We start from the raw sequence: 57,671 nt of genomic DNA, 5'->3' as shown, positions 1-57,671 counted from the left end.
ACCTTTTTCATTGCGCTTCACTCCTCTTTTTAGGAACTGCTTTCTATGTCTGTTCCACTCTTAGAGCAAAATGAAACGCAAAAGAGGCGGTATCGAGAAAATAACGAGTTTTACACCTTTCTTTTAAAACATTAAAGCGCCCCAACGACTGGATGAGGTATATATAATTCTTCCAGATAATCTATCTCCTCAGACGTCAACTGAATATCTAATGCAGCTACTGCGCTTTCAATATGATTTTCTTTTTGGGCACCGATGATTGGAGCTGCAACCTGATTCTGGTGAAGAAGCCAAGCCAGGGCAACTTTATCTCTTGTTGTCTGATGGTTGTTTGCTATTTCACCCACACGTTCTACGATACCATTATCCGATTCCATCATAGCATCATATTTGGACTGTTGAACGGTATCTGTTTCCGAGCGATACGTCGTTTTAGACAAGTCACGTGTCAATCTTCCTGAAGCAAGCGGACTATATGGTGTGAGTGCTATTTTTTCATCCTCGCAGAAAGGTACCATTTCACGCTCTTCTTCCCGATAGATTAAATTATAGTGATTTTGCATAGAGACGAATTTCGTCCAGCCGTTGCGTTCCGCTACCCGTTGAGCTTTTTGGAACTGCCACGCATACATGGCGCTGGCTCCGATATAACGTGCTTTTCCAGACTTCACTACATCGTGCAGTGCCTCCATCGTTTCTTCAATCGGCGTATCGTAATCCCAGCGATGAATAATATATAAATCAACATAATCTGTCCCAAGACGTTCTAAACTATGATCTATTTCACTCAAAATGGCTTTACGGGATAAACCGCCTCCATTTGGACGATTTGGGCGCATCGTCTGGTGCACTTTAGTAGCCAGAACGATATCGTCACGATTGGCATAATCGTTTAACGCTTTCCCAAGAATCCGTTCACTTTCTCCCATGGAATAAACATTCGCCGTATCAAAGAAATTAATTCCTGCATCGATCGCTTTTTTTATCACAGGCCGGCTTTTTTCTTCATTTAAAACCCATTTATGAATCCATTTTTCGGGATCTCCAAATCCCATCGCTCCCAAGCAGATACGAGAAACATCCAGACCAGTATTGCCAAACTTTACATATTCCATCTAAAACACCCTTCTTTGATTAAGAATATTCGCTTTTTTCTAACGGTTGCCAACAAATCTACTTTATATTCCCCTCATTATCTATCATTATAAAACGCGGTATCTTTGACAACAAATGCCTAGATTGCATGCAATTCATACTCCAAAAGCATACTTATATTACTTACGACAAATAGGATTTATCGCAAATGTGATAAATCCTATTTGTTTATTATCGAAACGTATTTTCCCGTAAATCGGTATGGTTTAAACCATGTTCTTTTACTGCAAATCGCTCTGACCAGCCAGTGGCATACTTCTTATTTCCGTTCTTCTGCCAGCTAAAAATAACGAGGATTACTTTATTTTATCCTCTAGATTCGATATAAATTTAGCAGGGTTCCCGCCAACGATTGTATCCGGCGGGACATCCTTAGTAACGACGGATCCGGCTGCAACAACCGAATTTTTACCGATTGTTACCCCAGGCAGAATGGTTGCATTCGAACCAACCCATGTTCTCTCTTTCAATTCAATGGGTTTAAGGTACATCGTTCCGCGGTTTAACGGATCATAGTCATGATTGATAGTTGCGAACACAACATTATGCCCGATTAAGCTTCCATCACCGATAATGATTTGCCCCTGATCTTGAAAACGGCATCCAGAATTTATAAATACATTTTTCCCGATGCTTATGTTCTTTCCAAAATCGGAGGTAAACGGTAGAAACAAGGAAAAACTTTCATCTAATTCTTGGCCGGTAATCTGGGACATCTGCTGTCTGATTTCTTCATTGGTATACACGCCATTATTTAATATGGCACATAATCGCCTCGTTTCATCTGATACGGCCACCATTGCCTTATTGACTTCTGAACCGCCATGAATCACGCCTTCTTCTGCCATTTTTGATAACAATTCCTCTAATTCCATGTGGATCGTTCCCTTCCAGCTGTATTTCTATTTCATTCACTATTTTAAAAAGACACTGTCATAACCTTCATGCTCATCCAATCTTACTTCCATTTAAACATAGCGATTAATGCTTTTCCATGATTTTATAGTGACTTCGTTCTACCTTTCTCAGGATGGATAAGTAAAATGGAACGATTATTAAAATAATAAACAAATTAAAAAACCATGAAAAGCTGTCACACTCTTCATGGTTTTTAATTTATCCGTAATAAATCGGTCCGTTTGGTCCAAGAGGAATACCCAGCCACATCCAAACAACCAGCATGATTGTCCAGCCTATCAAGAAGAAGATAGAGTATGGAAGCATGGTTGATACGAGGGTTCCAATTCCCATTTTCTTATCATATTTCTGGGCAAAGGCAATAATTACTGCAAAGTATGTCATCAATGGCGAGATAATATTTGTTGCTGAATCAGCAATACGGTATGCCATCTGTGTAAATTCCGGTGCATAGCCAAGCTGCATCATAATCGGAACAAATACGGGAGCCATCATGGCCCATTTTGCAGATGCACTTCCAATAAAGATATTGATAAATGCAGCAATCAGAATAAACAACAGAATTAAGCCAATTCCGCTGAAGTTTACACTGTCTAAGAATTCTGCTCCATAAACACCAATTACCAGTCCCATATTGGTTTCATTAAAGTAAGCGACAAATTGACCTGCTGTAAAGGCAAGGACGATAAACATCCCCATTGATGCCATCGTATCGCTCATTTGTGCTGCAACATCTTTATCACTTTTAATTTCTTTGGTTATCAAACCGTAAACAAGTCCTGGGATTAAGAATAAAATAGCGATAATCGGTACAAGGGAATCCATAAATGGTGACATGATAATCCCGTCTAATCCAGGGTCTTCTCCACGCAGCGGCGCATTAGAAGGGATAACCAGCAATGCCGCGAGTACAAAAGAAACAACAAACGAAACTGCTGTCCAAATAAGTCCTTTTTTCTCTATTGCTGTAATTCCTTTTATGTCTTCCGTTGCTTCTCCTTTATACGTACCCAGCCGAGGCTCCACAATTTTTTCTGTTACCCAGCTGCCGATAAGGGTGAGTATTACCACTGATGCGGCAATAAAACCGTAGTTCATGGCAATATTCATTTGCTCTGCATAGGCAGGGTCAATAATAGCAGCTCCGGCAATGGTCATTTCTCCAAGCATCACATCTGTTCCGGATAAGAATAAGTTCGCACTGAAACCGCCAGATACGCCGGCAAATGCTGCCGCAAGACCTGCTAATGGATGGCGTCCAAGCGCCGCAAAAATTAATGCACCCAATGGAGGTAAAACAACATAGCCTGCATCAGAAGCCACACTCGACATTACCCCCGCAAAAACGATACCTAATGTAATAAAGCGGTTCGGGATTGCCAATACAAACCCGCGCAGCAACGCACTAATAAGGCCTGTCCGCTCTGCTACCCCGATTCCAAGCATCGTAACAAGTACTACACCAAGCGGCGCAAATCCGATAAAGTTATCGGTCATACTGCCAAAAATATATTCAATCCCCTCTGCATTCAGAAGATTCTTAATTTCCACCGCTTCTCCTGGATCGCCAGGGTTTTCAACACTTATATTAAATGGCTGTAATGCCGCAGAAAGGACTAAAACCAGTAAGGCCAAAATGGCAAATAATGTAGCCGGGTGCGGCAATTTATTTCCGACCACTTCCACAAAATCTAAAAATCGTTGAAATGGATTCTTTTTCTCTTTAGACATATTGTCGCTCCTCTCTTTTTGTAAATCGATAATATTCTGACTAATAAAAGGCCTAGAGAACGGTTCTCATTATACATAGATTAATCGATAATGAAAACCCTTTCCGCAAAAGTAATAAAAGTAACATTAGGTATAATTTTATGAATACTGTATTTATTATCAAGGAGGCCTTCTGTAGAACGGTCTTAACATTTCGTTTAATATGCTATCCTGCAGCATGAAAAACCGAATGTAAGGTACCCATTCGGTTTTCATATTTACTCTTATTGTTATGATTAAGAAAGCAGCTTATCTGATTTCGCTGCTTGCAGCGCCTGCTCAAAATCATGGATTATATCATCGGTAGCTTCAATACCGCAGGAAACACGGATAAGCCCTTCCGGTATACCAAGGGCTGCACGCTCCTCTGGTGTGCATTCCACATGGCTGGTTGTTCTTGCCGGTCCTACTGTTGTTTCCACTGCCCCTAAGTTCGCAGCACGATGGGCAAACTGCAGCTTTGGAAGTACTTTTCGAACTGTATCGATGCCTCCCTTTACAGAAAAGCTCAGCATGCCGCCAAAATCATCCATCTGCTTTTTAGCAATATCATGATTGGGATGGTCTGGCAAGCCGGGATAAAATACATCCTCTACGATATCCTGTTTTTGAAGGTATAATGCCAGCGCCATCGCATTTTTACATTGCTCACGAACACGAAGATGTAATGTTTTCATACCACGGAGGACTAAATAAGCAGCCATGGGGTCCATTGTAGCACCATTGATTTCCCGATAATGGAAAATAGGCTCAATCAGCGCTTTCCTGCCACAGACGACACCCCCTAAAGCATCGGCATGCCCTCCCAGAAACTTGGTCGCACTGTGGATAACAAGATCTGCTCCAAGAGCCAGCGGACGTTGATTCATCGGTGTTGCAAACGTATTATCCACAATCACTAATGCGCCCGCTTCCTTCCCTGCCTTAGCCATCCGTTCAATATCGGTTATTTTTACAGTTGGATTCGTAGGCGTTTCTAAATATAAAATTTCACAGCCTTTGTTTATCTCTTTCTCCATTTCTGCCATATTTCCTGTATCGCATAAATGAACTTCAATTTGCTGACGCGGAAGAAATTCGGAAAATATTTTATTCGTTCCGCCATAAGTGTCTTTAATAGAAACAATTCGATCTCCCGGAACTAAAAACGTAGCTAATGTGTTGCTGATTGCTGCCATTCCCGTTGAAAAACTGGTTACCGCTTCTGCCCCCTCCATTTCTTTGATTTTATCTTCAAAGGATTGGACGGTTGGATTCGTATTCCGGCCATAAATATGCCCTGCTTTTTTTCCTGTAGCTACGTCAAACCATTCATCTATATCATCATAATTATAGGCTACGCTCAACACAACAGGCACCTGCGTCGCCCCATGAACCAAATAATCCGCTTCTCCCGCCCAGACCGTTTTGGTCGCCAAGTCAATTTCTTTCTTGTGTGTCATTTTCTCAGCCTCCTATTTTGCCGCCTTCCCTTACCCGGCAGAATTTTCATTTTTGTCTTCCTCTATCTCTTTCATTGGCATGGATTCCTTGACATAAAGATTTCTTGGTACGTTTCCAAATGTCTTGCAGCCTGTTTCTGTCACATAGAAAGACTCACTGACTTCAAAGCTTTCCCCCTCCGACCAGATAGCAGGAATGAGATGGAATGTCATATTGGGACGGATAATCGTTTTATCCCCTTTTCGAATACTTGCTGTATGCTCCCCCCAGTCTGGAGGATAATTTAATCCCATCGAATAGCCGAGACGTGACTCTTTGAAGACGCCGTGTCTCTCTACCGTTTTCCGCCAAACTGCTTCTATTTCCTCACAGGTGACTCCCGGCTTAATAAAATCAAGACATACATGTAACCCTTCTAAAACAATAGATGACAGGTTTTTCATCGATACAGACGGCTTTCCAATTTGAACGGTCCGTGCAATCGGGGCATGATAGCGCTGATAGCAGCCTGACAGCTCTAAAATAACGGTCTCATTTATCTGATAGGGCTGATCCGTCCATGTTAAATGAGGCGTGGAAGTCCGTTCCCCGGCTGGGAGCAACGGTATAATCGCTGGATAATCGCCGCCAAATTGCGGCGTTCCCCGGAATTGTGCATAGCTGATTTGGGCAGCGACATCACAGCCTCTGACCCCTTCATTCACCAGGTCGATTCCTGCCTGCATCGCCTGTTCAGAAATCACTGCAGCCCGCTCCATCATCGCTAATTCCACTGGAGACTTTTCGATACGCAGCCAATTCACGAGTAACGTCGCATCTTTAAATAATGCATCCGGAAGCCCTTGAGTTAACGCAGCATAACATTTTGCCGTAAAATAATAACTATCCATTTCCACACCAATATGACGGCTGCTCAGACCAATTTCTGTTAAAATCGAAGCAATAAAATCCATTGGATGGGTTATCCGCGAATGTACATACGTGTCTGGATAAGCAATTATATTTTCTTCCCGCAGCCATGTGGTCACTTTTGCAGCATTGGCATCTGCTGTTCTCCCTATCCAGATTGGCTGCTCCTCCTCATCAATTACAATCAGCATTTGATGCACATAGAAGGACCAGCCGTCAAAACCGGTTAAATAATACATATTTGCCGGATTGGTGATAAGCAATACTTCTATTTCCTGCTTTGCCATACTCTCCTTTGTCTTCGCTAAACGTTCCCGGTACTCCTCTCGAGCCACTTTCACAGCAAATAAGCCCCCTCCCCATCTTCCTATTTTCCCAAAATGCTCTTCTGCGATGAAATGATATTTATTTCTGTTTGAATTTATTATATATTTAAACTATTCTTTAAATCATCCGACATTTTGTATGAAAAGAAAATTATTTTATTATACAGTTAGGAGGTGTCGTCCTAAATAAAAAAGCATGATCTCCATACAGACCATACTTTTCGTTCTTCCACTCATGTGTTGTTTATTTCCCATGCTCTCATACTCAGCTCCAACAGGAATAAATGATGAGAATCATGGAGCGACAGTCCCGTCAGCGCTTCTATTTTTCGCAAGCGGTATAACAATGACTGTCGGTGAAGATGGAGTGATTGAGCTGTTTTACTGACATTTCCCCGATGCTGCTGAAAAATGAGAAATGTTTCTATCAGATTAATCTTCCTTTCTTCTTGATACGTTAACAGCGGCTCTAATACGTCCTCCCTGATGGTATCCATTTCTGAAATAGGTTGAAGCTGCAACAAGATCCGCTCAAGCACTGTATCTTCATACCATGTACGCGGATTTCCTTTCTTTTCTCCAATTTGCATTGCCTGTTTTGCTTCTATAAATGATCTTTGAAAATCGGTAAATGATTCTACTTTTCCACTAACTGCCCAACGTAAAGTTACCTCAGGAAAAAAATGTTTTAGACGTCTGTCAACCAAATCCAAAAAATCCGTCGCAAGCTGATAATCCGTCTGATGCTCGATATGCAAATATACCAAAAATGCTTCCTCTGTTTGCGTCATCATCACTTCTTGTTTTAACGTCTGCGCAGCATATACCAGTTCTTCCTCTAAGTAGCCGTGCATCGTTTTCTCCCATAGAGAATAAGTGCCTGATGCATGTTTCCTTTGTTTATAAATCTCCCGCAGTTTTTCCGGCTGAGCAAGAATGCATACATACGTATGATAAATAGAGTACCCTAACGGATTTGCACGTAAATCCGCCTCTTCCACATTACGAAATTTTCCTTTTGCCAGTTCTTCGACAAAATCACTGCGCAGTTTATTCTCTGTTGCTTCCACGGCATTTCTTTTAGAGAGCCATAAGGCGATCGTTGTAGCCGCATGCTCCAGTATTTGACCGTATTTATTTAAAAAAGGCTCGTAAGCTGCCTGATTGGGAAGTTCTACAAATAAATAGCCTTTCGCTTCGCCGGTTACTTGCAAAATAGGAATTTGAATCAGCTCTTTATCCAGAAAAGCAACTAAATCAAATTTTTGCCTATATGGGTCACGCATGAATCTATCTTGTCGAAGAATGATTTTCTCTTCCATTTGAAAAACAAGCTGCCATTTTTCCTGTGCTCCTTTGGAATACTCCTCCAAATCATACAAACGAAAGTGATGATCCGTTAGGTATACATTTGCAGCGACCTGCATTTGGATAAATTCCAGCAGCTCGTGCAGACGTTTTTCTTCCAGAAGAAATTGCAGCAGCTCCTGCTGTACCTTCACATTCTGAAGGATTTCCGAACTTTTCCTCTGTGCCAGCTCCTCCATGACGAATTCCACAATCGTTGCAAAACGGATTTCCCAGGGAATGCGAATCATTGTTAAACAATGCGATTCTGCCAACGCTTTGATTTCAGACGGTATCTCATTAATATGTCTCCCTGTTGCAATGACTAATGCACTCGCTTCTGCACGGATAATATCTTCTACAAATTGCATGAAAGCATCCAAATCATCTTTACAGCCAAGCGCTGTAGTTAAAACAAGCTCATTTTTCCGGACAAAATTCTCCACAGGCATTTCAATGACAGATACCCATTGGATTTTCTTCTCAGAAAAGTTCGATTTCCCTGTCTCGACAACAGCCTGTGCAAATAACTCTTCCTGCAACATATCTTGAACTGTAATTTCCATTTGGTCCCTCCTCGGCACTTCTTTTATTCTATTTAAACTACTTTTTCATTATTCTAACAGATATTAAAAGGAGTAAGGTTTATTATGAAAAATAAGGGTTGCCCTGCATGCCCTTCCATAAATCACTGTTCTCTGTTTCATAGGCAAGCTGCAAAAGACGATGCTCTCCGCCTTTTCCTGCCATAACCTGCACACCAATTGGCAATCCATTATCTGTGACATAAAGCGGCAAAGAAATAGCCGGCTGCCCTGTTAAGTTCGCAAGCTGCGTAAATGGGGTGTACGTTAAACTGGGCAAAAACATATCGTAAATGATGCTCTGCTTTTCCTTTTCAACAGCCATTCTTTCCTTAAATTCCTGTTCCTTTTGCGCTGTCATCGTCAGCTCTCCGACCTTTGGAGCATGAAAAGCGGCAGCCGGAGAAATATAGAAATCATAGGACTGGTGGAAAATAGACATAATTTCTGCTGCACGGTCCCAGGACGCCAAACTGTCCGAATAATCTGCTGCTGATACAGATTTTCCAGCTTGATGAAGCAGCCATGACTCGATTTCCATATCCTCTGCTGTCAATGACATTCCCATTGTCTTTTCAAGTCCGCGGATAACGCTATTCATTTCCCCGCTGTTCATCACATAGTAGTCCCGCATCAGCTGAACCCCGTCAACGGGAGAAGTTTTTTCTTCCACAATATGTCCATTCTGTTCCAAATGGCGGACAAACTGCAGCACTGCTTTTTTTGCATCATCGGATACAGGGGTATTTGCCGGTGAGTCTGTAGTGAAAGCAATCCGCAGTTGGGGAAGCTTGGCAGACAGCGTATGCTGATATCCCGCTTCATATAACGGCGTCTGAAAGGCAGCATGAGGCTCTACCACCTGTAATTGGTCCAGCATAGCAGCAGCGTCCCGTACAGTTTTGGTTAATACAAAATTAATCGATGCTCCCTGCCACTGTCTGCCGACTCCCGGTCCTACAGGAGTTCGTCCGCGTGTCGGTTTTAATCCGACCAGCCCGCTAAAGGATGCAGGTATGCGGATTGAACCGCCGCCGTCGCTTGCTCCTGCCATTGGGACAACACCAGAGGCAATAGCTGCTGCAGCCCCTCCGCTTGACCCGCCAGGAGAGTAAGCCGGATTCCAAGGATTTCTTGTCGGCCCATACAGCGTTGGCTCGGTTATGTTTTTCAAGCCAAATTCAGGGCTGTTGGTATGCCCCATAAATAAAAAGCCCGCTTCCCGAAATTTTTTAACAAAATAATTATCATGCTTCTCTACATGATTCTGAAGCAGCCGCGAGCCTGAGGTTAATTTTTCTCCTTCAATGGCTTGTGAGATATTTTTCATCAATATGGGAACACCTGAAAAAGCAGCTTCTTGAACAAGAAATTGATTTGCTTCTTTTTTCACTGCTTCCTCCCGTTGATGGGTAGTGATATTTAACTCGGGATTCACTTGATGCATCTGACTAAAGGCGGTTTCTACTAATTCAGAGGGCTGTACTTCTTTTCGCCGGATAAGCTCTGCCAGACCCGTTGCATCATAGTTTTTATATTCATGAAACGTCATCGAATCACTTCCTTATATTTCTTTTTTAATAGGGAAACAGCAGGTCCATCTCTGATTCGGATTGCTGCAATATATTTGGTACAGCGCCTGCCTGAATCTTCTTTAGCGGGAATGTCATCGTGTTTTCTTCAAATTGTTGTATCTCCTTCCCAATTTCCTTTTATTCTACCTTATTTTTACCATAAACGATACGGTTTCAAACTGCCCGGAACAAAGCCTCCTCCATCTAAATGCCCTTGATAAAATCTGCAGAGAATATTATAATAATATCGTTTTACAAATGGCGACTTTTCTCTACAATATTCTGCCCCAGCATTCGCATCGTCCGCTATCAGGAATAATTCCGCTTCCTAATAGCTAACGAAAAAAATAATACCGTCCTTTTCCGTTCCGAATGTTAAATAATTTCTGCTTTTTACTATACCGTTTGCAAGAGCGTTTCAGCCAGGAAACATGAGTCCCTTGTACTTTTGTTTGTAAACGGATATATAGGGAAGCATACAAAACAAGGTAGGCCCTTTTTAAACCATTGATTCAGACAGTTATCCATGACATCCTAAAAACATTCAACACAGATGAGGAGATGAATAAATGAATAAACGTTTAATAGACTGGCCTACTTTCATATTAGCGCTTGTTATTTTGTTTAGTGTCGTTATTCCATTGATTTTATTCCCGGAAGCCGGCGCATCCGTGATTAATCAGGCAAATGAATTTGTCACAGGAAATTTTGGTATTCTATACTTATTATTGGGACTCGGCGTCCTAATCTTTCTGCTTTATGTGTCATTCAGCAGAAACGGTAACATAAAACTCGGCGACAGAAATACAAAAAAAGAATTTGGAACATTTTCATGGGCTGCCATGCTCTTTTCCGCAGGTATCGGCTCAAGTATATTATATTGGGGAATGATTGAATGGGCTTACTATTATGAAGGGCCGCCGTTCGGTATTACACCGGAATCGGAGGAGGCTATCAACTGGGCAGCAAGCTATGGCATGTTCCACTGGGGACCTGTTGCATGGGCACTATATACATTGCCCGCCCTGCCAATCGCTTACTTTTACTATGTCCGCAAAAAACCTGTACTTAAAATCAGTGAAGCTTCCCGGCCGGTTATTGGCAAACACGCAGATGGACCGCTGGGGACAATAATTGATGTCTTGTTTATTTTCGGTCTGCTTGGTGGAGCCGGAACAACTCTGGCACTCGGAACGCCAATGATTGCAGAAGGCGTGAATCACGTTACTGGTATTCCTGTATCGCTGGGAATGCAGGCAGTCATTATGCTCATATGTACTGCTATATTTGCATTCAGCTCGTATTCCGGTATTAATAAAGGAATTAAATTGCTGAGTGACTTAAATATCTGGCTCGTGTTATTTATTCTAGCCTTCGTCTTTATTTTCGGTCCAACCTTATTTATCAGCGAAATGACGTTTACAAGTATCGGACGGATTGTCAATAATATCTTTTCCATGGCAACCTGGCTTGAGCCATTAGCTTCTGTTCCAGGATATGAAGCAACGAATTTCCCGGAAACCTGGACCGTTTTCTACTGGGCATGGTGGGTGGTTTATGCACCGTTTGTCGGGCTCTTTGTAGCTAGAATTTCACGAGGAAGAACAATCAAAGAGATGGTTCTTGGAACATTAATTTACGGAACACTGGGCTGTGTCCTGTTCTTTGGGATTTTAGGAAATTATGGCCTTTATCTGCAGCTGTCCCAATCCTTCGATGTGATTGGATTTATGAATGAATATGGAGCCCCGGCTGCCATTATTGCTATTTTGGATCAGCTGCCGATTTCCTGGTTTATTATTCCTGTCTTCACGATACTCGCTATTATTTTCTTAGCGACCACCTTTGATTCAGCTTCTTATATTTTGGCAGCTGTAGCCCAAAGAAAACTGATCGGCGGCGAGCCAATGCGCTGGCACCGGATTTTCTGGGCATTTATGCTAATGATTTTGCCGATGGCGTTAATGTTTATCGGCGGGTTGGAGACCTTGCAAACAGCCAGTATTGTTGCCGGATTCCCGGTTATTTTCATCATGATTCTGCTGGCATGGTCGTTTATGCGGGCTTCTACAGACGATTTAAAACTGCAGAGAGATGCTAGAAAGCCAAAATCGATTACGATTGAAAATATAAGCAGAAAGGATTAGCTTTTGTTTCCTGAAGGTTGCTCCCTTTCTGTAAAAAAATGATTGCTAATATACAAAACGCACTTGTGCTTCAGAGCCTTCCGCTCGCACAAGTGCGTTTCTTCTATCCAGTTATTCTTCAGCAATTATTTTATTTTTTCTAATGCGTGTTCTGCCTGCGTTTTTGGTTCTTTCCAAACCATTGCCACAGCAATACCTGCTAACAATACCATTGCTGCAAAATAATAAGGATAATTTAAATTTATATCAAATAATATCCCGCCAATAATTGGTCCAAATACATTTCCAATACTTGTAAACATCGAGTTCATTCCACCAACAAAGCCTTGTTCATTATTTCCAGCCGCTTTTGACAGATAAGAGGTCACAGCCGGTCTTAGTAAATCAAAGCCTATAAAGATAACAATCGTTACGAATAAAATCATCGCATAGCTTTCCACAACGGTCATTGCCGTAACAAGAATGGCAGAGAAAATGAGACAATAACGAATCAAACGAATTTCTCCCCATTTATTTGCCAATTTACCGAACAAGGCAACCTGTGCAATCGTGCCGACAATCGCTCCTCCGGTAATAATGATCGCAATATCCTTCGGTGTGAATGCAAATTTATGATCCACGAATAGAGAAAATAGCGATTCAAAGGAAGATAAACCAAATGCGGTAATAAATATAATAATAAACGCGATAAAGTACATTGGAACAAAGATTCTTCCTAAGCCGGGTTTTGGAGCTGCTGTTTCTCCTTGTTCCATTTGTTTTCTTTCTGGTTCACGTAATGTTATTGTGGATAAAACCGCTGTGAATAAGGCTAAACCTGCCGCTGCGAAAAACGGGACTCTCGGTCCTACTTCCGCCAGCAATCCACCGACACCAGGACCAATAATAAATCCGGTGTTGATTGCTGCAGACATATAGCCTAACGCTTTCGGTCTGGATTCAAGCGTTGTAATATCGGCAATAAATGCGGTAACTGCAGGCATTATAAAAGCAGCACTCACTCCACCTAAAATTCTTGAGATAAATAAAATTTCTACGGTCTTCCCGATACCGAATAAAAACTCACTAAAACTAAAAATCAATAATCCGATAACGATCATGCGTTTACGTCCAAACACATCGACCCATCTTCCAGAAAGTGGTGAAACAATAAGCTGCGCAACTGCAAAAGCTGCTACCAAGTACCCTACAACAGATCCAGACAAATTCAATTCATTCATAATAGTAGGTAAAACTGGAATAACTAACCCAATACCTAAAAATGCAATAAACAAATTCATCAGCAAGATAGACAGTGTCATATTTTGTTTTTCCATACTTCATTTCTCCTTAACTAAAATTTCATTTAAAACCTCCCTTGGGAATCTGATACATCATATCATAACTTTTTTATTTCAGATATACTTTTGCTCAAAATTTTTTTGCCTTTTTTTTGACTGCCATCGACTTCTTTTAACAACATGCATGTTTATAATCGAACAGCTATAAATCCCTTTTGCTGCAGCAATATTCCAGTCATTTCATCATGCATAAAAAAAGATCGCACCGGTTAATCATGCAATCTTTTTCACAAAATTATTTTTTAAAATGTTACCCTTACCCAGCCTCGTACACTATTAATCAGCCAGACCTCTTCAAAAGAAGAGATGTCTTTCTTCCACAGAATTTTTTCTTTTATTACTCCCCGCTCCAGCAGTTCTTCCCGGTAAGTACCAGCAAGGAGTCCCGAAGAAATAGGCGGCGTATAATAGGCCCCCTGTTGTTTTATTACCAGATTCCCAATCGTAAACTCCGTCAGTTGTTCTTCTTCATTCCATAGAAGGACATCAAAGGAAGCAGGGGCTTGCTCTCGAAAAGACGTGTACATTTGCCGATTCGTCGTTTTATAATAGTAAAAAATATCATTTTTATTGATTGGCGAGGAAGCTATCCCTGCTTTTTTTATTGCTTCCGACTCTTTCATAAGCGGCGTACAGGTTATGTTTATTTCCCCATCCTGGCCCAATAAAAGGCGTACTCTTTGTTCTCCATCATAATTCTTTACCTTTTCCTTCAGCTGTTGCCGGATATTATCCATGTAATAAGGATACTGGAATTGAAGCGCCGTTCGTTTTAGCCGGGCGAGATGCCTGTTCAGCCGAAGTATCTGTGTCCCATCATATTTCATTGTTTCTACAATTTGAAAGGACGGAGAAGCCGCTTTTAAAATGGCTGTTTTTGCTAAAGCTTCTTCATATTCCCCTTCCGTATCCGACTCCCAGGTAATTCCTCCTCCTGCTCCATAAACAGGCGGTTTCCCATTCTTCATCCAAGCAGTCCGTATCGCAACATTAAATAGTGCATCTTGATTTGGTGTGATAAAACCGATACTTCCACAATAAATATCCCTCGGTGAATCCTCCAGCTCGTGAATGATTTCCATTGTACTTTGCTTTGGTGCACCGGTGATGGAACCGCAAGGAAATAACGCTTTAAATAGATCAAAATTGCTGAGGGTTTTTTTTAATTCTGCCCTAATGGTTGAGGTCATTTGATAAACTGTAGGATACTTTTCTATTTCAAAAAGCTTCGGTACGTGAACAGAACCCCGTACAGCAATTTTCGATAGATCATTTCGAAGTAAATCCACAATCATTACATTCTCTGCCCGGTCCTTTTCGGAATGAGTGAGCTTCCTTTTATTAGAGGAATCTTCCTCTGGAGTCCGCCCTCGTTTGATGGTTCCTTTCATTGGTTTCGTATGGATGAACTGCTGCCTTCGTTCAAAAAACAGCTCCGGAGAGGCAGATACAATTTGGTAATCCCCTATTTGCAGATGGGCACCATACCTTGCCTGCTGCGCGCCAGATAATTGTTCATACAGTAAATCTGCATCCACTGCTCTATCTGCTTCCATCCGAACAGTATAATTTACTTGATATGTATCTCCTCTCGCAATCGCAGCTTTTATCGATTCGATATTTTGCTGATACTGCTGCTTGTGGGTTGTCATCTCCCAATTCACCGGAGGATAGGCACGGTCAGCAGCCGGCCTTGTGTGCTCCAGCTGTACACTTTTAAAAACCCCCATCACCATAAGCGGCAGGTCGCTTTTTTTATGGGTCACCAGATTTTTATCAAATGCCGAGGCAGCTTCATAGGAAATATACCCAGCCAGATAATAGCCCTGCTGCTGGTATCCTTCCATTTGTGCAAAAACATTTTCTACTTCATCATCTGAATGAGCAATTAGAATGTCCATCGGCTTGTCAAAAATACGGCGCACACCTTCTTCTTCTTCTTCAAAGGAAAAATCAAATAACATTTTCGTATTCTCTATCATTTTTGAAGTTCACCTGCCTTTTTATATTGCATTAGAAAATTCTTCAGCAATGTATAGCCATGCTCCGTGCTGATGGATTCCGGATGGAATTGCATCCCTTCGATGGGGTAGGCTTTATGACGTATCCCCATGATTGTTCCATCCTCTGTAGTCGCGCTGACTTCAAGGCATTCCGGAATGCTGTCCGAATCGATACTTAAAGAATGGTATCTTGTCACCGTAAAGCTTTTAGGAAGCTGTGAAAAAACGCCCTGCTGGTCAGTAAAAATAAGCGACTGCTTTCCATGAACAGGATTATTTTTTATCACGGCAGCTCCAAAGGCTTGGCCGATAGCCTGATGCCCGAGACAAATACCAAGAATAGGAATACTTCCTTTAAAATGCTCAATGACCTTTAATGTCATTCCTGCTTCTTCAGGCGTATGGGGTCCTGGCGATAAGACAATATACTCCGGCTGCTGCTGCTCGATTGCTTCGATAGTCAGCTGGTCATTATATTTAACGACAACCTTTTCACCTAAATTCTCCAGATAGTGGACGATATTATAAGCAAATGAATCATAGTTATCTATCATTAAAATCATTTCTTCACCTCCAAATCGTCAAAATAGTAAATCTCTATAACTCCCCCTCCTTTAACAGCTCCCATTGATTATCCATTCCTTGAATAGCCTGGAATAATGCATTTTTTCCTTTAATATCATAATGTTCTTCATGCCCGTTCATATCTATGTTTCCTTCTTCATTCACGGTCAACGCATATTTTTCTTTAGAGCCTTGAAACAGAAGCAGATAACCAGAGCTTACAAAGTCATTTGTTTCATTGAGTTCCATCGCTTCACCAGCTTTTAAAATCTTGGCAATATCTTCTTTTTCCGTTAGCGAAATGGCTTTAGGCTTTCCTGTCGGCTTCACTTCGTATATGGTAATTTCTTTAATCTCATGTGCTTCATTCATATTAGAGGGTAATGTTTGTGCAAATAGTTTACTATCTCCTCCCCATTTTCCAACGAGGAAAAATACTCCTGCTACAATGACACATGTAATAATAAGTATCTTTTTCATCATGCTGTCCACCTTTTTTGCTTTAAATGAATTGTCTGTTCTTATTATTGATATTGTGAACTGTTTTGTCCATCTGGAAAGTGTATGATTTTTTGTTTTTATTATATAAGGTAAAAAAGCAGGAGCAAATAGCTGCCCCTGCTCTCCTTACTTTTCAGTGATATTTTTATTTTTTATTTCATATACATGATCTGCTGTATTTTCGATAAAGGCTGCATCATGGGAAACAAAAATAATGGTGCCCGGATAGCCTTTAAAGAATGCTTCTAAAGCTTTCGTTGTCTGGATATCCAAAAAATTCGTCGGCTCATCCAGTAATAAAATATGGTAAGAGCCAAGAAATAATTTGCACAGCTGCAGCCGGATCGCTTCACCGCCGCTTAAGTGACACAGTTTTTTATAAATCGAATTTCCTTTAAAATACATGGCATGCAGAATGCTGCGTAAAAAGCCTTCCTCATAATCGGTTGTTTTCTTTAAACTGTCTAAAATCGTTTCGTCTGACTTCTCCTGATAAGCAAGCTGGTCAAAGAAACCAAATGCTACTTTCGGTGAAATCTCCAGTCCTTCCTGCCGCTCGTAAACCGCCTTCAGCAGCGTACTTTTTCCAGAACCATTCGCTCCGGTAATCGCAATTTTTTTACCCAAAGGAAATTGAAAACGGACTTCTTCTAAAAGCAGTTTTTCCCCAGCCTTTAGCGTCAGCTGATTTCCCATTACCGGAAAGGAATGATGCAGTTCTAACGCTTTGGAACGATGAAACTGAATGGGCCGTTCATGCTGAATAGCATCGACCTTTTCCAATTGGTCCATCCGTTTTTCCATGGCTTTGGCACTTTTTTGCATCGCCTTTTGCGAAACATCTTTAGGTTTTGACGCAAGCCGCCGGTCCGTTCCTTCTTTCTTTCGAGCATTTGCTTTTGCGCCCTTCGTCATTTTCGCAGCCTTTTGCATTTTATCCTGTGCTGCTGCTTCTAAACGGGCTTTTTCCTTCAAATATTGCTCATGCGCTTCCTGCTGCTGATATTCCTCCAAAGCCTTCTGTTCTTCATACTCCGTATAATTACCGGAGTAAACATGGATTTCTCCGTCACGAATTTCCCAAATCGTTGTAACGAGCTGGTCTAAAAGCTTCCGGTCGTGGCTGATTAACATTAGCGTCCCATAATAATTCTCCAGTTCTCTCCGTAAATAACGGATTCCCTGCTGATCAAGATGCGTAGTTGGTTCATCAATCAACAGTGCTTCGTTATACGCTGCCAAAAGCTGTGCTATTTTTATTTTCGTCTGCTCACCGCCGCTGATGCCTTCCTCTATATTGGGAACCTGAAGCTTGCCTAATACCTTTGGATCTGCTTGTTCCTCACCCGGGAATTCCATTTGTTTTAAATAAGCAAAGCTTGCATGGCGGTGAATTTTCCCTTTTGTCGGCTCTATCTCTCCTGCCAGCAAACGGAGCAGACTTGTTTTTCCCGCCCCATTCGGACCGACAATACCAATCCGATCCATAAAATGAACCGCTAACCGTTCGATGGAAAAAATATCTTTATCTAAATACGTTAATTCGACGTCTTTTATTTCAAATTGATTGTTTTGCATATTTGCTACCTCCGAGATTTTTTAATTTCTCGTATCGATAGCCTGTAACTGGATCGATACGAGCTTGTATTTTCTGATAACAAGCCCGTATCCATTAAAAGAACAATAGCATCTGCATCGTCATCTCTCCCTATTTTTTATTAGAACGAACACCCTGCTTACCCGCGCAAAAAGAAATAGAAATCCTTTTGTTGTACCTGTATTTCATCCTTAAAAAAGAACAGCAAATCGTCTGCTGTCCTTTTTACATACTTCCTTCAGGAAAAAGATATACCTCATGTATACCTTCCTTATAATAGCTAAAAAAGACAGACGACTCCTATTTCTCTGCGAGCGTCAAAGCACAGGCAGAGCTTGAACATGTTATCAAATTAATTGTTCAAGTCTAGGAATCGAAATCTCATCTTAGCACATTTTCCCTTCCGTTCTGAATTTAATTTTATTATAAGATGTTTGCATGTTTGCGTCAACCTGGCTTTTTGTTCTAAAGCTCAATCATCGGCTCCTCCTTCTTCTCAGAGCTCCCCTCATCCGAACAAACACTATAAGGAACATCAAAATCCCGGGCAACACCCTCATCATAGGCCACAAGATCATCCTTCGATAACTCCGATAATGCTTTTTTTCCCATCATCCGAATCCCTTCTTCCATTTCTTTTACCGAAGCATTGAAATAATTGACTAATGCCTTCGCCCCTTCCTGTCTGTTGAAATCATCCTTGTATTTGCCATCGTACCAGACAACCTGTGTCGGCGGTTCAAAGGGCACAGCATTTAACACCTGCTTGTGAGAGACAGTAAATAAAACAGCTGACCCTAAATAAACAGCATCCGCCCCTAATGCTATTGCTTTTAAAAATTGTCCCGGTGTAAACATTCCGCCCGAAATAATCAGACTGACCTTATCTCTTGCCTTCTTTTTTTGCAAATGCTGATGTGCCCGGTGGAGACCATGAATGGTAGGAATCCCAAAATCCTCTGATAAGATTGGCGGCGCTCCGTGGGTTGCTGCCTGCCCGCCATCCACAGCTATATAGTCCACGTCAATTTCTAATAAAGCATCAATGTCCGCTTCTATTTTTCCACCGGCAGCAATTTTTGCTCCAATCGGCACGCCGTTAGTCAGTTCTTTTAACTCCTGAACAAGGTTTTTAAAATCTTCTAAGGTTTGATCCTTAAAAAAATGATTATGGATAACGGCTTCTTCTCCATCGTCCAGGTTTAATACCTTTCGAATATCTCCTTGAAGATCCTCTGCCGGAATCACAACACCCGAGCTCATCAAAGCACCTTGGCCAAATTTTATTTCAATCATCGATGCTTTCTTGATAAGCTGTTCTTCCTTGGACCAGCTTGTCTTGGAAAACTGTAGGATATACTTATCTGTTCCATCGATTTCTTCCTCCATCACGCCGCCTTCACCGGAATTAAGTGCAGTACCCAGCTGATTTACCGCATCAGACAGCGCCAGTCTCACTTCTTTGCTTAATGCAATTCCATACGCCATCCCGCTGACCATTAAGGGAATATCTAATTCCATTGGCTGCTTGGCCTGCGGACCTATCTTCACCTTTAAATCTACCTGCTCCGTATATTCTGTTGGGAACGCGGCTACTTGGGCCGGTATAAATGTCAGCATTTCAAAATCCGGCCACGTTTTGGAAGAACCAAGCGGACGGTGCAAGACATCGCCAGATTCCGCCCGTAAATTATTCTCAAAGGTTCGCTGGATCCCCATATGTTTAAAACCGGTTACCATTTCAAATAAATTCTCTTGATAACGATCTTCCATTAAGGTTTTCCCATAATGATCAACCATCCTTTTTATCAAATGGCGTCTCATGATAAACAACAAAAAACACATGATAATAAACAGACTAAGCAGAATAAGAATAATGATATCGAGCACCATCTGTACACACTCCTTTTTCTCCAATTTACATCACAGGTTGCTTTGTCTTGCAGTTCTCGGTGTTGAGTATTTGGACGTTTCCGAAATAACAATTGATTAACTGCCCCTGCTTCGCTACCGTTATCTTTCGCAAAAACGGAACATAATCGGTTTATCTGCCAGCATCTGCAGGGGTTATGTTTTTTTGTTTTTATTTTCTTCATATCTGCTATGCTTCCATGGCGGGTCACCGTATTCGTGCAGCTTTTGATTCACTTTATAAATAACATACGGAACCAGGAAGGATAATAAAGTACACAGCAGAATTAAATAATTGGGTAATATGCCCGTCAGCTCATCCCACATAAATACGTCACTCCCTTCTTAATCCCTTGTCTGATCCACGGTGCCTGTTGCACGGACAGTGGCATCTACCGTTACATTTATGGATGCATTCTGAAAGATATTTTCGCCTTCGTCCCAGTTATCCTTTACTTTCAACCATTCTTTATAATGCCTTTCCTCCATCATTTTTCTGAATCCAAAAAAGTCCATCCCTATGTCTTCTTGTGCCTTTTTTATGATATTGGATGTTATTTTCTCCATCCTTTCGCTTATCAGTTTATCTAATTCATTGAAATATTCTTTACTTAACAAGGAATTATCACTAAACACCTCAGCGATATAACCCTCTGTATCAATTTCTATATCAATATTTAGTTTGCCCGTCTCATCAATGTTCATTTCTATGTTACTTTTTGCGCGTTTAATTTCATAAACCATCTCTCCATCGTTACTCTCAAATTCAATATAGCCCCCTTTTAAATCTCCTGTTATTAAATTAACGGCAACAATTTCTAATCCACTAATAACATCAACTAATTGATTCGTCTTTCCATCAAAGACACCAGCTCCGTTAAACATCATTTTTCCATCTGATGGAACAACTCTTGGAATAAGGTAATTATTTTTTTCTAACATGTATTCATTTAGGTCCCCTATTCGTAGCGGTTCAATCAATGCTCCTGATTTATCCATATTTTCATTTACCCTGTCAATATGCATCGCAGGAAGCGGCTCTATTTGGGATTCGATTTCCAGCAACTCTTTCGCCTTCTGGTCGGAAATGATCACTTTGGTTTCTCTTCGCATCTCGGGGTCACGAATAAGTAAATCCATGCTATTTGCAAATATTTCTGGTTCCCTTGCTAATTCTTCTGAAACCACGATTAATTTTAAATGCTCATAAAAGGGAGGATTGCCCTGAATGAGTGCCATTTCCCGAGTTATTTTAAACAAACTTTGACCGCTAATAGATAGGTTGTTATAAGGAGTATCAGCATTGTTTCCGCCTTCGCTGGGAGTACCTAATCCTGAAGGAACAACAAACTGATCTGTCATTGTTATGATTGGTTTATCTCCAGATTGTTCTTCTGCTAAATCGAGTGCAACACCAATCACAAACCCCCGTTCTTCAATGTTCACTTCATCCCAGCATCCGGCAAGCAGCAAACAAAAACAGCCTAAAAGGAATAGATATGCTTTATTCATTCCGCTTCACCCCTCTGATTTTAGCAACCACCGTTAATAAGATAAGAACCGTGATGTTTAAAATAAGCATCAACCAACTCATTATTGATCCTATTAAATCCACTTCCATCACATCTCGCGGAAACATCCCGACAAAATATATGATCGGAGTTAAAATAAAAATTATTTTTAGCTTCTCTGCATTTTTGAAGATGGCATTCAATGCAAAAATCCCGATGTCCATAGCCATCGTTGCCGTAATAAAAATAGCCATAATCCATATCACAAAGAAAACAGATTCAAACCGTTCAAAAAAACCGCCGGGTATCTCTACCAACTTTGCCAGCTCTATTGTCGGATAGAGTAAATTAGATGTAACAGCATTCCCAAAGACGCCAACACACATGATAAAAATCATTATATATAATCCAACAGGAATACACATACCAAGTGCAGCTGCCTTTGGTGCTTTTTTTGGTTTATCAACCAACGAAAGGTAAAACCATAAAATTCCAAATCCAAGATAAGAGATGGCACCTGTATTCGCAATCACCTGCGTATAACCAGTTATGGGGGTCTGTAATACAGGCATTAAGTTTCCAGCGTTCAACCAACCAACATTAAATACCACGATGATAAGAGCTATCGAAAGAATAATCGGCATAAACATCATGTTGATTCGGAACAGCCCAGCGCGTGATCCCGAAACAGCATAAACAACTACCAGCAAAAAGGGCAGTGCAATCACTTCAATTGGGGTACGGTCGAATAAATATTGCTGCGATATATTACTGATTTTACGAATTTGATAGGCAGTGACAAAGATGGAGAGAATTGCAAACATCAGACTTAAAACTATCGCTACTGGTTTTGTTACGATTTTGGAAGCGTAGGTAAGGAAGGTTTGCCCTTGAAATCCTGACGCAAATTTAGCTATTGCCCAGGATATAAAAACAGCAAATAATCCGCCAAGGAGCAAGGGGATCCATCCATCAGCACCTTTCGTTACAGAGGCTAATTGTTTTGGCATCGAAAGAATCCCTACCCCAATTACAATGGATGGGATAGCAATCATGATATCTCTTTCACTAATTCTTTCATCTGCATATTTAAACCTTTTCACTGTTTACGCTCCCCTTTGTTCATGAGCTTTTTATCATTGGTCTGCATATAGACAGGCCGCCTTTTCATCATTGCAATCGGTGCACGTAACACAAGGTCCTTCCAATCATTCATAAAGCTTGGTGCAAATGGAGTGGAATATGGCACACCGAAGCTCATCAAATTCACAATATGGATATTAATCATGATGTAGCAAAGGATGATTCCATAAAGTCCGAATACAGCCGCTGCAGCCATCAACCCAAACTGCAGGATGCGAAATGTGATGGCAATACTATAGGAAGGCAAAGCAAACGATGCAATGGCGTTGAGTGCAACGACAATAACCATAATAGGACTGACTATCCCAGCGGAAACTGCTGCCTCTCCAATAACGAGCCCGCCAACAATGCCGATGGTCTGCCCTATCGCAGTCGGCAGCCGTAATCCAGCTTCGCGCAGCAACTCCATCGTTGCCGTCATAATCAAAGCCTCCACAGCAGGCGGGAAAGGAACTTCATCTCTGCTCGCAGCAATGGAAAATGCCAAATCGGATGGAACCAGCCCAGGATGATAGGAAACCAATGCGATATATAAAGCTGGCAAAAATACCGAAATAAATGCACCAAGATAACGCAGCAGTCTAACCAGTGTCCCGAGTGACCAGCGCCAATAATAGTCCTCAGGAGACTGGAGCAAGCTTCCAAAAGTCGCCGGTGCAATCAATACAAACGGCGTACGATCAAGGAGAATGACCACCTTCCCTTTAAGAAGCGCCTCAGAAGCCTTATCTGGTCTTTCCGTATTTAAAACCTGTGGAAAAGGGGACAAAAAACTATCCTCGATCCATTGCTCAATATAGCCGCTTTCCGGTGCATCATCAATATCAATCGTTTCCAGTCTTCGTTTTACTTCGTTCACCATATCTGGATTTACAATACCGTCCATATAGGCTACAACAAGGTCTTTCTTGGATCGTCTGCCAACTTTATAGGTACTAAAACGCAGATTAGGATCCGCAATATATCGACGAATCATCATGGTATTGGTTCGTATATTTTCGATAAACCCCTCTTTGGAGCCGCGAATCAGCGCTTCCGACCGGGGCTCCTCGATAGCACGACTTTCCCCGCCTACCGTATCCATGATAAGTACTTGATCCACTCCATCTAAATAGAACACCGTATTTCCGCTTAAAATAGCATTCGATACATCGTCTAATGAATGTCCCCGTTCGATACCTGTTACTGTAATAACTTCCTTATCAACCGCATCAAAAAGCTCCTGTTTATCAACAGGCAAGTCCGAAGCATTTTTTAAATCCTCCATAATATGGTCATGGATGTAGATATTATTCACAATGCCATCGATATAAACAATTGCGATTCGATGATTTGCCTTGCCAATAGTGAATTCACGTATTACTAAATCACTTGGATCCTCTAGCATTTTTCTTATATTACTTAGATTTTCAGTCAGATTTGTTCCAATTTCCAAAGAGAAATTTTCTTCTGTGTTTTTCTTTTTATTTTGCCAATAGAAAGATCGGCCCAACATTATCCCCTCAAGTCATCTGAATAGTTTCTCCTCTTCTTTTTCCCAATAGGAACCCCATTTATGTATAAAATATATCCATTTGCAAAATCTAAATCTATATATCGCCTGTGAAAGGGGTACTAAACCAAATGGATGAAAAAAATATACACTTAACAGCTGCCGAAATTGCTTCTGTATGGACAGGATATATGAATGATACGCTGGCAAAAAGCATTTTGAGTTTTATGTTAAAGCATGTGGATGACCCTGAAATAAAGCCTGTTGTCCAGCATGCCTATGACAATTTCACAAATCAAATAGACCAGCTGCATCAGATTTTTGAAGAAGAAAATTTTGCAGTCCCAAATGGATTTACGGAGAAAGACGTCAATATGAAAGCTCCCTGGCTTTTCACCGATGTTTTTTGTTTAACCTATGTGACGCATATGGCAAGGATCGGGATGATTACTTACAGCGGGTTTGTCACGATGAGTATAAAAAAAGAAATACGGGATTACTCCATACAAGGGCTTCAGGACATGGCGGCGCTTTATGATCATGCTGTGGAAATTGCTCTGAAAAAAGGAATCAATGCGAGACACCCCTATATTGAGTCTCCAAAGCAAATCGATTATGTGGACAGCAAAAAATATTTTAGCGGACTCAATCCATTTAGTGATAAACGGCCATTAAATGCCATTGAGATATCTCATCTCTATATGAACATCCAGACAAATGAAATGGGGGTAAGATTGTGCCTTGCGTTTGCTCAGACCTCTCCTTCCAAAGTTGTACAGGATTTTATGATCAGATGTAAAAACATTTCACAAAAACATATAAAAATATTCGTGGATAGTTTGATGGCCAATGATATCGGCGCGCCCCAAGTACCTGATACAGCAGTTAGTGATTCTACAACACAAACTTTTTCAGATAAATTAATGATGTATCATATGTCCTTGCTCATATCTGCCGGGATTGGAAACTATGCCACTGCCGCTGCAGCTAGTCAGCGAATGGATCTGGCTGCGAATTATGAACGGCTGTCTATGGAAGTTGCTAAGCTTGCAAAAAGCGGCGCAGATATCATGATTGATAACAATTGGCTGGAGCAGCCGCCGGGGACGAGAAATCGAGAAAAACTGGCGAAGAATAAGGAGAAGAGCTGATACCTTTTCTCATCTTAATTCATATGGAAAAAACATCGGCTTTTGCTGACACGCAAGGCCGAATTTTTTCTTAAAAAATCAATGATGTATCTAATGGCAAGCATTATTAAACAAGGCAGCCTTTATCATTAAGGTAATTTGGTCAATAAAAAATACATCATCACAAATTATCTCCATTTAGTTGTTGAATCTTACCTTACTCTGAATATGGCTTTTATACCAAAATAAAATCAGCGAAACAGCCCTCCCTGAATGGATGAAGAGAAAATTAACAAAGTGGGTGAACCAATGGAGACGAAGTTATCAAGGAAAAGCAAAAAACTTGAAGCAGTACTTTGGAGCATTGCTCTACCTGGATTTGCTCAGTTACTAAGACGTCATTATATAAAGGGGATTATGTTTATTGGATTGGAATTCTTAGTTAACGTGATGGGAAATTTGAATACAATTATTGTATTGAGCTTCAACCTTAAAATCGAGGAAGCCATCGCAGAGACCAACTATTTATGGTTAATGTTTTATCCGTGTTTATATTTCTATGTGATATGGGATGCTTATAGAGATGCGGGCGGCGGGGAAAAAGCCTTCTCATATCTGCCGGTTGTTTTTTCTGCCTATTTTGTTACTGTTGGCGTCGTTTTTTCGCCCAGCTTCACCATTGCAGGTCATTTGATTGGTCCACTATGGCTGCCGATTCTGTCTACACCAGTCGGTTTGGCAGTCGGCGGACTGATCAGATGGATTTTATTAAAAATATATATGGACAGAGAAACTGAAGAGGTTCTCTAACCATGCTTTCAGGCGATTGCTTCGCCTGATAAAAAGTTTATTTATTACGGATTGCAGTCCGCATTCGCACCTAACCATATCCTGTTTCTTCATGCTTTACTTTCACTTGGATGTTATCAATATTTATTCCAATAAATATAAAAAATTTATGTTGGAAACACATTGCATTACTTCTTTCGTTCTAACCCTATTCCGCCGCTTCCTTCGAATACCGGATAATAATATTCGTTTTTTTAGCTTTTCTACTTCTTTTCATTTGCTCTTATTTATAGCTTCAAAAAACCTATTTTTTACACAGCAAGCATTTGCTCTGCGCTTCCATTAATCTGAAAATTATTTCTTTATTTTTTTCAAACAGATACCTAGACAATAGGTCTCTGTTCCACTATGATAGTGCTATTGTTTTTTTAGACGGACAGAAAGGAAGTGTTAAAATGACGATGAAATTCTCCCATAATACGATTCTATTTGTATTTATGATTGGTACATTTGCGATTGGAATGACAGAGTATGCCGTTACTGGTTTATTAACACAGTTTGCGGCAGATTTAGATGTGCCTGTTTCAACCACTGGGTTACTGCTCAGCGTTTACGCGATCAGTGTTGCTGTCTGCGGCCCGCTGCTTCGGATATTAACGGTTAAATTTTCACCGAAGCCGCTGCTTATCGCACTTATCTCCATCTTTATTATAAGTAATATTATTGCGGCTACCGCTCCAACCTTTGAGGTACTGCTTCTTTCCAGACTTTTCTCTGCAATCATGCATGCCCCATTCTTTGGACTATGTATGAGCATGGCAGTTGAAATTTCCCAGCCTCATAAACGTACCAGCTCCATTGCTGCTGTGCAGGGCGGACTGACGATTGCCATTATGCTTGGCGTTCCTTTTGGTTCCTATATCGGCGGCGTACTTGATTGGAGACTCGTTTTCTGGTTTATTGCAGCAATGGGCGTTATTAATTTAATTGGCCTTATGATTGTTACACCAAATATAAAACAAAATGAAACTCCTAAGTTGAAAAATGAGATGGCAGTATTGAAGAATAAAAATGTCTGGATGCTGATTGCCGTTATTGTCTTTGGCTTTTCCGGGGTATTTACCGCTTATACGTTTACAGAGCCTATGCTTCGAGATATTGCAGGCTTTGATGTAACCAGTATTACAATTGCTTTATTCTTATTTGGATTAGGCGCAGTTATTGGTAATTTTGTTTCTGGAAGTATTCAGCCTGAAGTACTGACGGAACGGTTAATTGTAGCGATGACTATTTTAGGCACTGTGCTGATTGCCATTACATTCTTATTTATGAACCCAATCTTGACGTATGTTGCCTGCTTCTTATTCGGTGCCGGAACCTTTGGAACCACACCGATATTAAATGCAAAGATCATCTTGGCAGCAACAGAAGCTCCAGCCTTATCGGGAACGATAGCTGCATCTGTATTTAATTTAGCAAATTCGATTGGGGCAACATTAGGCAGTCTCTTATTAACGAATCAATTTTCCTATAGAGAAATCACCTTTGTCGCCGGTGGAATGATTTTCTTTGGCGTTGTTCTGATGTTTGTTACGCATAAAATTGAGGATAAGTCTTTGTTTAGAGTTTCTGAAGAGGCTTATGAATAGCATATGGGAATATAGGAAGAGGAGGGCCAAATATATTTAGCCCTCCTCTTCTCACTCTTGTTAAAATTGTATTTCACCCCTCATTTTCATAAGCCTTATACCAATGATACGGCTGTAGCTCTTTTAACGCTTTAAATTCAATTTCATTATTCGAATTTGTTATTGCTGCTTTTACGCCTTCTCCCCAGTAAAAAAGACGCTCTTGACAAACACCGCATGGCGTTAAGATAACGAATGATGCATTTTCATCCTCTCTGGCAATACAAATTGAGTGCGTTATTTTGGTATTTAGTTTATGTGCTTCTAAAATCGCTCCTGTTTCCATACATAATTCTGTAGAAGCATTAATCACCTCCGGGGCAACGCTTGTCAATATATGGCCAGATTCGGTATACATCGCCGCTGCACCGCCCCAGCCAGAAGGATATCTCTTTTTTACTAAGTCTGCTGCTACTTTATAAAGTTCTTGTTCTATATTCATATTCATTTCTCCAATTTTTTGTTTTGTTATTGTTAGTATAACAGCAATTAACTTCTGTTTGTTTCTATACATTTAAAACAAATACGTATTTACAAATCCTTACTATACCCAGCATAGCTCTTCCAAACAGTGTATCCCAATTTATTATAAAAAGCTGTCAGCCCTGTCCAATCAATGACAATGCGGGAGACGCCCCGTTCTCTTAAAAAACCGATTCCTGCTTCCACAACAGCTAATCCATATCCTTTCCCGCGTTCGATCGCATCCACTCCTAAAGGTCCAACCCCGCCTAATTCCTCCTGAAACAAAGGAGCCCAGTATACATTTTGAGCGACAAACGGTGCGTTTTCATCATTCATTCGACAAAACCCAATGATTTGCTGTCCTTTTTTTAAAATCGCAAATTCTCTTCCTGTACCGCCCTTTTGAAAATAATGAATCGCTTCATATTCCCATCTTCCCGGGAAACACCGATGTAAAAAATCAAGAAATGAATCCTTATCTTCCAGTTCTAACACCTGGCATTCTATCCCTGTTATTTGGGGGACTGCCGCTACATCGTCGTTATGATATTTTCGAATCATGTCATGCTCTATCCCACTGTTTTGATATCCTTTCTGTTCAAACCAGGATTTTGCTTCTGCCAATTCCATGGGGATACCGGGAAAATAATGCCATGGATCACGTCCCAGCAGAATTTGTTTTACACCGGCAGCCTTTAAATGCGTTTCAGCATTTGCTAACAATAAAGAGCCAATTCCTTGATCTCTCCGGTTCTCCGCCACAAGAAGCACTTGAATCCATCCGATTTCCTTACTCATACCCGCTTCCTGTTTTTCCTGATATCTCTTTGCAACAACAAATCCGACCACATGATTTTCCTCATCGATAGCAATTGCGGAGGCTTTTTCACATATATTCTCATCCTCAAAGCTATTTTGTTTAAACAACTCCTTCCGCATTGGAAAATGGCTTCCTATTTCCTGATTCCATAATTGAACAAGTGCATCTATTCTTCTGTCATTCCAGGATTCCAGCTTCATGCTTCACATCTCCTTTCTTTTTGAGAATGTGTATAGTAAGCTTTTTGTTCTGATGCCGCAATAAGAAGCCTTGCAACACTTTTTATCTTCTTTATTTTTTTATCTTTTCATTCCCTTTTTTAAAGAAATCCACCGCGTCTCTTGTCTCATCCAGATGCTTTACGGTAACAGGATATTGTAAGGCAGCTACACTCATAAACAAAATATCCATGACCTGCAGCTGTACGATTCGGGATGATGTGGCGCCGCTCCGAAAAATAGGTTCTCTTGTCGTAGATGTATACAGTTTTATATCTGCATGCTCGGTAACCGGCCATTTTCCGTATTTAGTCAGACTGATTGTTTTCACACCTCTTTTTTTGGCAAGATGAAGCATATTTGCAATTTCAACGGTTTCTCCTGAAAAAGAAATGCCAAAAACAACATCGTTTTCGCTCATATTGGCAATGACTGTTGCCGCAATATGCATGTCTTCAAAGGCATAGGCGTTTTTATTAATCCGGATAAATTTTTGAACTGCATCCTGTGCAATCATTCCCGATGCACCGACTCCGATAAATAGGATTTTTGAGGCGTCATTCATCCATTGGACTCCTGTCTGCAGTTGATCAATATCAATTAATTGTGCTGTTTCTCTTATCGTTTGAATACTGTTATTTGTCATTTTATCAATAATCGATAAGGACGTTTCATCCGGATCAATATCGCGGAATCCGTACTCTTCTTTTCTTTGCAAATCACCCGCAATACGGATTTTCAAATCGTGAAAACCCTTCAAATTCAAAGACTTGCATAATCGGATAACTGCTGCGCCGCTTGTTTCACTGCGTTTCCCGAGCTCCTTGGCAGTTAATGAAATGACTTTTTCCGGGTTTTTTAAAATATAATCAGCAATCTTCTTTTCAGATGGCGGGAGACTCAAAAGCATTTCATTGATTCTCGTTATTCCACCGTTTATAAAAGGCAATAGGATCAACTCATTTCTTTTTCTCTCTTCACAGAAGAACCTGTTTTTGATTAAATCCAATAACTCTTCGGTTCAGTAATTGTAGAGGGATGCATAACTGCCGTAATGATTCTAACGATATAAAAGATATTTTTTTCGCGTTTTTTTAAATTTCCCCAGCTCCTGTTGGCCTTCCTCTATATACTTTTCTGCTTCTCCAGCTAAGATGTATTTCCTTAAACGCTTGGTTCCTGCCAGTAAATCAAAAAAACACTTCCCATTTTCATTTTCGATAAATTGAAATTGATTCGGATAGAGTGCTGCGATGGTTTCCACTAAAGTGACCCCTGCTCGTAAGGCATGAAGTGTATGGCGGTTTTCGATATGAAGCTGTACACCGCCACAGATTTCACCTTCATGTTTTTGATAAGTCGGAACAAAAGATACAGGGCGGGCGAGCACGCCAGGAATTTTTTTATCATTATATACTTTCGCCAGCTTCTGCCCTTCTATAAAAGGAGCGCCAATCCACTCAAACGGTTTCGCTGTCCCTCTTCCCTCGGATACATTGGTTCCTTCCAAAAGACAGGTGCCAGGATATAAAATAGCCGTATCAACCACAGGCACATTCGGCGATGGCGGAATCCAGAATAAATTCGTATCATCAAAATACATACGGCGTTTCCAGCCCTCCATCGGCACAATAGAAAGGTCGCATGCGTAAGCAAATTCCTTTTTAAATAACCATGCCAATTCCCCTATAGTCATGCCGTGCCGATTCGGGATTGGCAGCAAACCGACAAAGGAACGCACATCCGGTTCGACCAGATTCCCCTCCATGTTCAGACCGGACACCGGGTTGGGCCGGTCAAGGACAATCAGCTTCTTTCCATATTCCATACACGCCTCCATCACATAAGCCATGGTATAAATGTACGTATAGTATCTTGAACCGATATCCTGTAAATCAAAGACCAGCACATCCACATCTGCAAGCATCTCTTGACTTGGCTTTCTTGTCTCTCCGTACAAACTGTATACCGGCAGCCCTGTTTTAGCATCTATGGAAGAGGATACCTCCTGCCCTTCTTTCGCATCTCCGCGGATGCCGTGTTCCGGAGCATATAAGGTCGTCAGATGAATTGCCGGATGCTCCGTAAACAAATCGATGGATGGCTGCAGTTTTTCGTTTACTCCTGTCATATTCGTAACCAGGCCAATCCGCTGCCCTTCCACTCGTTTATATCCTTTCTCTAAAAATATATCCAAACCTAACCGTACCAATCGTTCCACCTCCGTACATCATTTATGCAAGGCTTTCCTCCATTTTGGCAAAGGTTAAATGCGTTCCCCACATCAAAATATATGCGATCACACTTCCGCCAAAGAAAAAGAGGACAGCGGGAATGGTAATAAACAAAAGGTAGATAAGCGCCATGACGATGCCCAGAAGAAAGATGGTTAATAAAGGATGACCGATTCCAATAAGCAGTGCCCATTTGATATAGTTCACTGCCCGTAATTGAAAATGGGCATAAATAGGGAAAAGATAGAGCACAATCACAGTGAATAACAAAAACAATCCGACAACAGCAAAGCTTGCCATCGTATAGGCGATATGCTCCTGTGTCCGTAAAATTCGAAATTCCATTATCATGAGATATCCTGTTCCAGCCAGTAGATATCCTAAAACATTGATTTTCAGAAATTCTTTTTTATAGTTTTTCCAAAAAACCTGGAAGACAGGAATATCCTTCTCTCCATGGACCCACTTCCGCACCACTGCAAACATCGCTGCCGTAGCCGGGAAAAATCCAACTACACCAAGTCCGACCAGCGAGAAAGCAATCCATAGTAAATTGAGATAAGCAAATCTCGTAATCCATACAGCAAAACGATAATATCCATCTATAAATCCGTTCATCGCCATCCCTCCCGTCTATTTCATTCTTTAATCGATCCGATTAATACACCCTGTACAAAAAATCGCTGGACAAATGGATAAACTAATAATAATGGCAGTGACGATACAATAATCACTGCATATTTGATCAGACCGGCTGTTTTTACCTGATCCACCAGCGATTCGGCTGACCCGCCTGGATCATTCAATTGCATCTGGTTCACCACGAGAATCTCTCTTAAAATCAATTGCAATGGGTACTTATCACGATCGGATAAATAAATCAAAGCGTTAAAATACTGGTTCCATAAATTCACTGCATGAAACAGTGCCATCACCGCAATAATCGGCAACGACAGCGGCAATACAACCCGTATAAATATATAGAAATCAGAAGCTCCGTCAATTTTAGATGCTTCTACTAATTGATCCGGAATACTTTGCTGGAAAAAGGCTCTTGCAACCAGAATGGACCAGGCTCCTACCACGTTCGGAATAATAATTGCCCACATTGTATCGAGCATTCCCAGGGATTGAACAACAAGGTACGTAGGTATTAAACCTCCGTTAAACAGCATGGTAAATAAAATAAACCAGAGGATAAATTTTTTAGCCATTAATTCTTTACGTGACAAGGCGTATGCACAAGGCAATAAAACAAATAAGTGAATGGCCGTTCCTACAAATGTGTAAATAATGGTGTTTTTATAGCCGAGCCAAATAGCATCATTGGCAAATACACGCTCATATCCTTTAAACGTAATATCGACCGGCCAGAGCCACATCCTGCCTGAGCTGACTGCTTGCGGATCACTGATAGAGGCACTTAGAACAAAGATCAATGGATAGACAATCAATACTAAAATAATGAGAAGAAATATGGTGTTGATCCAGTCAAATCCTCTATCTGAGAGCGTAAACCTCTTCATCTTCTAAACCTCCTTACCATAGACTGTTGCCGCTTACCTTTCTGGCTGTATAATTAAACACGACCAACAATGCAATATTGATTGCTGAATCGAACAGCCCGATTGCCGCCGCAAAGCTGTATTGCCCTTCCAGCAGACCTGTTTGATACACAAATGTCTGGATTACATCCGATGTTTTGGCATTTAAATTATTTTGCATCAGCAGCACTTTTTCAAAGCCGACGGTCATAAAGCTGCCGATATTTAAAATAAATAACACAACGATTGTCGGCAAAATACTTGGGATATTAATATGGAAAATACGCTGCAGCCGGGATGCACCATCCACCTTTGCCGCTTCATGTAATTCCGGATTAACACCGGATAATGCCGCCAGATAAATAATCGATCCCCATCCGAGCGTTTGCCAGACACCAGACCATGTAAAAATGTGCCGGAACCAGCCTGGGCTTGTCAGAAAATCAATCGGACTTCCGCCAAAAACAACAATCAGACGATTGACTAAGCCTGTTGTCGGGTCTAAGAAGATAACAATCATCCCTACCACAACAACGACAGAAATAAAATGCGGCGCATAGGTTAATGTCTGAGCCCACTTTTTAAACATTCTATTTCTCACTTCATGCAGAGAGAGTGCGAGAATAATAGGCAATGGAAATAAGATTAATTGATACGCACTTAAAACCAGTGTATTTTTAAGCAGCCTCCAAAAATAATACGAATTAAAAAAGCGCTCAAAGTGATCAAATCCTATCCAAGGGCTCCCCCAGATTCCAAGGTTGGCAAAAAAATTCTTGAAGGCAATCTGGACACCGTACATCGGGATATAATGCAATATGATAAAATACGCAACCGCCGGAAGCAAAAAGACATATATTTGCCAATTACGGGCAAAATTCTTTTTCACTTGATAAAATTTACTTTGGGCTGGGACAGAAACGTCATTTTTAACTCCCTTCATTCTTTAACCCCCTATTTATCGGTGTCTGGATTCCCCTCCAGACACCGATAAATTCAACTTCTGTTCAGGATGACAAGCCGTTAATTTTCTTGATAGCGTTCATAGGCTGCCTGCTGGATTTCCATATATTCGTCATAGCCCATCTCTTGAATCGTTTCCACATAGGCATCCCATTCAGAGAAATCATTTTCTCCCGTAATAAAACCAGCCTGCATTTCTTCTACATATTTTTGTAAATCTGTTTCCAATACAGCGATACGGTCATTTTCTTCAGCTGTATACGTAAATGCCGGCCAAATTTCATCAATCAAATACGGCTCCAGCTGTTCCGCAGCTTCTACATCTGCCGGCGCATTCTCTGAACCGGTAAAGTATTCATCTGTAACGATAACCGGGTGATTGCCGCCGGGATTGATAATATACTTGGCAAGTGCCTGTGTCAGCGTTAAGCCGTCTGGATTATCCGTGATTTCTTCTGTCAGCTTCGGACCTTCCTCTGTTTCTTCATAGGTTTCTCCTTCGATGCCCATAAAGAACATTTTCTGTCCTTCTTCACTCCAGAAATAATCAATCCATCTTAATGCCGCTTCAGGGTTTTCATTTTCACTGGTAATCAGAAAGTTCCCTAACGAAAGAACCGGTGAGGTGATCCCCGTATACATTTTTGTTCCATCCGGACCTTCTAAAGCATTGCCCGGGATAAACTGCTCGCCTACTTCTTTTCCGTATAATTCCATTGGGTTATAGAATTGCACAGCGCCATAAAGATCATCTGCCGCACTTGCTAAATGCTGATCGACTTCCAAGGAATAAATATTTTGCTCAATCAGCCCTTCCTCGTAAAGCTTATTTAAATATTCCAACATTTCCTTGTATTGATCCGCAATCGGATAAAAACGGATATCCTCTGAATCTGGGTCACTGTCGATCAAGGTATGAAGCTGCCCGCGGTTTTGAACCCCAAATGCTCCTGAAATCCAATGAATGATACGGGACATTTCCGCTACACTGCTTAATGGAATTTCATCATTTTTTCCGTTCCCATTTAAATCTGTTTCTTTCACCGCTTTCAAATATTCATAGAATTCTTCGGTTGTTTCTGGATTATCCATCTCTAATTGCTCCAGCCAATCTCCATTTATCCACCCTTTTGCTCCAATCAATAAGGACGAAAAATCAGGGGAATAGACGGTCGGGATGGAATAGATATTTCCGTCCGGGAACGTAATCCCTTTCCGAATATCCGGGTTTTCATCAAGGACCTTTTTGATATTTGGCGCATATTCCTCAATCAAATCATTTAAAGGGATAAATGTGCCCTGACTTCCATATTTTTGAACATCGGAAACAGGCAGGTTAGCAGAGTAAAATACATCCGGCAAATCGCCGCTGGCCAGAGCCAGATTTCTTCTTTCCTCCAATCCATCTGCCGGCACCATATTCCATGTGATATCCATATTTGTCATTTCTTCATATTCATTCAAAAGCAGCACATCATTCCAATCATCCGCCGTCGTTGCTGCTTTCCCGGCAAAAACCTCTAATTCAATCGTATCCTCTACAATTGGCATGCCTTCTGTATTTAAGTTATTTAACGCCTCTTCACTGCCGCCGACATCAGCCTTATCGTCGTTATTACACGCCGATAAAGCAATCAGCAGCACAGCTGCCAGCATCATGAATTTCTTTTTCATTTTCACAGGAAGTACCTCCAAGCTTTTTTTATTTTAATATAAGGCGGAAAAAAGGAAGGGGCTTCTCCCTTTTTTCCACTTGGCAAATATAAACTTCCCTATTTGCATAAGTGCAAAAGCTCTTCGATGGGACGAGTAATCGCAGTCCCAACTAAGGCATTCATCCGAATGCCAAGTTTTCTAATGAGGCTATTACTTACTGTCCTTCTTCATAGCGTTTCAGTGCTTCGTTTTGAATTTCCATATACTCATCCAGACCCATTTCTTCCAATGTCTTCACATAATTATCCCACTCATCAAAGGACGTTTCTCCCGTAACAAATTGTGCTTCCATCTCTCCAACATACTTCTGAATATCCGCCCCTAAAGAATCCAGCGCCGCCTGTTCCTCTTCTTCATAGAAGAAAAACGGCCAAGGCTCTTCAATCAGATAGGGGGCCATGTTTTCTGCGTTTTCGAGATCTTCCGGCTGAAATTCAGGTGCTGTCGAATATTCCGGATTTTCAATTACTGGATGTCCTCCGCCCGGGTTAATGATATACTGCGCCAATGCTTCTTGAACCGTTAACCCATTTGGGTTATTTGTAATTTCTTCCGTTAATTCCGGCCCATCCGACGTTTCTTCATAAGTTTCTCCCTCTAATCCCATAAAGAACATCTTCGCCCCTTCGTCACTCCAGAAATAGTCAATCCAGCGAATCGTTGCTTCCGGGTTTTCATTGACATTGGTAATGGAAAAATGCCCCAGACTATTTACTGGTGAAATGACAGAGGTAAACAGCTTATCTCCATTCGGACCTTCCAGTGCATTACCTGGAATATAACGTCCCCCGACTTCTTCTCCAAAATAATCCTTAGGATTAAAGAAGTTCATGGCTGCATATTTTCCTTCTGCTCCATTCGCCAGAAAATGATCGACTTCAATCGAGTAGATATTTTGTTCAATCAAGCCTTCTGTATATAGTTTGTTCATATATTCAAGCAATTGTTTATACTCATCCGCTGTACGGTAAAAACGCAGTTCTCCCGTTTCCGGATCTTCATCAATGGAAGGATGCAAAATTCCTTTATTCGATACTCCGAATGCACCGGTCAACCAATGGAATAAACGATCCATCGACACACTGCTAAATGGAATCACTTCATTTCCATCAACGGATAATTCTTTGGCTGCTTTTAAATATTCATAAAATTCGTCCGTCGTTTCCGGATTATCCATTCCGGTCTCATCCAGGATTTCTTGGTTTATCCATGGCTTATCATCCATCAAGGATGTCGGCGATTCTGGATCTCTTAACCGGGGAATGGCGTAGATATTTCCATCTGGAAATGTGATTCCTTGTTTGATTTCAGGATATTTCTCCAGGTATGCCTTGATATTGGGAGCATATTCATCAATCAAATCATTAAGCGGAATGAAAATGCCCTGCTCGCCGTATTTATATAAATCAGAATTAGGCATATAAGAACCATAGAAAAGATCCGGCAAATCGCCGCTTGCTAACGCTAAATTTCTTTTTTCTTCTAACCCGTCAACCGGAACCTGATTCCAGTTCATATCGATATTCGTCATTTTTTCATATTCGTTTAAAACAGGAACATCATTCCAATCATCTGCCGCTGAAGCAGCTTTACCTGCAAATACATCAATCGTGATTTCCTCCTCCACGATTGGCATCCCTTCTTGATTCAGATTTTCGAGTGCATCCTCACTTCCCCCGACAGCTTCTTTTTCATCCTTACTGCACGCAACCAGCACGGAAAAAAAGGAGATGCATAATAGAAATAAGATTTTCTTATTCTTTTTCACTCAAAAACCTCCCCCTATTTTATTTTTCTATATAAGTTGAAATAAAAATTTTACCTTCTAGCAACCGCTCCGGAAATACACTACGCTAGTTATAGTGCTTAATTTTATTAGGTGGAAAGATTAGTTTAAATATTTCAACTTATATAGATTTTAATTAAATAAAATGCAAGATATTGCATTTCTTCTATTCAGATACTGTGAGCAGCAGCTTTTGTCCCCCCTATTATTTAGCTCACCTTCCCCTCCCCCTTTCGTATTTTTCTCTCTCAGCTAATTAACAGCTTTAATGATCATGCTGCTATCAAATATTGACCGGGAGTGTGCCTCTCGCTTTTTCCCTGCCAAAAATTACTCCAGCGGCTGCCTGTAATGCAGGATAACCAGGTTCATAGGTATTGATAAAGGCTCGCAGTTTGTTTAGATAATGAAAATCATATGGATTCCGCATGCCAACGCCAATAATATTGCTATTATCTTTTACTAATTGATTAACAAACGCAATAACAGGGCTCTTTTCCGTCACAGTCATTGTTCCTAAAATGAGATAATCAACTTTTTTAGCAGCGTGAACAAGCTTTTCCAGCTCATGCTCCAGTTTATTTTCGTCATACACCTCCACAGCTGCGTGCGGAATATACTCCTTTACTGCTGAGCCAAGTGACTTCTGCTGCGATGTTTTATCTTCCACCTGCGTCATGAAGCTGTGGGATGGTTCTAATACAAGGATTTGCAGCTGTTTATCTACTTTTAACGGCAGCAGCTGATGATTATGCACCGTTGTGACGCTTTCTCTATACACTTTCCGGGCGAGCTGATGATGCTCCTTTGAACCGACGATTTGTAAAGCTTTTTCTTTATCCGGTACTAAGGTATCCTTCCAGGAGGTATACTTTTCTTTTAACAGCTGGATGCGCTGAAATGATGCTTCGATACGGGATGCATGTAATTCCCCGTTTTCTACAGCATCGGTAATTGCCTGTATCGTTCCTTTTTGAACAGGATGCGTATGGGAAACCATGACAAAATCCGTACCCGCCTGCAGTGCTTTTACTGCACCTTTCTCTGTTCCAACGGAGTTTGATATCGCTTTCATCTCCATGCAATCCGTTGTAATCGCTCCTTGAAATCCAAGCTTCTTTCGTAACAGTTTCACATACACCTGCTTCGATAAGGTTGCAGGCGTATTTGCTTTCGGCTCAATTGCCGGAAAATACACATGAGCAGCCATGACAGTGTCTGCTCCAGCTTGAATACATGCTTGAAATGGAACTAATTCCACGTTTTCCAGCCGTTCCATCTCATGCGATATCACCGGTAAGTCTAAATGAGAATCTACACTGGTGTCCCCATGACCGGGAAAATGCTTTAACGATGTCATCACACCTGCAGCCTGCAGTCCTTTCATCATTGCTTTTCCAAATGCTGCAACCTTTTGGGGGTTTTCACTAAAAGAGCGCACACCGATAACTGGATTCTCAGGATTATTATTCACGTCTAAGACCGGCGCCAGATTCCAATTGATTCCCAGTGCTTTTAATTCTCTTCCCGTTGCTAAACCGATCTTATATGCATGCTGCGGTTCATCTGTTGCACCAAGCGCCATCGCTCCTGGAAAGGTTGTCATCCCTTGATGCATTCTGCTGACGACCCCGTTTTCCTGATCCAGACAAATAAATAGGGGCTTTTCATATCCGGCGGCTTTTGCTTCCTTTTGTAAACTGGAAGTCAATTGAAGAACCTCTTCCGGCTCACCGATATTCCGGCTAAACAAAATGATGGAGCCAACATGATAATCATGAATCAATTCTTTTATTTCGGGCGTGATTGCTTTTCCGTTAAACCCGACAACGAGCAGCTGCCCAATTTTTCTTGCTAACTTCTTATTACTCACAAAATATCCTCCTTTATTTAATCGCATAGAAATCAGGATAGATTTCCTGCTGTGACAATACGATGGTATAAATTTCTGCCTAATGAACCTTCCTGCATCGGATACGGACCTTCAAAATAAAGCCGATCTTCCTCCAGCTCCTCTATTTTATTGATTTCTCCTCCAATGTATTGATTGAGGCGGTACATTACCGTATCGATTCGTGTAAGCACGCCGCCATACCGAATCTCAATAATTTCCCAGCCAAAGGGCTTATGGAGAGAAAACCATAGGGCGCGATGTGTTTTTCGCAATGTATCCACACGCTCTTTGATCTCTTCTAAGATAGGGAGCATATCTTGAAGCATTCCCCGATTTTGGTTATCATATATTACTTTTAAGTTTCTGCCTATTTCCGCTTTGATACTGAGCACATGGGATAATTGCCGGTAAAAATGGAACAACAGGCTCCAATCCTTATTTCTTTTTGCTGCACGCTCTAATTTAACCGTTAAAAGCTTATAGTGTTTGTTTAAAGGCAGATTTTTGATATTCTCATCATACAAACCAATTAAAATATCCTGCCATAATAACAGCTTGGAGGGATTGGAGGTTTGTAAATTATGCTTACTGACCCCAGGCGTTTCATCCAATTGATTGAACAGCATAAAATCATCAAAATAAGCACCCGTACAAAAACGAAACCGTTTCTGCAAATGGACATAGGAAAAGGATTCCTGATAAGCATGTTCGGCAAATAACTGCAGGACCGGCAAAGCCGTCATCATTGGTGTCTCCGCTCCATTGTCCCCCCACATCGTGACGAATACTTCCTTGATATTCTCTTTTTTACAAGCACGTAAAGCCGCTTCCGTGGTGGCAAAAGCTTTTCCATAATTCGGGGAGATTCCATTCCACGTCCACACTCCGCCCGCGAATACGGGATTATACTTTAATGCTTTGTGCTTCTGAATAAATGTACGATAAAATGCTTCATCATCATGGTAATAATCCCAGTAAACAAGCTGCGTAGCTGGAATCGATGCGATGACCGATTCAGGAATATCCGCTTCCAGATCATAATATCCTCCATGCTTGGACCCAAGGCGGAAATACATATCACTCCAAATCATCGGCTTCAGCTTTTTTCTCTCTGTAATAGCTGTTACCTCTTGCAAATGTTTATTCATAATATCGAATCTTTTTTCATAGCCATGTTTATCCAAATATTTCCCTAATCCCAGCTGATGTGCTTCATCCATTCCAATGTGAATCCGTTTGGATTGGAAGGGACGGCTTGCAGCTTCAATAAGATGTTCTAAAAATGTATACGTCTCCTTTGAACCGGCCAATAAAATATCGGCTGTATCGCGGAGAGGGATGGCATAGTTCCATTTTAAAGCCTCGGTTAAATGAGCTAATGTTTGAATACAAGGAATCATTTCAATCCCTAAATCCGCTGCATACTGATCACATTCCCTGAGTTCCCCTTCTGTATATCTTCCACGCATATAGCCAAAATAGGGATATTCCTTCACTTCATATGTATCTTCTGTATAAATCATCAGCGTATTTAACCCCATCATGGCCATTTTTCGCAATAAATCCTTTATTCCGTCTACCGTCATAACTGCATTTCGTGAGGAATCCAGCATCGCACCCTTCATCGCAAATTGAGGATACTCCACAAGGGTAAAATCTTTTTCCGTATAAAAATGCTCCAGCCATAATCCAATTCCTCTAAAAAAATGAATCTTTTCCTGAAATAAGATTTCACCTTCCTTATTTTCATTTTTTACAGAAAGGGGCCCTTCTCTTTGACTCACATGAATGGGATGCCCATCCTTGGATAATTCAATACCCAAATCCTTTAAAAGCTGCTTCAGTCCTTTTTTCACCTGTGATACATCACCTGTTAAATGAAGTTTCATATCCGCTCCGACCTCGCTTTTCTTTCATATAGTATTTATCCGTTTTGAACGTTATCGTACGTATCTGAATATTCCAAGCTGTACTTTTGGTTTGTATTAGAGTATGCTTCTAAAAATTGAAATAGAATATCAGATTTTCATTCGAAATATTGTTATTCTGTTTTATCTGGGCCAAAATTCTAGAAAACGCTCCTTGTCATTTTTCCTCGTCTTTTAGATTTAGCTTGGATTTCCAACACTTTTCCGCAGTTTGATGATAGGAATCATTAGCAAGTGCTTATTGTACAATCTTTCCGGTATTTAGAAGACATACGAAAAACTCCCTTCATAGCAGGAGAGAAATCTCCAGCTGCTATAAAGGGAGCGTATCAAATGATTTTTTTATATCAAAGAGAATATTGGCCTTGTTACCAGTCAAAGAAAAATTTTAACATTAAAACAATAACTGCATATCCTACAGCCCCTGTTAAAAACCATTTAAAGTGGGCCTCTCTTTCTTCCGGCATCTCATATTTGATAACGTTGAGAATCATCGCACCGGAAATAAAAGAGAAAATAACAGCGAGGACAAGCGTATTAAAGGTTATAAAAGAACCAACCAGCCAGCCGATAACGATTCCTGCTGCCAGCACGTACCTGCCATATTTATTATACATTTCTGAATTTTCTCTCCACATATCATGAGCTACTGCAAAAAAGTGCAGGCCGATAGCTGAAGAATAAAAAGCGACTTGTATCCCTTGTACCTGTGATTGAATAACAACAAATGAAATTAACATATTATAAATGCTAAAAAAGATAATTTGCACCCAAAAAACGCGGTTTTCAATGGCCTTTGCCTGAGCAGTGTCTGACTCCTTCTCTGATCTGTTCAAAGACCGATTTACTATATTTTGAATACCGAAAAAAAGCAGCATACCAATTAATCCAACAAAATATAATTCCGATTCCATTGCCAAATCATCTGTATCCTGCAAGCTTGCCTGTTCTTCATGAAAAGCAGGTAATACATAGACAAAGATATACGCAGCTGCAATCCCTCCGGAAAAAGACAGCCAACGATCTCTTTTAATACGATCAGAGGGCAGTATCTGATTAGTTAATAAATGAATGGTTATCAATATAACCCCAACCACGAACGCTCCAATTGTCAATATTTACACTCCTACGTTCAAAAAATCTTTCCTTCATTCAATAACCTATACCCCTAATCATCTCGTTAAAAACCAACTTTATCACTCAACCAACACCTTATTCTACTCTTTTTATCATCCCATTGAACGCAACCTTAGAACGGGAATAATGGATAACTGGATTTCCACCTAAAAGTTCTTTCGATAAAAAGGAAACCATCGTCTGCTTTTCTAAAGTGACTTCTGCATTTTGGACTTGCCACTGCTTATGCTGAATATCCCCGCGATATAAAGAATCCTTTTTATATGACCAGAAGATGTACCGCTCCAACAGCCAATAATCAAGGCTTTCTGTTTCCGGATAAAAAGCTGCTTCCACCGGCGTATAGCTTGCTTGAAATTTAGCCGCCACCTCTCCTCTACGTGAGCTCTCCAGATAATAGGCATCAGCTGATGTCTCCATTTTCATATCTGCATGAAGAAAAGGAGCATGTACTATTTTTGCTCCTAAAACGACAACGAATTTATTCGTATCCATCGTAAAGAAATAAACGCCTCTTTCTCCATTTCTTTTTACATACGTTCTTACATTCAGCTGCAGCATTGGGCGCAGAAAAGGGGTTCCAGGCAGATAGCGAAAACGGTTCTTGCTTACTTTGAAAGCAACAATACTAATCCACGCCTGTCCATCATAAGTATCCAGTTCTACTCCTTTGGGTAACTGGGCTGCTAAAGCATCCCGTGATACTGGCAGATGGATAAATAACAGATGCTCCCATTTTTGGAGAAGAACCCATGAAGAAGGATGATGCATGCCTGCTTTTTGGATTGTTTTTTTAATGATCATATGGATTTTTTCCTGTTCATTTTTTTTGAGTATGTTTATACATCCATTAGTCTAAACAGCTTTATACTCCGTTATTCGCTCTGCTTCAAAAAAAGCACATCAATCAGGAAGCACATCTATCCACTTACTTAGCAACAAACTTTCCTCTTCGTTTTAATAATATATACTCCAATGTTCCTGTCCCGACAAATATCCCGCACAGGATGAAAACAAATCCAATGATATGAAATAATGTCAGGCTTTCATTTAAGAACAGTACAGAACCAACTATTGCAAAAAGAGTATTCAGATTCATAAACAGCGTTGTTTCCGCAGGACCTACCTGCTTAATCGCTAAATTATAAATAATATGACCAAAGGCCGTACACAACAGGGAACTAAAGAGAAAAACCAGCCCCAGCTTCCATGAGAACAGCTGGGTTAAATCGGAAACTTGATTATCAAAAAGCTGACTCGTCAGAAAGATAAAACCCGATCCGAGGAAAAGCATAAAACCTGTACTCAATATCGAATCGAAATCATCATGGTATTTTCCTATTAAAATAAAGCTGAAGGCCTGCACTAAAACAGCAAAAAAGACAATCACATCACCTATTGCTATACTGTGAAAACCTCCACCTGAACTCGTCGTCAGAAAAATACCAGCAAACCCTAAAACAAATCCAAATAAACGCAATTTCGGAACACGCTGTTTTAATAATAAAATCGCTAATAAAACAGTCAATAATGGTCCCGTCCCTAAAATCAAGCTGCTGTTTACACCAGAGGTATATTTTAACCCGACACTCAGCAGCGTATGATGGAGGACAACATTAAATATCCCGACATAAAGGATAACCTTCCATTCTTTTTTATTCGGCCATCGAAAATGACCCATAAATAAACAAATTAAAAGCACCGCAGCCCCCGCAACAAAAATACGGAGCGCTGTTACTAAAATCGGATCAATATCAGTAACCAAAACCTTAATAGCGGAAAGGTTGAATCCCCAAAACAGCATTACAATAAATAAGAGGATATGTATTTTTTTCAATTCAACACCTGATTTCTATTTAATATACAGAAAATTTTAAAATAAATATGTCTTCTATTAAACTATCATATTGGGTGGGGAATTTCAAAAGGGGGTTTTTTTGGTTTTTCTGCTTTCAGTATAATTTTCCCTTTAACAGACTAATTTATAGCTTATTAACATCCAATCAAATTTCATCCTGACTGTTTTAATAAATTTACGTTTTTGATAGTTTAAAGGAGAAACATACAATGAAAAGACTGATATAATTCATAATACACTTTGACAACCATTTATAAATCCATACTTAAATTATATGATAAAATCAGATTACAATCTATTTCTGAAAGTCATTATCGTATATAGCAAGGTGCTTGAGAAAATATGCCATTATTTAGACATAAAATTTCAATTTAAATAAAGGAACAATACTTGAACACAGGGCAAGAATTATTTAAGAAACAACAAAATGCAGAAGACACACCGTACAATATATCAGCATAAAAAACTAAGGCATTCCCAAAGTTTTTGGTGAACCCCTTAGTTTTGCTTTTATAAATTGGTTTACTTATTCGTCAATGGAAATAACTTCTGAAACCATTACCTGCAAATCATAAGTTTAAAATTTGCCAGTTCAAAATACTTTTGAGCCAGACTTATTTCCTTCAAAGACACTTATACGTATTAACTACATTTTCTATAGTGTATCCATACCTTTCAATAACCTCGTTACCAGGAGCTGAGGCCCCAAATGAATCAATACTCATTACAATCCCGCTATCTCCAACATATTCTCTCCATCCAAGTTTAGAGCCCATCTCAATAGAAACACGTTTTCTTATACCTCTTGGAAGAACACTCTCTTTATAGGCTTCCGATTGTATTTCAAAGCGATCCCAGCTTGGCATACTTACCACATTAACAAATATATCTTGCTTTTCTAATTCTTTTTGGGCTTCAATAGCTAGGTTGACTTCTGAACCGGCAGCAATTAAAATTCCTTCTGGTTCTTGTACCGATTTAGAAACCACATAAGCACCTTTTCTCACGCCATCTTTAGCAAGTTCTGCGGAATTCTTCAGTGTAGGTAAACCTTGTCTGCCAAGAACAAGCATCGTTGGTTGAGAAGTATTTTCTACTGCAAGTTTCCAAGCTTCTTTCGTTTCATTTGCATCTGCCGGGCGGATAACGGACAATCCTGGCATTGCGCGGAAAGATGCTAAATGCTCGATTGGTTGATGTGTTGGACCATCCTGTCCTACCGCAACAGAATCATGTGTGAACACATAAGTCACTGGGAGCTCCATTAATGATGCTAAACGGATAGCCGGACGTAAATAATCAGAAAATACAAAGAAAGTACTAATAAATGGGCGCAAGTGATGAAGTGCTAAACCATTAGCAATCGCTCCCATTGCAAACTCACGAACTCCAAAACGCAAGTTCCTTCCTTGATATTGACCTCTTTTAAAATCTCCCTCATTTGTTAAACGTGTTTTCGTAGAGGAGTCTAAGTCTGCAGATCCACCTATTAATTCAGGTAGCTTTTCTGCTAATTTATTCAATGTACTACCTGATGCAACACGTGTTGCAAGTGTATCTTCTGAGGAATACGTAGGAAGATCTATATCCCAATCATCAGCTAACTCTCCTTTTACAATGCGGTTTAACTGTTCTCCAAGTTCAGGATAATCCGTTTTATAGATTTCAAACATTTTATGCCATTTCTCTTCAGCGGTCTTTCCATTTTCTTTAATTGTTGCAAAATCCTCATATACTTCTTTTGGTACATGGAACGGTTCATATTCCCATCCGTATACTTCTTTCGTACGTTCAATTTCCTCTTTACCTAATGGGTCACTATGTGCATGATGTGTTCCTTGTAAGTTCGGAGAGCCATATCCAATTGTCGTTTTTATTTCAATAACAGTTGGACGTTCCTTATCTTGTTTCGCCTCTTCAATTGCTTTTGTAATTGCTTCTACATCATTACCGTCTTCAACATTTAGATACTGCCAACAAGCTGCTTCAAAACGTTTTTGAATATGGTCGCTAAACGAAATATCTAAATCGCCATCTAAACTGATATCATTAGAATCGTAGAGAACAATAAGTTTATCTAATTGAAGGTGTCCTGCAAGGGAAATAGCTTCATAGGAAACACCTTCCATTAAATCGCCATCACCACAAATCGTATACGTATAATGGTCTATCATTTTATAGTCAGGCTTGTTATATATTTCAGCTAAATGCTTTTCTGCAATTGCCATTCCAACACTTACTGGAATACCTTGACCCAGTGGACCTGTGGTTGCCTCTACTCCAGGAGTAATTCCATATTCCGGGTGACCAGGTGTTTTACTGCCCCACTGCCTGGTCTGCTTTAAATCTTCGATAGTAATAGGATACCCAGATAGATGTAATAAATTATAGAGAAGATTAGACCCATGCCCAGCAGAAAGCACAAATCGATCGCGATTAAACCAGCTTGGGCTTTCCGGGTTAATACTTAAATGTTTTTTCCATAATGCATATGCCATTGGTGCCGCTCCCATTGGCATTCCTGCATGCCCATGCTGAGCTTTCTCTACACTGTCAATTGTTAATGTTCGAATGGTATTGATGGATAGTTCAGAAATGGTATAATCTTTCGTTGTCATTAAAAATCTACCTCCAATATAAGATTAACTCTCTTTTATGATGTGATAGAACAAGTGCATATATTTTCCAACTATATGTACTTGTTCTACAACGTACTTTTTGCTTAACCTACTTTCGTTTCTTCTGATCGATTACTATTTTTCTTTTTTCCTGGAATAATCATCAGAAGAATAATTACTGCCAAGCTAACCGTAATTGCAATCGGCCCTGCATAGTTTGCCAGACTTCCAAAGAAGATACCTGATACGCCAAAATCTGCATCAGAGAAGGTTGTATTTGCAAAACCTAAATCTCCAAGTACCGGCATTAAGAATACTGGCAAGAAGGAAATAATAATCCCGTTTACAAATGAACCTGCTACCGATCCTTTAAACCCGCCAGTAGCATTACCAAACACTCCAGCTGCTGCTCCAGTAAAAAAGTGAGGAACTACACCAGGAAGGATAATTACTCCTCCTAAGAAAATCATGATTACCATACTTGCAATACCGCCTATGAAACTTGCAAAAAAACCAATTAACACGGCATTAGGTGCATAAGTGAAAATAATCGGTACATCCAATGCAGGTTTTGCATTTGGAACAAGCTTTGTAGAGATACCTTTAAATGCTGGTACAATTTCTGCTAGAACTAGACGTACTCCTGAAAGAATAACGTAAACCCCTGCAGCAAATGTACCTGCTTGAATTAATGAAAATACAAGAAAATTTGTGCCCCCGCTTAATTCTGCTTCAATAAATGTTGGTCCAGCAAAAAATGCAACAATCAAGTACATTACTACCATCGTTAAAGCAATACTTACTGTACTATCGCGTAAAAAACCTAAACCTTTCGGAAATTTAATATTTTCTGTAGAATTTTCTTTACTCCCTTTAAATAGTTTTCCAACTAATCCGCTCGCAGCATATCCAACAGCACTGAAATGACCTAACGCAACATTATCGTTTCCCGTTAATTGACGCATGAAAGGCTGTAAAATTGCTGGGGATAATGTCATTACTATCCCTAAAGCTACCGATCCTGCTGCAATTAACCCGAATGTGTCGAAACCGGCAACTGCCATAATAACTGCCAGCATACAAGCTAAATAAAGCGTGTGATGTCCGGTTAAGAAGATATATTTATACCTGGTGAAACGGGCAATTAATATATTAACGATCATCCCAAAAAACATAATCAGGGCTGTTGTTGTTCCATACTCGGTTAACGCCAAAGCTACAACAGCTTCATTATTTGGTACTACTCCAGACACATTAAAAGCTTCTTCAAACATGGCACCAAACGGCGTTAATGACCCGGATAGAATACCAGCACCAGCTGCAATGACGAGGAAACCAACAAAGGTTTTTGTCGTTCCTTTTACAGTATCCGCAAGACCTTTCTTCTGAGCAATTAATCCAATTAAAGCAATTAAAGCTACGAGTATTGCCGGTTCACTTAAAATATCAATCATTGTACTCATATGGAAAACCTCCTTTTTCAGTTAAGCAGTTTTTATAGATAACCTTTTTCACGCACCACTTTCTCTACTTTTTCACGCAGCTCATCCATATCAATAATACTTTCTAAAACCACAATCTCACCTAAATGACCTCCGCCATCAGCAATATCCTTAGCAAGGAAAAAGACATCCGCATCTCCAGGCGTTGCAGAACTCAAATCTGAATGAGCAACCTCTATACCTTCTACACCTAATTCTTGTAGAATCTGATTAATATTCATTTCTACCATAAAACTTGTACCTAATCCTGACCCACACACTGTTAAAAATTTCATAATACCTTCTCTCCTTCTTGGATAATAGATATAATTTCATCTATAGATTTTGTTTCTTTTAAACGGGTAATTAAAGTTTTATTCCCTAATATTTTGGTTAACTGGGCCAAAGCTTTTAAGTGCGCTTCATTGTCCACTGCAGCTAAGCAAATGAATACATCAATTTGATGATCCTCTTTACCTAATAATGCAATGGGCTGTTTTAACTTCAGCAGCGACATCCCCAATTTATTCACACCATTTTCAGGTCTTGCATGTGGAATACCTACACCCTTGCCAACATGGATGTAAGTTCCTAATTCTTTCACATTTTTTATCATCGCCTCTACATATGATTCTTGAATAATATGCTGATCAAGTAATGGAATAGAAGCTTTACGAATTGCTTCTTCCCAGTCAAGTTTCTCTTCAGTAAATTGAATCATATCTTCGGTTAGTAATTCGGATAACATCGGTTTATACACCTCTTTCTGATTACTTGTTGCGTAAAATAATTGAACGAGATTTCCGTACAGTTTTTCTTCATTGGTGACTGTTGCATTTTTTTTGATAACACTCATAATCTCATCAATCATCAAATGCTTTGATTGACTCGATAAATTAGGAAAATGTCTATAAACCGATTGTAGTAAATGTTTTTTCTCCACCAGGGTCATCAAAGGCTTCACTACAAATGTCGGCTTTGGAGATTCTACCGGTATGGTTGAAAATACTAAATCATAGTTTTGTACAGATATATCTGTAAATTGATCCCCATTAAACACCTCAGAGAAATAAATTTCAGGAAACAATTCTTTCAGCTGAGAAGCCAGCATCATGGATGAACTGATTCCATTTGCACAGACAATTAATCCGGTAATTCGCCCAATCTCCATTGTATTTTGGCGATCAATAATACTGCCAAAATGCATGGTGAAGAATCCAATTTCATCATCGCTTATTTCTTTTTTTGTCCAACTTGCTAATGGCGACAAGGAGCGTTTTACAAATTGGAATAGCTCAGCATACTCTGATTGAATCGTCGTTGACAACGGATTATGAAAAGGAATTTCAAATAAAATTCGGAAATATGCAGGCACTAAATGATTAAACAAACTCTCTTTTAAAAGCTGTTTATTCTTCACAGGAAGGAGCGTATTTTTTTCAAATTCTTCAATAATCTTCTCAGATAATGTTAAAAGTCCTGGGTTGTCAACTCGTTGAATATGTTCGATTGCTGTTAATAATAAAATCGTTATCAGATATATTTCGTTTTCAGAGCTGTCTTCTCCATACAGCTGTTTGAAAAGAGAACTTACCAAACAAAATAATGATTGATTTTCTAACAGCTTCTTCTCATTCTCTGAAAAGAATAGGACTCCTTTTTCACCTGCTTGAAAAAATGTAAAATAATAAATCAATTCAATTTTTCTTGTTTTTACTAATTGCACCCCGTGTTCTGCAAGCCATTTTTGCATGACATCATTTGTCCGGTTTAAAAAATTTTCCTGATCCCATGCTCTAAGAATATAAATGATAAATTCTTCTCCCATAGATTGGCTTAATAATTGATGGATGCATGAAATGACGCTTCTCCGCTTCTCCATCTCATTTCCTTCAATACAATATCCTTCATTTCGGCTGTACCTGAAGGTCAGTCCTTTTTCCTGACAATGCTTTTTCAACCTGCGTACATCACTTAATGCGGTATTTTTACTTACTTTAAACAGAGATTGCAAGTGAAAATTAGATACAGGCTCTTTTCGGATATAAACATAGAGATAAATCATGTAAAATCGGTTATCCTCTGAAAAATTATATTGTCCTATGCTCCTATCAGAATGTAATTTTTCTCTTAAAATCTCTCTGGCTTCTTTCGAGATTTGAAAGCGTTGGTGGCTAATTTTTAACTTCGGAATGTTGCAATCTTCCAAAATTCCATTTACCTTCTCAAAATCATACATCAACTGTCGATCAGATAATTTTAACTGTTGCATCAACTCCAGCTTTGTAATCTGCTCATGGTTCATTAATTCTTCAACTAGTCGAATCGAGCGCTGATCTAACATGTTACTATCACCTCTCAATATAATTATAAAACGCTTACAACATTGTCACAACAACGTTTAGGCACAACTTATGATGAATATATTGACATAGATTGTGCTTTCCTTTTCTGGAATTGATTCTAATTCTAAGGTACTCTCAGCACTTTCAACGTCTAAATATAATGTTGATTCCGTTAGCCTTGAAATGGTCTGTTATCAATTTCAATAAAAATGAAATAAAGATAACCAAAACTTTATATAATGAAGATAATAGTATAAGAAAGTATGTTTTGATCTCCCCAAAAACAGACGGTTCTATTCGAACATTTGAAATCAGGAAAGAAATCATGAATTTATTGCGTAGTCATAAAAAAGACAACTAAAAACTCAATCCGTATTTAAAGATAGATTAGAGGAGTTTCATGATGCAAATTTTGTTTTTACTATGTTGACGGTTATCCATTTATACAAAAAATGTTAACACTCGAATGACGCGACTTTTAGCTTATACAAATATTAAAAGTACGCAACACAATATATATTCCGCCACTCTCATGTAAGTATGTTAACAGAGCAAGGGGGTGACTTAGCAACTATCATGGAAAAAGTAGGGTATGATGATATGCCAACTACAATAAGAATTTATACACATGTCACAAAGAAAATAAAAAAAGACGCTTCCGCAAAAGTGAAAACTTTATACGAAAACGTCCTTCAAGATATTATTTTAAAATAAAATGTTACCTTTTTGTGATATTTTTAGAGTTTCATCAACACTATAAAGCTCCAAAACCCTTCTATATCAATATTCAAGGCGGGATAATTACATCATCCCAGGCATGAACCACTTTGATATTTTTACTTCTATTGTCTTTTAATTACCTATTATGTAGCGAATATATTAAAGGTATTTAAATAATTTTTATAATCATTGGTATTACTTTTTAAATAATTAGTGGTCAAAATACGGTCATCCATATTATATGAATACTGTAACACTTTCTTTTATATTCCTATAAGTAATTTTGTGTTTTATTTTCAATAAATTATATCACAATTTAAAAGAGAGGTCTCCCCTCTCTTTAAGTCTGTTCTATAAAATCATTTACTGTATCCTTTTATGTACCGTTATGCATGGTTTATCCCCGAAACGCCTGTCCACGTATTATTTTTTTATTACCATTCAGACACAATGTCCACTATTGCTTTAAATGCTGGTTGCGCAATCCACCAACGCTTTCTATTCTTACGGACCTCATGTACCCTCATTCTTGGATCACGAAGAATTTCATCTTCCAAATATTTCACCGACATACAAGTGACCTCAGCTAATTTATTGATGTCTATAAGCACCAATTGCTGATGAATTTGCTTACTAACTTCTTGTTCAACGAAATCTCTTAAAGCTTTCTCATCTAATGAAATTTTTATCTCTCCAGTTGGAAACAAATTTTCACCTCCTATATACTTTATATTCTACTCCTATATACTTTATATTCTACTTAGAAAGAATTTTCTCTTCTATAATAAATGTTAGCAGAATTTAAATTATCAAACAAAACATAATAAAGAGTATCTTAAAGTATAGATTTATGATAGAATCTGGTCTGGGTTGGGGCTATAAATAATACGTGGGTGAACGTTAAATTATAACCAAATAAAAAAGACGCACCGTCCTTGTAGTGCGTCTTTTTGTTCCTACATAAAAATGAGATAACATAATATATCGTTAAAAAAATAAACAAAAGGATTATATAGGAATAGGTAAATTATAACATACAGAATGCATAATAAGTATATATTTTTTGATAATTTACACTTTTATCACTTGCACTATCCAATTAAACGGAATATCAATTTCTCTATCCTCATCATTGGAACATCTAACCACCATATCCCAAATGTTCATAGGTTTGTCTATGTAACAAGTTATTTCATGAAAGTTATCATCTTTAAAATATTTAATATTTACCTTTGCCCCTTGCTTGTAAGCGTCATATATCATACTTCCGTTGTATTCTAATTGATCTAAATCCAATACAGGCTTTTCCATTATGCACCAATGCCCCTTTTCGCTTGGCCACATGACAGGATATTTTCTAATTTAAAGCTGCGTACCTGTTTGCGATAATAGCAGTAAGCAAGAACTCTTTTATCATCTAACCCCACTACTCTTATAATGCGTTGACTAACCTTACCTTTGCTATCCATATAATAAATCATGATTTTATCTTTTCCGTTCATTGTACTTGTTAAAAATCCAATCATAATTATCCCTCCAAAAATTGCCGTTTGACGAATGTTTGTTCTGGTTATATTATAAATGTATCACAAAAACAAGAACAAGTGTACTGTTATTTTTTAACAAGAAAGGATGGGTTGGAATGGAAAATGTAGCTATAACGTATGTGACACCGGAGATGTACGGTTACAAGGATAGGGGTGTCCTTAAGTGGCAAGGGATGATTTTAGCTGACCATACGGATGCACTCAAAAAAGAATTAAACGGATATGAAGAAGTGAAGCCTAAAGAAGAAATGACGGAGGATGCAATTTCAGAAGTATTGAATAAGGCATTTATAAATTCCTATCCTGTTTTAATCCAGGCAAACGTAATGCAAAACGGACTATATTATAAAGATCTTCAATGCAAAGTGGATGGGTACGCAGAAGGTCAAATTCATTTAAAACTCAAAGATGGAAGGACTACCTGTTGTATTCTTGAAGAAATAAGAAATGTGGAAATGATGAATCCTTTGGATTGGTATGATAAGCTAAATTAAGATACCGCAATACTACAAAAAGGAGTAACATTATATGACAGAAAAATATAGATTGTTTTTAGATAAAATAAAAATACATGAAAATCATTTAAAAAAAGAAGTTAAATTAGCGCATGAACTAGAGGGAAATTCACCTTACATTGATGATTACCAAAAAAAGAAAATTATCGATGAGGATGGAGAAACCATTGTTTTTATCTCCAAAATAGAAATTAATGAATTTAAATATAGCAAAGAACGTGATGAAATTTATCATAATCGCATAACTGGTCAAGCATTAAATTATTGGCTAGACTTCTTTATAAATAAAGTTAAAATCTAAAATATGTAAAACCCTCACATAACTGGGGGTTTTTTTATTCCTTCTTCGAATTTCACTCCTTTCTCGATCAATATACGCAATATCGGAAAAGAAGTTTTATATAATATTAAAACGTAAGAAAGCATATAATAATATATCAATTTGGGGCTATTTTGGGGCTAACAAAACAATATGTGGATAGGCGTTGAAATAGGTAGATTCCTTCTGCCTATTTTTTATTTATTACTCAGACAGCTAAAATCATTGGATAATATAATGAAGTGTTATATAGTAACTAGAAATAATATAATAACAGGACGTGATGACCTAATAATGGCTAAAATTGATTTGACCGGGAAGCGTTTTGGGAGACTTGAAGTTTTGCATGAAATAGAAAAGAAAAACAGAAACAGACGCTGGCGTTGTTTGTGTGATTGTGGTAATTATACAAATGTGGATCAAAATCTATTGAGACAAGGACAAAGTAAGTCCTGCGGTTGTTTACAGAGGGAATTAGTATCTGAAATAACTGCTTCCAAGGTTGCTAAGAAGTCTAATATTGCTGGAAAAAGATTTGGCATGTTAACCGCTTTAAAGAAAACAGGTAAATCTAAAAATAGAAATAAATGGTTATGCAAGTGCGATTGTGGCAAGAAAATTAAAGTAGTAACCTCTAATTTGACTGGCGGGAACACTAAGAGTTGTGGTTGTAATGGAAACGATGGACTTAAAAACATTTACCCAAGAAACAATAAATTTAGAGTCATAATAACTAAAAATGGAAAGCAAAAATATGTGGGTACCTTCAATACAGAAGAACAAGCCATTGATGCTAGAAATCAAGCGAAACTACACGGGTCATGAATACGCCTAGTATGTAAAGCCCCCACAAGCTTGAGGGCTTATTTTTTTACCAGAATTCATCAAAACAATGACTGGATTTTTTCTTACAACGACTTTTGCAGCAATTTTTTCGGCATTTGTTATGATTATCATAATGGTCGTCTTTTTTACACCAATTATAATCATAACCATAATCATATTCTTTTTTCTTGTGGCAACGACATTTACAATGATCATCGTATTTCTTCTTACATGGGTCATAATAGTAACACATAGCTCTATCACTCCTTTCTCAATCAATATACGCAATATAAGAAAGAGAGTTTGGACAAAGCTAATAGTAGACAACACATTTTTGATACAAACATAGGTTCACGTGTATTAGTATGACAAAATAAAAAAGACGCCCGCATAATCGGACGTCTTTTTGCAGCGTTACAGTTAGTCAAATACTAACGATGGAGGTATTAGATCACCTGCAACTCTACGGTGACATTATAGCTTAAGATTTTTTATTTTGTAAAGCCCCCACAACCAAGTAAAGACTTTTTACTCTTTTACCATTTTCAAAACTTTATCCAGTTTTTGTTTTTTCCCTATCTTATAATAACTTTCAAACGGGCAGCCTATCTCTCGTATTCGTTCTACTGCGTTTCCGATTGTGAATGTGGTTGGTTTTAAATCTCCATGAACGTGCTTTAAGAGTCGCTAGACAGAGCTAAAAATGATAAATCTAAGCCAAAACAAGCAACAAAAAAAGAAAACTGCTGCCAAAAAGTCTACGAAGACGCCTGCAAAGAAGAAAAAGGCAACTTCATGATTGCCCTTATTTATTTGAGGGTTTTTCTTATTTTATTTGAGAAATGATGTTTTTATTAACATATTGTGGTATAATTTTTCACATAATTTTTTAACTGAGTATTTTTAATCTTTACTTAACTTAAAAGGATGTACAAACAATGAGTCAAAAAATATTAATCGTCGACGATGAACAGCCAATTGCTGATATATTACAATTTAATTTAGAAAAAGAAGGGTACCAGGTAGTGGTAGCAAATGATGGAGATACAGCGATTGAGCTTGCAGAAGCAGATCGTCCTAATCTTATTCTATTAGATACCATGCTTCCTGGAAAAGACGGAAATGAAGTATTGCGTGAGGTACGTAAAACACAAAGAGTCCCTATTATCATTCTGACTGCAAAAGATGCTGAATTTGATAAAGTACTCGGATTAGAACTGGGTGCAGATGATTATGTGACCAAACCATTCAGCAATCGTGAATTAATCGCTCGTGTGAAGGCAAATTTGCGACGTGAAAATGTCCTGATAGAAGAGCCGGCGAAAACACCGAAGGATATTGTGATTGGTGATTTAGTCATATATCCTGAAGCATATGTTGCTTCTCGTAAAGGTGTAAAGGCTGAATTAAGACATCTTGAATTTGAACTATTATATTATTTAGCGCGTCATATTGGGCAAGTCATGACACGTGAGCACTTATTAAGAACAGTATGGGGTTATGATTACTTTGGTGATTTGCGCACCGTTGATGTGACTGTTCGTCGTCTGCGTGAAAAAATTGAAGATAACCCTAGTAACCCATTATGGATTGTAACAAAAAGAGGTGTCGGATATTATCTGCGCAGACCTTGACAGGAGTAAGGCATAATGAAGTGTGATAATATGTACTCAATTAATTTTGCAATTGTTGGAAGTGCTTCTTATTTTGAAAATAACTTAGATCATCCTCTAGATAGGGCACTTGATGACCAATACTGGTCAGACTCCAACTCGATTTATAAGTGTTTTGTTCTAATGAAATAGTGTTTTTATCGACTATATTATGGCACAATTTTCCTGTTCGTATAAACAATAAGAGAAGAATGCAGTAATGAGGGGGAAATTTGATTTGGATAAAGATTTAAAATAATCTATCGAAATGCTTCAAAAGGGGAGGATTTAAATTAAATTATGGAAAAATGTGTATTCTGCCAAATCGTTAATAAAAATAAACCAGCCTATATAATTTACCAAAGTAAAGATGTAACTGCGTTTCTGGATATTAACCCTGCTGCAAAAGGACATGTATTAGTCTGTCCGTATTTCTAATGCCTTGATGGAATCTCTAATCAATGTTTCGAATTTACTGATTCAATCAGGACTATGTAATGATTATTCAATTGTGCAAGCAAATGGCGATTCAGCCAGCCAACATAATAACCCTCTTCATTTTCATATAATGCCTAGGCAAAAAAATGATCAAATACATTTTAAACTAGATACAGATAAAATAGCTGCACTAAATGATAATTTAGACAAAGTATATGAACATCTTTTATCATTTAAATGTTCGTCGAAAGATCAGTAAAAATACTATCAAGAATGAAGAGTGTATAGAGTGCTGAAAGATAAACAGACCAATTCTTAACGTCGCTTAAGTTTTTAAAGCCCCCACAAAGTGGTAGTGAGGGCTTGTTTTTTATCTAGTATAATACCTTACATACTGCGTGCTGGCAGTGATATACAATCCACTCTTAAGCTGATACATATATCCATTACCAACTTTAAATTTATCTTTTACCACAGTAAAAACTTCTCCTTGATTAACAATAACGGCACGATCATTCCAGTTAGCAGTGTTGTAAGTCCATAAGGACGGCGTGATGACCTCAACGTAACCTTGCTTGCCAGAGCCCCCATTATTACCACCACCAGACTTTTTCTTCAATCCAAGAGCTTGAGCGATACCATTAGCATGTCCTAAGGCAATGCGGTCAAGGTAGGTATCAGATTTTAACTTATTTGCATCTGCTGTCGTATCAATGAAGCCATTTTCTGTTAAAACTGCTGGCATACTCGACTGACGTAACACATGGAAATTAGCTCGTTTTTTACCACGATTGTTAAAATCGACT

At 39.3% G+C, this 57,671-nt stretch carries 50 protein-coding genes (2 of these 50 cut by a window edge); 9 read left to right on the top strand and 41 right to left on the bottom strand.

Translation table 11 applies throughout. The annotated features are described in order from the left end of the window. The 8 genes from MKY45_RS06600 to MKY45_RS06565 form a co-directional block, all read right to left on the bottom strand. A protein-coding gene (locus MKY45_RS06600) for an aldo/keto reductase (protein ID WP_289585191.1) crosses the window boundary here: on the bottom strand, positions 1-11 show its 5' end (the start). 838 nt of this gene lie to the left of the window's left edge; 11 of the gene's 849 nt are visible here — the first part of the coding sequence; it begins with the start codon at positions 9-11; its stop codon lies off the left edge, out of view. 120 nt (positions 12-131) lie between these two features. After that, positions 132-1,115 carry an aldo/keto reductase gene (locus MKY45_RS06595; RefSeq protein ID WP_341172738.1) on the bottom strand — a complete coding sequence of 328 codons (984 nt, stop codon included), beginning with the start codon at positions 1,113-1,115 and terminating at the stop codon, positions 132-134. Between the two features lie 336 nt (positions 1,116-1,451). Further along, entirely contained in the window at positions 1,452-2,030 is a 579-nt protein-coding gene (locus MKY45_RS06590; protein ID WP_256705911.1) for a DapH/DapD/GlmU-related protein, read from the bottom strand. Positions 2,031-2,271: 241 nt separating this feature from the next. Further along, complete coding sequence (locus MKY45_RS06585; RefSeq protein WP_341172737.1) at positions 2,272-3,804, bottom strand: AbgT family transporter; 1,533 nt, start codon at positions 3,802-3,804, stop codon at positions 2,272-2,274. Between the two features lie 275 nt (positions 3,805-4,079). Continuing rightward, the gene (locus MKY45_RS06580; protein ID WP_042532638.1) at positions 4,080-5,285 is read right to left on the bottom strand and encodes a cystathionine gamma-synthase family protein; all 1,206 of its coding nucleotides are present in this window, start codon (positions 5,283-5,285) and stop codon (positions 4,080-4,082) included. Between the two features lie 30 nt (positions 5,286-5,315). Next, positions 5,316-6,536, bottom strand: coding sequence for a M24 family metallopeptidase (locus MKY45_RS06575; RefSeq protein ID WP_256705909.1), 1,221 nt, complete (start codon positions 6,534-6,536; stop codon positions 5,316-5,318). A 218-nt stretch (positions 6,537-6,754) separates the two neighbouring features. Further along, entirely contained in the window at positions 6,755-8,434 is a 1,680-nt protein-coding gene (locus MKY45_RS06570) for a PucR family transcriptional regulator (protein WP_256705908.1), read from the bottom strand. Between the two features lie 82 nt (positions 8,435-8,516). Next, on the bottom strand, positions 8,517-10,004 hold the full coding sequence (locus MKY45_RS06565) for an amidase family protein (protein ID WP_256705907.1): 1,488 nt from the start codon (positions 10,002-10,004) through the stop codon (positions 8,517-8,519). Between the two features lie 591 nt (positions 10,005-10,595). Between MKY45_RS06565 and MKY45_RS06560 the strand changes: the two genes are divergently transcribed. Beyond that, on the top strand, positions 10,596-12,173 hold the full coding sequence (locus tag MKY45_RS06560) for a BCCT family transporter (RefSeq protein WP_042532632.1): 1,578 nt from the start codon (positions 10,596-10,598) through the stop codon (positions 12,171-12,173). Between the two features lie 125 nt (positions 12,174-12,298). On the opposite strand, the gene MKY45_RS06555 is transcribed toward MKY45_RS06560, so the two are convergent. From MKY45_RS06555 to MKY45_RS06510, 10 genes are all read right to left on the bottom strand, one after another. Next, positions 12,299-13,489 carry an MFS transporter gene (locus MKY45_RS06555; protein WP_042532630.1) on the bottom strand — a complete coding sequence of 397 codons (1,191 nt, stop codon included), beginning with the start codon at positions 13,487-13,489 and terminating at the stop codon, positions 12,299-12,301. A 266-nt stretch (positions 13,490-13,755) separates the two neighbouring features. After that, the gene (gene pabB, locus MKY45_RS06550) at positions 13,756-15,495 is read right to left on the bottom strand and encodes an aminodeoxychorismate synthase component I (protein ID WP_341172736.1); all 1,740 of its coding nucleotides are present in this window, start codon (positions 15,493-15,495) and stop codon (positions 13,756-13,758) included. Continuing rightward, entirely contained in the window at positions 15,492-16,079 is a 588-nt protein-coding gene (locus tag MKY45_RS06545; protein ID WP_212928813.1) for an anthranilate synthase component II, read from the bottom strand. The genes pabB and MKY45_RS06545 overlap by 4 nt, the downstream gene beginning before the upstream one ends. A gap of 34 nt (positions 16,080-16,113) precedes the next feature. Next, entirely contained in the window at positions 16,114-16,563 is a 450-nt protein-coding gene (locus MKY45_RS06540; RefSeq protein ID WP_193063081.1) for a hypothetical protein, read from the bottom strand. 144 nt (positions 16,564-16,707) lie between these two features. Continuing rightward, entirely contained in the window at positions 16,708-18,159 is a 1,452-nt protein-coding gene (gene abc-f / locus MKY45_RS06535; RefSeq protein WP_341172735.1) for a ribosomal protection-like ABC-F family protein, read from the bottom strand. Positions 18,160-18,643: 484 nt separating this feature from the next. Next, positions 18,644-20,071: an FMN-binding glutamate synthase family protein gene (locus MKY45_RS06530; protein WP_341172734.1), complete on the bottom strand. Its 1,428-nt coding sequence runs from the start codon at positions 20,069-20,071 to the stop codon at positions 18,644-18,646. Positions 20,072-20,245: 174 nt separating this feature from the next. Continuing rightward, positions 20,246-20,416: a hypothetical protein gene (locus MKY45_RS06525; RefSeq protein ID WP_175297039.1), complete on the bottom strand. Its 171-nt coding sequence runs from the start codon at positions 20,414-20,416 to the stop codon at positions 20,246-20,248. 18 nt (positions 20,417-20,434) lie between these two features. Beyond that, positions 20,435-21,601: a Ger(x)C family spore germination protein gene (locus MKY45_RS06520; RefSeq protein ID WP_341172733.1), complete on the bottom strand. Its 1,167-nt coding sequence runs from the start codon at positions 21,599-21,601 to the stop codon at positions 20,435-20,437. Further along, complete coding sequence (locus MKY45_RS06515) at positions 21,594-22,703, bottom strand: GerAB/ArcD/ProY family transporter (RefSeq protein WP_341172732.1); 1,110 nt, start codon at positions 22,701-22,703, stop codon at positions 21,594-21,596. Before MKY45_RS06515 ends, MKY45_RS06520 begins: the two co-directional genes overlap by 8 nt. Further along, positions 22,700-24,238 carry a spore germination protein gene (locus MKY45_RS06510; protein ID WP_341172731.1) on the bottom strand — a complete coding sequence of 513 codons (1,539 nt, stop codon included), beginning with the start codon at positions 24,236-24,238 and terminating at the stop codon, positions 22,700-22,702. The genes MKY45_RS06515 and MKY45_RS06510 overlap by 4 nt, the downstream gene beginning before the upstream one ends. Before the next feature lie 128 nt (positions 24,239-24,366). Here MKY45_RS06510 and MKY45_RS06505 point away from each other — a divergent pair, with 128 nt between their 5' ends. The 3 genes from MKY45_RS06505 to MKY45_RS06495 all read left to right on the top strand — a co-directional run bounded on the left by MKY45_RS06505 (position 24,367) and on the right by MKY45_RS06495 (position 27,803). Continuing rightward, on the top strand, positions 24,367-25,386 hold the full coding sequence (locus MKY45_RS06505; protein WP_341172730.1) for a DUF3231 family protein: 1,020 nt from the start codon (positions 24,367-24,369) through the stop codon (positions 25,384-25,386). A gap of 288 nt (positions 25,387-25,674) precedes the next feature. Beyond that, positions 25,675-26,175, top strand: coding sequence for a hypothetical protein (locus MKY45_RS06500; protein WP_341172729.1), 501 nt, complete (start codon positions 25,675-25,677; stop codon positions 26,173-26,175). A 434-nt stretch (positions 26,176-26,609) separates the two neighbouring features. Next, positions 26,610-27,803, top strand: a complete 1,194-nt coding sequence (locus tag MKY45_RS06495; protein WP_341172728.1) for an MFS transporter — start codon at positions 26,610-26,612, stop codon at positions 27,801-27,803. 73 nt (positions 27,804-27,876) lie between these two features. On the opposite strand, the gene MKY45_RS06490 is transcribed toward MKY45_RS06495, so the two are convergent. The 21 genes from MKY45_RS06490 to MKY45_RS06390 form a co-directional block, all read right to left on the bottom strand. Then, positions 27,877-28,284, bottom strand: a complete 408-nt coding sequence (locus tag MKY45_RS06490; protein ID WP_042532568.1) for a cytidine deaminase — start codon at positions 28,282-28,284, stop codon at positions 27,877-27,879. Between the two features lie 89 nt (positions 28,285-28,373). Further along, a complete protein-coding gene (locus tag MKY45_RS06485) occupies positions 28,374-29,327 on the bottom strand; it encodes a GNAT family N-acetyltransferase (RefSeq protein WP_341172727.1) in 954 nt (317 codons plus the stop codon). 91 nt (positions 29,328-29,418) lie between these two features. Further along, the gene (locus MKY45_RS06480; RefSeq protein ID WP_084613031.1) at positions 29,419-30,294 is read right to left on the bottom strand and encodes a MurR/RpiR family transcriptional regulator; all 876 of its coding nucleotides are present in this window, start codon (positions 30,292-30,294) and stop codon (positions 29,419-29,421) included. A gap of 111 nt (positions 30,295-30,405) precedes the next feature. After that, positions 30,406-31,557, bottom strand: a complete 1,152-nt coding sequence (locus tag MKY45_RS06475; protein WP_341172726.1) for an exo-beta-N-acetylmuramidase NamZ family protein — start codon at positions 31,555-31,557, stop codon at positions 30,406-30,408. Positions 31,558-31,579: 22 nt separating this feature from the next. Then, a complete protein-coding gene (locus MKY45_RS06470) occupies positions 31,580-32,197 on the bottom strand; it encodes a YesL family protein (RefSeq protein WP_341172725.1) in 618 nt (205 codons plus the stop codon). 20 nt (positions 32,198-32,217) lie between these two features. Continuing rightward, positions 32,218-33,105 carry a carbohydrate ABC transporter permease gene (locus MKY45_RS06465; protein ID WP_042532559.1) on the bottom strand — a complete coding sequence of 296 codons (888 nt, stop codon included), beginning with the start codon at positions 33,103-33,105 and terminating at the stop codon, positions 32,218-32,220. Positions 33,106-33,118: 13 nt separating this feature from the next. After that, complete coding sequence (locus tag MKY45_RS06460) at positions 33,119-34,066, bottom strand: ABC transporter permease (RefSeq protein ID WP_042532558.1); 948 nt, start codon at positions 34,064-34,066, stop codon at positions 33,119-33,121. An 80-nt stretch (positions 34,067-34,146) separates the two neighbouring features. Beyond that, on the bottom strand, positions 34,147-35,760 hold the full coding sequence (locus tag MKY45_RS06455; protein ID WP_212928857.1) for an extracellular solute-binding protein: 1,614 nt from the start codon (positions 35,758-35,760) through the stop codon (positions 34,147-34,149). 196 nt (positions 35,761-35,956) lie between these two features. Next, positions 35,957-37,570: an extracellular solute-binding protein gene (locus MKY45_RS06450; RefSeq protein ID WP_042532554.1), complete on the bottom strand. Its 1,614-nt coding sequence runs from the start codon at positions 37,568-37,570 to the stop codon at positions 35,957-35,959. A gap of 301 nt (positions 37,571-37,871) precedes the next feature. Next, positions 37,872-39,461 carry a beta-N-acetylhexosaminidase gene (nagZ, locus tag MKY45_RS06445; RefSeq protein ID WP_256705891.1) on the bottom strand — a complete coding sequence of 530 codons (1,590 nt, stop codon included), beginning with the start codon at positions 39,459-39,461 and terminating at the stop codon, positions 37,872-37,874. Between the two features lie 32 nt (positions 39,462-39,493). Continuing rightward, positions 39,494-41,371 carry a beta-N-acetylhexosaminidase gene (locus MKY45_RS06440; RefSeq protein ID WP_256705890.1) on the bottom strand — a complete coding sequence of 626 codons (1,878 nt, stop codon included), beginning with the start codon at positions 41,369-41,371 and terminating at the stop codon, positions 39,494-39,496. Between the two features lie 407 nt (positions 41,372-41,778). Beyond that, positions 41,779-42,525, bottom strand: a complete 747-nt coding sequence (locus MKY45_RS06435; protein WP_042532548.1) for a hypothetical protein — start codon at positions 42,523-42,525, stop codon at positions 41,779-41,781. A gap of 97 nt (positions 42,526-42,622) precedes the next feature. Next, a complete protein-coding gene (locus tag MKY45_RS06430; protein WP_256705889.1) occupies positions 42,623-43,351 on the bottom strand; it encodes a YqjF family protein in 729 nt (242 codons plus the stop codon). A gap of 124 nt (positions 43,352-43,475) precedes the next feature. Beyond that, entirely contained in the window at positions 43,476-44,384 is a 909-nt protein-coding gene (locus MKY45_RS06425; protein WP_341172724.1) for a DMT family transporter, read from the bottom strand. A gap of 644 nt (positions 44,385-45,028) precedes the next feature. Further along, positions 45,029-47,023, bottom strand: a complete 1,995-nt coding sequence (gene tkt / locus MKY45_RS06420) for a transketolase (RefSeq protein ID WP_042532544.1) — start codon at positions 47,021-47,023, stop codon at positions 45,029-45,031. A gap of 104 nt (positions 47,024-47,127) precedes the next feature. Beyond that, positions 47,128-48,486 (bottom strand): PTS ascorbate transporter subunit IIC, encoded by a 1,359-nt coding sequence (locus tag MKY45_RS06415; RefSeq protein WP_042532542.1) that lies wholly within the window; start codon positions 48,484-48,486, stop codon positions 47,128-47,130. A gap of 32 nt (positions 48,487-48,518) precedes the next feature. Beyond that, positions 48,519-48,800: a PTS sugar transporter subunit IIB gene (locus MKY45_RS06410; protein ID WP_256705888.1), complete on the bottom strand. Its 282-nt coding sequence runs from the start codon at positions 48,798-48,800 to the stop codon at positions 48,519-48,521. Then, a complete protein-coding gene (locus MKY45_RS06405; RefSeq protein ID WP_256705887.1) occupies positions 48,797-50,848 on the bottom strand; it encodes a BglG family transcription antiterminator in 2,052 nt (683 codons plus the stop codon). Before MKY45_RS06405 ends, MKY45_RS06410 begins: the two co-directional genes overlap by 4 nt. 1,155 nt (positions 50,849-52,003) lie before the next feature. Beyond that, complete coding sequence (locus tag MKY45_RS06400; RefSeq protein WP_341172723.1) at positions 52,004-52,276, bottom strand: hypothetical protein; 273 nt, start codon at positions 52,274-52,276, stop codon at positions 52,004-52,006. 364 nt (positions 52,277-52,640) lie between these two features. Continuing rightward, complete coding sequence (locus tag MKY45_RS06395; protein ID WP_341172722.1) at positions 52,641-52,880, bottom strand: YolD-like family protein; 240 nt, start codon at positions 52,878-52,880, stop codon at positions 52,641-52,643. Continuing rightward, a complete protein-coding gene (locus MKY45_RS06390) occupies positions 52,880-53,095 on the bottom strand; it encodes a hypothetical protein (protein ID WP_341172721.1) in 216 nt (71 codons plus the stop codon). Before MKY45_RS06390 ends, MKY45_RS06395 begins: the two co-directional genes overlap by 1 nt. Before the next feature lie 116 nt (positions 53,096-53,211). Between MKY45_RS06390 and MKY45_RS06385 the strand changes: the two genes are divergently transcribed. The 3 genes from MKY45_RS06385 (at position 53,212) to MKY45_RS06375 (ending at position 54,775) form a co-directional block, all read left to right on the top strand. Continuing rightward, the gene (locus MKY45_RS06385; protein ID WP_341172720.1) at positions 53,212-53,610 is read left to right on the top strand and encodes a hypothetical protein; all 399 of its coding nucleotides are present in this window, start codon (positions 53,212-53,214) and stop codon (positions 53,608-53,610) included. Between the two features lie 34 nt (positions 53,611-53,644). After that, a complete protein-coding gene (locus tag MKY45_RS06380) occupies positions 53,645-53,932 on the top strand; it encodes a hypothetical protein (protein WP_341172719.1) in 288 nt (95 codons plus the stop codon). A 312-nt stretch (positions 53,933-54,244) separates the two neighbouring features. Further along, the gene (locus tag MKY45_RS06375; RefSeq protein ID WP_341172718.1) at positions 54,245-54,775 is read left to right on the top strand and encodes a hypothetical protein; all 531 of its coding nucleotides are present in this window, start codon (positions 54,245-54,247) and stop codon (positions 54,773-54,775) included. A gap of 6 nt (positions 54,776-54,781) precedes the next feature. Here MKY45_RS06375 and MKY45_RS06370 read toward each other — a convergent pair whose 3' ends face one another. Further along, on the bottom strand, positions 54,782-54,991 hold the full coding sequence (locus MKY45_RS06370; RefSeq protein ID WP_341172717.1) for a hypothetical protein: 210 nt from the start codon (positions 54,989-54,991) through the stop codon (positions 54,782-54,784). A 722-nt stretch (positions 54,992-55,713) separates the two neighbouring features. Here MKY45_RS06370 and yycF point away from each other — a divergent pair. Beyond that, entirely contained in the window at positions 55,714-56,409 is a 696-nt protein-coding gene (yycF, locus tag MKY45_RS06365; protein WP_341172716.1) for a response regulator YycF, read from the top strand. Between the two features lie 318 nt (positions 56,410-56,727). Further along, complete coding sequence (locus MKY45_RS06360) at positions 56,728-56,865, top strand: HIT family protein (RefSeq protein WP_341172715.1); 138 nt, start codon at positions 56,728-56,730, stop codon at positions 56,863-56,865. 370 nt (positions 56,866-57,235) lie between these two features. On the opposite strand, the gene MKY45_RS06355 is transcribed toward MKY45_RS06360, so the two are convergent. After that, positions 57,236-57,671: the 3' portion of an N-acetylmuramoyl-L-alanine amidase gene (locus tag MKY45_RS06355; protein WP_341172714.1), read on the bottom strand. The gene runs 344 nt beyond the window's last position; only the last 436 of its 780 coding nucleotides appear in the window; the start codon falls outside the window, past its right edge; its stop codon occupies positions 57,236-57,238.

Origin of the sequence: Oceanobacillus sp. FSL K6-0251 (genome assembly GCF_038004725.1) — a bacterium.
Lineage (GTDB): Bacteria > Bacillota > Bacilli > Bacillales > Amphibacillaceae > Oceanobacillus > Oceanobacillus oncorhynchi.
Note: the sequence above shows the minus strand (reverse complement) of the source record. Positions and strands in the feature narration are given on the sequence as shown.

Bases quoted from the DNA above. Each gene is read 5' to 3' on its own strand.
- MKY45_RS06370 (WP_341172717.1), bottom strand. From the start codon at position 54,991: ATGATCATTGTAAATGTCGTTGCCACAAGAAAAAAGAATATGATTATG.
- MKY45_RS06375 (WP_341172718.1), top strand. From the start codon at position 54,245: ATGGCTAAAATTGATTTGACCGGGAAGCGTTTTGGGAGACTTGAAGTT.
- MKY45_RS06415 (WP_042532542.1), bottom strand. From the start codon at position 48,486: ATGAGTACAATGATTGATATTTTAAGTGAACCGGCAATACTCGTAGCT.
- MKY45_RS06525 (WP_175297039.1), bottom strand. From the start codon at position 20,416: ATGTGGGATGAGCTGACGGGCATATTACCCAATTATTTAATTCTGCTG.
- MKY45_RS06500 (WP_341172729.1), top strand. From the start codon at position 25,675: ATGGAGACGAAGTTATCAAGGAAAAGCAAAAAACTTGAAGCAGTACTT.
- MKY45_RS06545 (WP_212928813.1), bottom strand. From the start codon at position 16,079: ATGATTTTAATGATAGATAACTATGATTCATTTGCTTATAATATCGTC.
- MKY45_RS06580 (WP_042532638.1), bottom strand. From the start codon at position 5,285: ATGACACACAAGAAAGAAATTGACTTGGCGACCAAAACGGTCTGGGCG.
- MKY45_RS06405 (WP_256705887.1), bottom strand. From the start codon at position 50,848: ATGTTAGATCAGCGCTCGATTCGACTAGTTGAAGAATTAATGAACCAT.
- MKY45_RS06595 (WP_341172738.1), bottom strand. From the start codon at position 1,115: ATGGAATATGTAAAGTTTGGCAATACTGGTCTGGATGTTTCTCGTATC.
- MKY45_RS06410 (WP_256705888.1), bottom strand. From the start codon at position 48,800: ATGAAATTTTTAACAGTGTGTGGGTCAGGATTAGGTACAAGTTTTATG.
- MKY45_RS06470 (WP_341172725.1), bottom strand. From the start codon at position 32,197: ATGAACGGATTTATAGATGGATATTATCGTTTTGCTGTATGGATTACG.
- MKY45_RS06555 (WP_042532630.1), bottom strand. From the start codon at position 13,489: ATGGAAAAACAAAATATGACACTGTCTATCTTGCTGATGAATTTGTTT.
- MKY45_RS06490 (WP_042532568.1), bottom strand. From the start codon at position 28,284: ATGAATATAGAACAAGAACTTTATAAAGTAGCAGCAGACTTAGTAAAA.
- MKY45_RS06505 (WP_341172730.1), top strand. From the start codon at position 24,367: ATGGATGAAAAAAATATACACTTAACAGCTGCCGAAATTGCTTCTGTA.
- MKY45_RS06380 (WP_341172719.1), top strand. From the start codon at position 53,645: ATGACAGAAAAATATAGATTGTTTTTAGATAAAATAAAAATACATGAA.
- MKY45_RS06560 (WP_042532632.1), top strand. From the start codon at position 10,596: ATGAATAAACGTTTAATAGACTGGCCTACTTTCATATTAGCGCTTGTT.
- tkt (WP_042532544.1), bottom strand. From the start codon at position 47,023: ATGACAACGAAAGATTATACCATTTCTGAACTATCCATCAATACCATT.
- MKY45_RS06395 (WP_341172722.1), bottom strand. From the start codon at position 52,880: ATGGAAAAGCCTGTATTGGATTTAGATCAATTAGAATACAACGGAAGT.
- MKY45_RS06430 (WP_256705889.1), bottom strand. From the start codon at position 43,351: ATGATCATTAAAAAAACAATCCAAAAAGCAGGCATGCATCATCCTTCT.
- MKY45_RS06485 (WP_341172727.1), bottom strand. From the start codon at position 29,327: ATGAAGCTGGAATCCTGGAATGACAGAAGAATAGATGCACTTGTTCAA.
- MKY45_RS06390 (WP_341172721.1), bottom strand. From the start codon at position 53,095: ATGATTGGATTTTTAACAAGTACAATGAACGGAAAAGATAAAATCATG.
- MKY45_RS06385 (WP_341172720.1), top strand. From the start codon at position 53,212: ATGGAAAATGTAGCTATAACGTATGTGACACCGGAGATGTACGGTTAC.
- MKY45_RS06590 (WP_256705911.1), bottom strand. From the start codon at position 2,030: ATGGAATTAGAGGAATTGTTATCAAAAATGGCAGAAGAAGGCGTGATT.
- MKY45_RS06570 (WP_256705908.1), bottom strand. From the start codon at position 8,434: ATGGAAATTACAGTTCAAGATATGTTGCAGGAAGAGTTATTTGCACAG.
- MKY45_RS06455 (WP_212928857.1), bottom strand. From the start codon at position 35,760: ATGAAAAAGAAATTCATGATGCTGGCAGCTGTGCTGCTGATTGCTTTA.
- MKY45_RS06585 (WP_341172737.1), bottom strand. From the start codon at position 3,804: ATGTCTAAAGAGAAAAAGAATCCATTTCAACGATTTTTAGATTTTGTG.
- MKY45_RS06460 (WP_042532558.1), bottom strand. From the start codon at position 34,066: ATGAAGGGAGTTAAAAATGACGTTTCTGTCCCAGCCCAAAGTAAATTT.
- MKY45_RS06495 (WP_341172728.1), top strand. From the start codon at position 26,610: ATGACGATGAAATTCTCCCATAATACGATTCTATTTGTATTTATGATT.
- MKY45_RS06520 (WP_341172733.1), bottom strand. From the start codon at position 21,601: ATGAATAAAGCATATCTATTCCTTTTAGGCTGTTTTTGTTTGCTGCTT.
- MKY45_RS06440 (WP_256705890.1), bottom strand. From the start codon at position 41,371: ATGAAACTTCATTTAACAGGTGATGTATCACAGGTGAAAAAAGGACTG.
- MKY45_RS06510 (WP_341172731.1), bottom strand. From the start codon at position 24,238: ATGTTGGGCCGATCTTTCTATTGGCAAAATAAAAAGAAAAACACAGAA.
- MKY45_RS06360 (WP_341172715.1), top strand. From the start codon at position 56,728: ATGGAAAAATGTGTATTCTGCCAAATCGTTAATAAAAATAAACCAGCC.
- MKY45_RS06465 (WP_042532559.1), bottom strand. From the start codon at position 33,105: ATGAAGAGGTTTACGCTCTCAGATAGAGGATTTGACTGGATCAACACC.
- MKY45_RS06530 (WP_341172734.1), bottom strand. From the start codon at position 20,071: ATGGTGCTCGATATCATTATTCTTATTCTGCTTAGTCTGTTTATTATC.
- MKY45_RS06540 (WP_193063081.1), bottom strand. From the start codon at position 16,563: ATGATGAAAAAGATACTTATTATTACATGTGTCATTGTAGCAGGAGTA.
- yycF (WP_341172716.1), top strand. From the start codon at position 55,714: ATGAGTCAAAAAATATTAATCGTCGACGATGAACAGCCAATTGCTGAT.
- pabB (WP_341172736.1), bottom strand. From the start codon at position 15,495: ATGATAGAGAATACGAAAATGTTATTTGATTTTTCCTTTGAAGAAGAA.
- MKY45_RS06565 (WP_256705907.1), bottom strand. From the start codon at position 10,004: ATGACGTTTCATGAATATAAAAACTATGATGCAACGGGTCTGGCAGAG.
- abc-f (WP_341172735.1), bottom strand. From the start codon at position 18,159: ATGCAAAACAATCAATTTGAAATAAAAGACGTCGAATTAACGTATTTA.